Source organism: Collinsella sp. CLA-ER-H7, from assembly GCF_040092345.1.
Lineage (GTDB): Bacteria > Actinomycetota > Coriobacteriia > Coriobacteriales > Coriobacteriaceae > Collinsella.
In genome coordinates this window covers 115,344-158,042 of the sequence record NZ_JBBNLT010000004.1, presented here as the reverse complement: position 1 = coordinate 158,042, position 42,699 = coordinate 115,344, and the positions used below count along the sequence as shown (strand labels likewise).

General features: G+C 60.4%; 35 protein-coding genes (1 of these 35 cut by a window edge). 10 read left to right on the top strand and 25 right to left on the bottom strand.

What is annotated here, in order from left to right; all coding sequences use genetic code 11:
- Nucleotides 1-173 precede the first annotated feature (173 nt).
- The 6 genes from AAAX75_RS03940 to AAAX75_RS03915 all read right to left on the bottom strand — a co-directional run bounded on the left by AAAX75_RS03940 (nt 174) and on the right by AAAX75_RS03915 (nt 9,294).
- A complete protein-coding gene (locus tag AAAX75_RS03940) occupies nt 174-1,460 on the bottom strand; it encodes an MFS transporter (RefSeq protein WP_349091176.1) in 1,287 nt (428 codons plus the stop codon).
- A gap of 265 nt (nt 1,461-1,725) precedes the next feature.
- The gene (gene mobB, locus AAAX75_RS03935) at nt 1,726-3,030 is read right to left on the bottom strand and encodes a molybdopterin-guanine dinucleotide biosynthesis protein B (RefSeq protein WP_349091175.1); all 1,305 of its coding nucleotides are present in this window, start codon (nt 3,028-3,030) and stop codon (nt 1,726-1,728) included.
- 4 nt (nt 3,031-3,034) lie between these two features.
- On the bottom strand, nt 3,035-4,090 hold the full coding sequence (moaA, locus tag AAAX75_RS03930; RefSeq protein ID WP_349091173.1) for a GTP 3',8-cyclase MoaA: 1,056 nt from the start codon (nt 4,088-4,090) through the stop codon (nt 3,035-3,037).
- Nucleotides 4,091-4,321: 231 nt separating this feature from the next.
- Nucleotides 4,322-5,359, bottom strand: coding sequence for a hypothetical protein (locus AAAX75_RS03925; protein WP_349091172.1), 1,038 nt, complete (start codon nt 5,357-5,359; stop codon nt 4,322-4,324).
- Between the two features lie 214 nt (nt 5,360-5,573).
- Nucleotides 5,574-7,472 (bottom strand): ABC transporter ATP-binding protein, encoded by a 1,899-nt coding sequence (locus tag AAAX75_RS03920; protein WP_349091170.1) that lies wholly within the window; start codon nt 7,470-7,472, stop codon nt 5,574-5,576.
- Complete coding sequence (locus AAAX75_RS03915; protein ID WP_349091169.1) at nt 7,465-9,294, bottom strand: ABC transporter ATP-binding protein; 1,830 nt, start codon at nt 9,292-9,294, stop codon at nt 7,465-7,467. The genes AAAX75_RS03920 and AAAX75_RS03915 overlap by 8 nt, the downstream gene beginning before the upstream one ends.
- Before the next feature lie 258 nt (nt 9,295-9,552).
- On the opposite strand from AAAX75_RS03915, the gene AAAX75_RS03910 reads away from it, so the two are divergent.
- Both AAAX75_RS03910 and AAAX75_RS03905 read left to right on the top strand, forming a co-directional pair.
- Nucleotides 9,553-10,095, top strand: coding sequence for an MATE family efflux transporter (locus AAAX75_RS03910; RefSeq protein ID WP_349091168.1), 543 nt, complete (start codon nt 9,553-9,555; stop codon nt 10,093-10,095).
- 27 nt (nt 10,096-10,122) lie between these two features.
- On the top strand, nt 10,123-10,899 hold the full coding sequence (locus AAAX75_RS03905) for an MATE family efflux transporter (RefSeq protein ID WP_349091167.1): 777 nt from the start codon (nt 10,123-10,125) through the stop codon (nt 10,897-10,899).
- Between the two features lie 265 nt (nt 10,900-11,164).
- On the opposite strand, the gene ligA is transcribed toward AAAX75_RS03905, so the two are convergent.
- The 5 genes from ligA to AAAX75_RS03880 all read right to left on the bottom strand — a co-directional run bounded on the left by ligA (nt 11,165) and on the right by AAAX75_RS03880 (nt 18,717).
- Nucleotides 11,165-13,393: an NAD-dependent DNA ligase LigA gene (gene ligA, locus AAAX75_RS03900; protein ID WP_349091166.1), complete on the bottom strand. Its 2,229-nt coding sequence runs from the start codon at nt 13,391-13,393 to the stop codon at nt 11,165-11,167.
- 447 nt (nt 13,394-13,840) lie between these two features.
- Nucleotides 13,841-15,301: a trypsin-like peptidase domain-containing protein gene (locus AAAX75_RS03895; RefSeq protein ID WP_349091165.1), complete on the bottom strand. Its 1,461-nt coding sequence runs from the start codon at nt 15,299-15,301 to the stop codon at nt 13,841-13,843.
- A gap of 208 nt (nt 15,302-15,509) precedes the next feature.
- Nucleotides 15,510-16,172 (bottom strand): response regulator transcription factor, encoded by a 663-nt coding sequence (locus AAAX75_RS03890; RefSeq protein WP_349091164.1) that lies wholly within the window; start codon nt 16,170-16,172, stop codon nt 15,510-15,512.
- Between the two features lie 50 nt (nt 16,173-16,222).
- Nucleotides 16,223-17,560, bottom strand: a complete 1,338-nt coding sequence (locus AAAX75_RS03885) for a glutamine synthetase family protein (protein ID WP_271738484.1) — start codon at nt 17,558-17,560, stop codon at nt 16,223-16,225.
- A gap of 134 nt (nt 17,561-17,694) precedes the next feature.
- Nucleotides 17,695-18,717 (bottom strand): LacI family DNA-binding transcriptional regulator, encoded by a 1,023-nt coding sequence (locus AAAX75_RS03880; RefSeq protein ID WP_349091163.1) that lies wholly within the window; start codon nt 18,715-18,717, stop codon nt 17,695-17,697.
- Nucleotides 18,718-18,952: 235 nt separating this feature from the next.
- Between AAAX75_RS03880 and AAAX75_RS03875 the strand changes: the two genes are divergently transcribed.
- Nucleotides 18,953-19,987: a sugar kinase gene (locus AAAX75_RS03875; RefSeq protein WP_349091162.1), complete on the top strand. Its 1,035-nt coding sequence runs from the start codon at nt 18,953-18,955 to the stop codon at nt 19,985-19,987.
- A gap of 260 nt (nt 19,988-20,247) precedes the next feature.
- On the top strand, nt 20,248-20,889 hold the full coding sequence (gene eda, locus AAAX75_RS03870; protein ID WP_035136869.1) for a bifunctional 4-hydroxy-2-oxoglutarate aldolase/2-dehydro-3-deoxy-phosphogluconate aldolase: 642 nt from the start codon (nt 20,248-20,250) through the stop codon (nt 20,887-20,889).
- A 393-nt stretch (nt 20,890-21,282) separates the two neighbouring features.
- Here the strand turns inward: eda and AAAX75_RS03865 are convergent, their stop codons facing one another.
- The 3 genes from AAAX75_RS03865 to AAAX75_RS03855 all read right to left on the bottom strand — a co-directional run bounded on the left by AAAX75_RS03865 (nt 21,283) and on the right by AAAX75_RS03855 (nt 24,068).
- Nucleotides 21,283-21,975 carry a GntR family transcriptional regulator gene (locus AAAX75_RS03865; RefSeq protein WP_349091161.1) on the bottom strand — a complete coding sequence of 231 codons (693 nt, stop codon included), beginning with the start codon at nt 21,973-21,975 and terminating at the stop codon, nt 21,283-21,285.
- 256 nt (nt 21,976-22,231) lie between these two features.
- Nucleotides 22,232-23,566, bottom strand: a complete 1,335-nt coding sequence (locus AAAX75_RS03860; RefSeq protein ID WP_349091160.1) for a gluconate:H+ symporter — start codon at nt 23,564-23,566, stop codon at nt 22,232-22,234.
- Between the two features lie 67 nt (nt 23,567-23,633).
- Nucleotides 23,634-24,068, bottom strand: coding sequence for an HIT family protein (locus tag AAAX75_RS03855; protein ID WP_196031456.1), 435 nt, complete (start codon nt 24,066-24,068; stop codon nt 23,634-23,636).
- A 487-nt stretch (nt 24,069-24,555) separates the two neighbouring features.
- Here AAAX75_RS03855 and AAAX75_RS03850 point away from each other — a divergent pair, with 487 nt between their 5' ends.
- Together AAAX75_RS03850 and AAAX75_RS03845 are read left to right on the top strand one after the other, a co-directional pair.
- A complete protein-coding gene (locus tag AAAX75_RS03850; protein ID WP_349091159.1) occupies nt 24,556-25,236 on the top strand; it encodes a DUF6198 family protein in 681 nt (226 codons plus the stop codon).
- 133 nt (nt 25,237-25,369) lie between these two features.
- Nucleotides 25,370-26,461 (top strand): ATP-binding protein, encoded by a 1,092-nt coding sequence (locus tag AAAX75_RS03845; RefSeq protein WP_349091157.1) that lies wholly within the window; start codon nt 25,370-25,372, stop codon nt 26,459-26,461.
- Nucleotides 26,462-26,548: 87 nt separating this feature from the next.
- Here AAAX75_RS03845 and AAAX75_RS03840 read toward each other — a convergent pair whose 3' ends face one another.
- The 5 genes from AAAX75_RS03840 to AAAX75_RS03820 form a co-directional block, all read right to left on the bottom strand.
- On the bottom strand, nt 26,549-27,562 hold the full coding sequence (locus AAAX75_RS03840) for a hypothetical protein (RefSeq protein WP_263633761.1): 1,014 nt from the start codon (nt 27,560-27,562) through the stop codon (nt 26,549-26,551).
- Nucleotides 27,563-27,567: 5 nt separating this feature from the next.
- A complete protein-coding gene (locus AAAX75_RS03835; RefSeq protein WP_006234743.1) occupies nt 27,568-27,903 on the bottom strand; it encodes a hypothetical protein in 336 nt (111 codons plus the stop codon).
- 585 nt (nt 27,904-28,488) lie between these two features.
- Complete coding sequence (locus AAAX75_RS03830) at nt 28,489-28,800, bottom strand: MGMT family protein (RefSeq protein ID WP_349091156.1); 312 nt, start codon at nt 28,798-28,800, stop codon at nt 28,489-28,491.
- Between the two features lie 171 nt (nt 28,801-28,971).
- The gene (locus tag AAAX75_RS03825) at nt 28,972-29,478 is read right to left on the bottom strand and encodes a CBS domain-containing protein (protein WP_006234745.1); all 507 of its coding nucleotides are present in this window, start codon (nt 29,476-29,478) and stop codon (nt 28,972-28,974) included.
- A 3-nt stretch (nt 29,479-29,481) separates the two neighbouring features.
- A complete protein-coding gene (locus tag AAAX75_RS03820; protein ID WP_349091154.1) occupies nt 29,482-30,921 on the bottom strand; it encodes an MDR family MFS transporter in 1,440 nt (479 codons plus the stop codon).
- Nucleotides 30,922-31,441: 520 nt separating this feature from the next.
- On the opposite strand from AAAX75_RS03820, the gene AAAX75_RS03815 reads away from it, so the two are divergent.
- Entirely contained in the window at nt 31,442-31,783 is a 342-nt protein-coding gene (locus AAAX75_RS03815) for an ArsC/Spx/MgsR family protein (protein ID WP_006234747.1), read from the top strand.
- 187 nt (nt 31,784-31,970) lie between these two features.
- On the opposite strand, the gene ilvD is transcribed toward AAAX75_RS03815, so the two are convergent.
- Both ilvD and AAAX75_RS03805 read right to left on the bottom strand, forming a co-directional pair.
- Nucleotides 31,971-33,749, bottom strand: coding sequence for a dihydroxy-acid dehydratase (gene ilvD / locus AAAX75_RS03810; protein WP_349091153.1), 1,779 nt, complete (start codon nt 33,747-33,749; stop codon nt 31,971-31,973).
- Nucleotides 33,750-33,857: 108 nt separating this feature from the next.
- Complete coding sequence (locus tag AAAX75_RS03805) at nt 33,858-35,219, bottom strand: gluconate:H+ symporter (RefSeq protein ID WP_349091152.1); 1,362 nt, start codon at nt 35,217-35,219, stop codon at nt 33,858-33,860.
- Between the two features lie 232 nt (nt 35,220-35,451).
- Here AAAX75_RS03805 and AAAX75_RS03800 point away from each other — a divergent pair, with 232 nt between their 5' ends.
- The 3 genes from AAAX75_RS03800 to AAAX75_RS03790 all read left to right on the top strand — a co-directional run bounded on the left by AAAX75_RS03800 (nt 35,452) and on the right by AAAX75_RS03790 (nt 37,896).
- On the top strand, nt 35,452-36,144 hold the full coding sequence (locus AAAX75_RS03800) for a FadR/GntR family transcriptional regulator (RefSeq protein ID WP_349091151.1): 693 nt from the start codon (nt 35,452-35,454) through the stop codon (nt 36,142-36,144).
- A gap of 160 nt (nt 36,145-36,304) precedes the next feature.
- On the top strand, nt 36,305-37,114 hold the full coding sequence (locus AAAX75_RS03795; protein ID WP_349091150.1) for a gluconate 5-dehydrogenase: 810 nt from the start codon (nt 36,305-36,307) through the stop codon (nt 37,112-37,114).
- 140 nt (nt 37,115-37,254) lie between these two features.
- The gene (locus AAAX75_RS03790; protein ID WP_117563655.1) at nt 37,255-37,896 is read left to right on the top strand and encodes an RpiB/LacA/LacB family sugar-phosphate isomerase; all 642 of its coding nucleotides are present in this window, start codon (nt 37,255-37,257) and stop codon (nt 37,894-37,896) included.
- A 120-nt stretch (nt 37,897-38,016) separates the two neighbouring features.
- On the opposite strand, the gene AAAX75_RS03785 is transcribed toward AAAX75_RS03790, so the two are convergent.
- The 4 genes from AAAX75_RS03785 to AAAX75_RS03770 form a co-directional block, all read right to left on the bottom strand.
- Nucleotides 38,017-39,966, bottom strand: a complete 1,950-nt coding sequence (locus AAAX75_RS03785) for an NAD(P)/FAD-dependent oxidoreductase (protein ID WP_349091149.1) — start codon at nt 39,964-39,966, stop codon at nt 38,017-38,019.
- A 198-nt stretch (nt 39,967-40,164) separates the two neighbouring features.
- Nucleotides 40,165-41,382 (bottom strand): FAD-dependent oxidoreductase, encoded by a 1,218-nt coding sequence (locus AAAX75_RS03780; RefSeq protein ID WP_349091148.1) that lies wholly within the window; start codon nt 41,380-41,382, stop codon nt 40,165-40,167.
- Nucleotides 41,383-41,486: 104 nt separating this feature from the next.
- Complete coding sequence (locus tag AAAX75_RS03775; protein ID WP_349091147.1) at nt 41,487-42,392, bottom strand: sugar phosphate isomerase/epimerase family protein; 906 nt, start codon at nt 42,390-42,392, stop codon at nt 41,487-41,489.
- A gap of 1 nt (nt 42,393) precedes the next feature.
- A protein-coding gene (locus AAAX75_RS03770; RefSeq protein WP_349091146.1) for a glycoside hydrolase family 88 protein crosses the window boundary here: on the bottom strand, nt 42,394-42,699 show its 3' end. The gene runs 933 nt beyond the window's last position; the window shows 306 of its 1,239 coding nt (coding positions 934-1,239); its start codon lies off the right edge, out of view — the gene reads right to left on this strand; the stop codon is at nt 42,394-42,396.

The following is a 42,699-nucleotide window of genomic DNA, read 5'->3' as shown; positions in this document are numbered from 1 at the left end:
ACGGCGTACATGGTATACCAAGGCACAGGCCGTTGGGACCCGATCGCCACAAAGGTGCCCGCCCCCCCTGTGGTGGCCGAACCCGAAGGGTGGCCTGGCCCGAGACGCAAAGCATCACAACATTCGATGTTTTTCGGCAAAATCGCGATTTTCATCGAATGTTGTGATGGTTTTTACTGCCTTGCGGCACGATCAAAATGTCGGCGTCCAAACAGCAGCAGCGCCGCGGGAACCGCCGTCACGACCATGCCCGCCCCGATGAGCGTCTGCTGTACGCCAAATGTCGCCGCCAGCCACGGGGCAATCGCCAGCGGCGCCACGCCGGCGAACATATTGCCAAAGCCCATGACCGAGTTCACACGGCCGAGTTGCTCGAGCGGCGCCGTCGTTTGAACGATGGTGTTGTGGAGCGGGTTGACGACACCCCAAGCTATGCCCAGGGCGACCTGGCCGACAAGGGCCACACCCACGTACGGCGTCCCCACATAGAGCAGGCTTCCCAGGCCCACGGTCATAAGTGCCACGAGCAGCGTTTTTAGGTTTACCAAGTGCGGCGGCAAGCGGAGCGCGAGCACGGCACCCAGCACCGCGCCCACGCCCGAGGCCGACGAGAGCCAGCCCATCCACTCAACGCCGACGCGTAGGACATCGCGATAGAAAAACGACTCGAGCGGATCGAAGGCCCCGTAGCCAAAGTTCGAAAGAAAAATGATGCAGAAAAGTAGCGCGAGGACGCTGTTGGTGAAGACTGTCTTGATGCTGGCTGCGAAGGTGGCGCGGGTGGATTTACTGAAGTCGGAGCTTTGACTGGCAGTACTTGCCGTTGTGCTGCTATCCGCGGGAGTACTTTCGCGCGTGGCGACGCGACCTGCTTGCGACCTAAAGCCCCAACCGGCGACGAGCGCCAGTACGGCAAAGATCATCATGAGCACGAACACCGCGCGCGACGACGCGGCCGCCGCGACAAAGCCGCCCAGCGTGGGGCCGACGATAATGCTCACGTTGGAGAACATGGTTATGGCGGAGTTGATGTCTTTGAGCTCGCCGGGGTCGTCGGTGAGATACGCCGGATAGGACGTGGCGATGGGCTGGGCGAATCCCATCACAAAGCCCAGGAGTACCGCGCCGGCAAGGACTGTTCCGGTCGCGCTGCCAAAGGCGAGGATTGCCGCGCCGGTTGCCAGCGTGCCCACGATGCTCAGCAAGAAATGCCGGCACGGACCCCAGACGTCGAGCGCCGCGCCACCCGCAAAGGATCCCAAGATCACGAATACGTTCATAAACAGAACGGCCAGCGATGTCGCCACGACCGAGGCATCGTCTGCATAGGTGAGCGTTCCGATGACGCCGATAAAGTAGCTGGTCTGAAAACCGGTGTAGATGAGAAAGCGCATCGCCACCAGGCGTTTAGCCTGCGCGGACAGCGAAGGTTGAGGTTTTGAGAGAAGAGATGCGAGCATGGGAACTCCTTGTTTCATACGAATGCGGACGGCGGGCATTCGCCACCGTCTGTCAAATCAATCTATCCGCATGAAACATTAAGGACGCATCAAGCCCCTTCTCTCCGTTTTTCGCCCGTCATGAACTACTTGGTAGATTGTAAGACATGTCCCACACATCTACTAAAGCAAAAACCACCACAAAGGTGCCTGGCCCCTTTGTGGTGGAAATGACGTTTGCCCAGATAAAACCTGCCAAAATAAACCTGTCCCTTTTTGGCAGGTTTTAGGCCAGATGATCTTGAATCAGGTCGCAGATGGCTCGGGCGTCGTTGATGTTGATGGCTCGGGTCGCAAAACCGGCGTCGAAGGCCTGACGCGCCAGGGCTTCGTTGCAGGCAAGGGCCAGCGTGTGACCGTCAACCAGGTCGAGCGAGCTCTTGCCGCGCAGACGGTCGACACCGGAGCGCGCGACCACGATATTGTCGAAGCCCTCGGTCTTGTAGCCCTCGATGATCACCACGTCGACATCGTTGTAGCGTGACAGCAACTCGCGCGCGGGCATCTCGTCCTCCTCGCGCGTGTCGGCGTACTCCGCCCAGCGCGTGGCGCAGATAAGGCCCACGTGCTTGGATCCAGCCTGGTGATGGCGCCAGGTGTCCTTAGCGGGCACGTCGATATCAAAGCCGTGGTGCCCGTGATGCTTGAGCGAACCCACGCGCAGGCCGCGGCGGGTGAGCTCGGCGATAACCTTCTCGACGAGCGTGGTCTTGCCCGAGTTCTGGTAGCCGATAAACGCGATCGCGGGGACGGCCGGAGTGGGAGCTGCGGGTGCGACGGCGACGGGTGCGCCCGCGGGCGCGGCACCGTCAGCGGCCACGGCCTCAACGGCAGCGGCCTGACGCTCCGCGCGATCCCACACGCCCGAGCGGCCGCCCTCCTTGTGCAGCAGGCGCACGTCGACGATCTCCATGCCGCGATCGACGGCCTTGCACATGTCATAGATCGTTAGGCATGCGGCACTCGCGCCGGTCAGGGCCTCCATCTCGATACCCGTCTTGCCCGTCACGCCGGCCGTAACCAGTACGTGAAAGCCGACCTGCCCGTCCGTGCGCGCCGGCGCCCAGCCCTCGGGCACGTCCTCGGCCGGCGTCCCCGCCGGAGCGATGGGCGCAATATCGCACTTGCTCTTGGTAATGAGCAACGGATGGCACATGGGAATGATGTCGCTCGTGCGCTTGACGGCCATGATGCCCGCCACGCGTGCGCAGGCAAGCACGTCGCCCTTTTTGGCGCGGTCCTGCAGCACCATGGTCTGCGTCTCGGGATGCATGAGGATGGTACCCTCGGCGATGGCAATGCGATGAGTCTCGGCCTTGTCGGACACGTCGACCATGCGCACCTCGCCCTTGGCGTCCACATGCGTCAGCTCGTCGCGACGGGCGTCGCGGGCGGGCTCGGTGGCAGTACTGGCAGACGGCTGCGCGGACGCGTCGGCGTTGCCAGCATTCGCCGCAGCCGTGGCTTTATGGGCAGACATCGCGGCCCTGCGAGCGGCCTTGGTGGCGTCGGCGTACCTGCTCTTGGCCATATGATCATCCTCCGATTTGGGACATAAATCGTTGCGTGCCCTCAATTATCGCGTGTTCCTGCGGTTTGTGGGCCACGGCATCGCGCCAAATCGAAAGTACCTGCATATCATCACCACGGCGCAGCGCCTCACGCACCGAATACTCGGCATCGCTAAACAGGCACGGACGCACGTTGCCATCGGCCGTCAGGCGCAGACGATTGCAATTCGCACAAAAATGGTTGGACATGGCGCTAATAAAGCCGACCGTTCCCGCCGCGCCCGGAAAGTGCCAATAGCGCGCAGGGCCCGCGCCGGCAGGAGCGTCGTTGATGTCGAGCGGCTCGAGCTCGCCCAGTCCCGCCGCGGCGGCCCCGGCATTGATGCGCGCCCGCAGCTCGTCGCTCGGCACGGTATCGCTCGCGTCCCACAGCTCGGGATTGAGCGCGGGCGCATGCGGGTCCACAGTGCAATGCGAGCTCGTGTGTTCGTCGCCGATGGGCATGTATTCGATAAAGCGCAGGTGGATGGGCCGGTCGAGCGTGAGCCGTGCGAGGGCCGCCACATCTTGGTTGAGCCGGCGCACCACAACGCAGTTGACCTTAACGGGCTCAAAGCCCCAAGCCAGCGCCGCGTCGATGCCTGCCATGGTCTGCTCGAGCCGGCCCAGGCGCGTGATCTTTCCAAACAGCTCGGGGTCGAGTGTGTCGAGCGAAATGTTGACGCGGTTAAGCCCGGCATCTTTAAGCTGCGGCGCCAGCTTGGGCAGCAGGGCGCCGTTGGTGGTAAGCGAGATGTCCTCGATCTGCGGAATCGCGCGGATGTCGCGAATGAGCGGGATGATACGGCGGCTGACCAGCGGCTCGCCGCCCGTCAGGCGTACGCGGCGAATGCCCTCCCCCGCCACCAGGCGCACAAAGCGGGCGATTTCCTCGGCACTGAGCAGCTCGTCGTGTGCACGGGGCGCCACGCCATCGGCCGGCATGCAGTAAATGCAGCGGAAATTGCACTTGTCGGTAACGGCAATGCGCAGGTAGTTGATATCGCGGCCAAAGCCGTCATGTTGCACGTGCCCGTCCACGCAGCCCTCCCCTCGCGCGGCGTTTTATTCTTCGGAAAACATAATACCCCACGAGAGAATCATGCCGACACCCGTACGACAGGACGGGTCACTTCGAGCAAAACGGACTTCCAAGCCCATCTTCAGCACAGACCATCACAACATTCGATGCTTTTCCCGTTTTTGGCAAAAAACGTCGAATGTTGTGATGGTTTGCCTGCCCACGGCACCCCGTAGAAGGGCCGGACGCCCCTAAAGACCGCCGTCCCAGTGTCGAATCACGAATTCTCGCAGGTCGTTCTGACGTTTCTGAAACACCTCGCTTCGGTCGCACTTGAGACCCATAGCGAGCGCGATGGCATTCATCGCCCGGTGCAATTGCAGCTGGTGGGCAAATTGAGTCCCGGTGAGGACAATCATCCTAAAGCCCAGCGCGCTCAGCACGGTCATACGCTCCGCATCCGACGCACTGCGCTGTTTATCAAGATGGTCCGAGCCGTTGTATTCAATCCCCGTACCGCTCGCAGGCGCATATACGTCGATCTCGAAATACCCGGCCTTTGCGAGATACTTGAACTCGCTGGGAACATCGACCCGATGGTTGAGCTCGATCTTGGCGTATCCCAGCCCTCCCTGGGAACGTTTTGCTACGACCATGATTGCGGTGGCCGTCTCCATGGGCGACCGCGCGCCATCGTGCATGCGCTTGAGCATGGCGGCCGCGCGTATAGCCCCCTGACGAGATCGGTTCTCATTGCAATAGGCGATCAAGTCGGCAACGGTATACCTCTGCCCCATCTCGATATAATCGCCTGTCGACAGATGATTCAAATGGTATCGGGCGCAGATTTCGTAGCCATATTCCAGCTGCTCGGGCTCGCTCATCCACGAACCCGCCTGGACAAAGCACATGGCCTCATCAACCACCAGAAGGCCCTCCGCCACCTCGATAAGATGGCCTGGAGGTACCGGCGCTCCAAACACGTGGCACCTAAATCCAGCCGGCGTCGAGCGCTCAAAATCAAAGTTGACGAGCGTATCGATATGATCGAGCTCTTCTCGTGGAATACCAAGCGAAACCAGATAGTCGGTAACGATCTCAACTGCCGTTGAAGCCCTCAGTCCCTTGGCATCGAGCCCCAATTTGGGCAGGCTCGCGGTCGGCTCCGCCTCGTTAGCAGGCGAGTCCTCATCGTATAGGCTGCTTGCTCGCGAGAGCGGCTCGGACGGGCGCGCCACGTTGTGGTACAGCCAGGCAGTCTTATGGGACAGGACGATCGGCAGGTCCATGAGCCCTCCAATGGAGTCGGATAACCAACCTTATTCCCCTGCCCACGGGTCCGCACACCTTCGTGCGCAAGAAAGCGATTCCACCCGGTCGAGCGGCAGAAAAACCATCACAACATTCGATGCTTTTCCCGATTTTGGCAAAAAACGTCGAATGTTGTGATGGTTTGAGTCGAGGCGAGGGGCACGGAGGGATCAAGCATCGTGCTCGAACGGGTTAATCCAGCTCTTTTAAGCCATGCGCCAGCTGCCAGTACTCGCCGTGCTGGGCGAGCAGCTCTTCGTGCGTGCCGCGCTCGATGATGCGGCCGTGTTCGAGGACCATGATGGCGTCGGCGTCGCGGACAGTGGACAGGCGATGCGCGATCATAAACGTGGTGCGACCGCGCATGATGCGGTCCATACCGCGCTCGATGAGCTTTTCGGTACGCGTGTCAATGGAGCTCGTGGCCTCGTCCAGGATGAGCACCGGCGGATCGGCGACGGCCACGCGCGCGATGGCGAGCAGCTGACGCTGACCCTGCGACAGGTTGGCGCCGTCGGCCGTGACCGGTGTGTCGTAGCCCCGCGGCAGACGGCGGATAAACGAGTCGGCGCAGGCGGCCTCGGCAGCGGCGCGTACCTCCTCGTCGGTCGCGTCGAGCTTGCCAAAGCGGATGTTCTGCGCAATGGTGCCGCTAAACAGGTGCGTGTCCTGCAGCACAATGCCGAGCGACCCGCGCAGGCTGGCCTTGGCAATGTGCTTGACGTCGATGCCGTCGTACGTGATCTCGCCGTCATCGACCTCGTAGAAGCGGTTGATGAGGTTGGTGATGGTCGTCTTGCCGGCACCCGTGGAGCCCACAAACGCAATCTTTTGCCCCGGCTTGGCAAACAGGTTGAGGTCCGTGAGCACGCGGGTGCCCGGCACGTAGGAAAAATCCACGGCATGGAAGCGCACGTCGCCGGCAAGCGGGACCAAGCCGCACGTGAGCTCGGTACCGTCGGCGGCCACCGCGCGGCCCGACTCATCAACGGCTGCCACGTCATGCAGGTGCCCATACGCGCCCACGCCCTGGCCCTCGGGAATTTTCCACGCCCACGCGGCGTCGCCCGTCTGCACCAGCTCCACGCAGCCCTCGTCCACCTCGGGCTCAAGGTCCATGGCGGCAAACAGGCGCTCGGCACCGGCCAACGCGTTGAGCAAGAAGTTGCCGAGCTGCGTAAACTGGTTGATGGGCATGGCGGCCTGGCGCACAAAGACCAGGTAGCTTGCAAGTGCGCCCACATCGGCGAGCCCCTTGATGCAGAGCATGCCGCCCGCCACGGCGACGATGGCATAGTTGACGTAGCCAATCACGACGGTCATGGGCACCATGGAGTTGGCATAGCTCACGGCGGCGGTGCCGGTGCGGCGAAGCTCGTCGTTGCGGCAGGTGAAGCCGGCAACATTCGCCGCCTCGCGGTTAAAGACCTTGATGACCTTTTGACCCGAGACCATCTCTTCGATATATCCGTCCAGGTCGCCAAGCGATGCCTGCTGGGCGGCAAAGAAACGCTTAGAGCGCGCGCCCGAGTAGCGCGCATACAGCACAATGGCCGCATCGCACACGAGTGTGATAATCGTGAGCTGCCAGTTAAGGATGATGAGCATGGCCGTGGTGCCCACAACCTGAATGGCGGCCTGAATCACGTTGGCAAAGCTGTTGTTAAGCGCCTCGGAGACGGTGTCGACGTCATTGGTGAAAAAGCTCATGATGTCGCCCGAGCGCGTGCTGTCAAAATAACTGAGCGGCAGCGTCTGGATGTGCGCGAACAGGTCGCGGCGAATATCGGACACCACGCGTTGGGCCGCGCGCACCATGATCTGCGAGTAGCCCAGGGCCGAAAGCACGCCCGCGGCGTAGATGATCGCCGTCAGGATGACCTGCTTGGCGAGCAGTTCCTCCCCGCCCGTAGCCAAACCGTTAACGATGGGGCGCACCATGTAGGTGCCGGCGAGGCTCGCGATGGCGGCGACGGAGGCGAGCACGCCCACCGCGAGCAACGAGAACTTGGCATGCCCCATGTAGGAGAGCAGGCGGCGCACAGTGCGTTTGAGGTCGGCCGGGCGTGCTTGGGCTGCGGTCTTAGGCATGGCGCTCACCCCCTTCCAAGGGTGATCCGCATGCGACGGAGGAAAACGGATCATTCGCGCAGCCACCGTCGTTGCCATCGCCGGCGTCCGCGTTCCCCGCAAACTCCATCTGCGAGGCGTAAATCTCCTGGTATATGTTGTCGCCCGCCAGCAGTTCCTCGTGCGTGCCCACGCCGTGGACACGACCGTCGTCCAGCACCACAATGCGATCGGCATCCATGACACTCGCGATGCGCTGGGCGATGATGAGCACGGTCGCATCGGGAATCCGAGCGATGTGCTCGCGAATCTTTGCGTCGGTCGCCATATCGACCGCGCTGGTGGAGTCATCAAAAATGAGCACGCGCGGATGCTTGAGCAGCGTGCGCGCGATGCACAGACGTTGCTTCTGGCCACCCGAGACACCGGCGCCGCCTTGGCCCAACTCGCCGTCCAGCCCGCCGATGCGATCAAGGAACTCGTCCACGCACGCCGCGCGGCAAGCCGCGAGGAGCTCATCGTCCGACGCCTGCGGATTGCCCCACTGCAGGTTCTCGCGCACGGTGCCCGTGAACAGCACATTCTTTTGCAGCACAATGCCCACAGCGTCGCGCAAGGCGGCGAGGTCGTAGTCGCGCACGTCGCGTCCGCCCACAAGCACGGCGCCTTCGGTGGCGTCGTACAGGCGCGCAATCAGCTGCACAAGTGAGCTCTTGCCCGAGCCCGTGCCGCCGAGGATGCCCACCGTCGAGCCGCTCTCGATGCGAAGGTCGATATGCTCGAGCACATCCTCGGCTGCATCCGCGCGGTATTTAAAGGAAACATCGCGAAACTCGATACTGCCGTCCGCTGGCGCCGCAATCGCGAGGTCTCCCGCGGGGTTGGCGATAAAGGGCTCCTCATCGAGCACCTCGGCGATACGGCCCACACTCGTAAGAGCGCGCGTGAGCAGCAAAAACACGTTGGAAATCATCATGAGCGAATTCATGATCAGCAGCACGTAGCTCATAAAGCCCGTGAGCGAGCCCACGCCCAGCTTGCCGGCGAGAATCATGCGGCCGCCAATCCACAGGATAGAGAGCGCAGCCACGTACATCGACAGCTGAAACACCGGCAGGTTGAGCACCGCGCTGCCAAAGGTCTTTGTCGCAGTGCGCGCGAGCTCGGTATTGACGGTGTCGAACTTGGCCTCCTCGTGCTCGGTACGAACGTAGGCCTTGACGGCACGCACGGCGGTGAGGTCTTCCTGTACCACGCCGTTGAGGTGGTCCATCGAGGTCTGGAGTTGGCGGTAGAGCGGGCTCACGCGATAGGTGATGACGCCCAGCACGATTGCCAGCACGGGCAAGATGATCGCAAAGACGGTGGCGAGCGGGCGCGACAGCATCAGCGCGTAGATAAGGCCGACGATAAGCGTCACCGGGCCGCGCACCATAGGGCGAAAGCCGTTGCCCACAGCATTTTGGATAACGGTGATGTCCGTGGTCATGCGGGTGACAAGTGAGCTGGCGTCGTAGTTGTCCAGGTTACCAAAAGCGAGCGTCTGAATCTTTTTGTACTCAGCCTCGCGCAGGTTAGCGCCTAGGCCCGAGGCAACGCGGGCGGACGTGTGTGCATAACCCAAGCCCAGTACCAGCGAAAGCGCAGCGCACACCAACATGTACGACCCCTGCAGCAGCATGTAGTTGATATCACCCGCAGGCACGCCCACATCGATGATGTTGGCCATGATGACCGGGATAAACAGCTCGAGCACCGTCTCGACCGACACAAAGAACACGCCGAGGATGGCATCGCGACGGTATGCCCCTAGATAGGAAAACAGTATTTTGAGATTGCGCACGCAGGTTCAACCCCCATCAAACGTTGTTCGCAAACGCACGTATTATTGCGCGCCGAATAATGGTGTCAAGTATTCCGAAATCGTTTTCTGCAAGGTTAGCGCCGGCGGCGAGTTCTCGTGATGTGTGTCCATATTCACTCGGAATAATGGTGCGCGAGACTTTTTCGCTCCGGCGTCATCACAAACCTTGACTCTACAATCGTTATAGGGTTTTCACTACACTGGTACGTAAAGAAACCCAGCCAGAAAGCCCCGCCCATGGAACACGACCTCACACGCGGCAATGTCCTTAAGACCAGCGCGGTCTTTGCCCTGCCCTATATGCTCTCGTACTTTTTGCAGATGCTCTACGGCATGGCCGACCTGTACATGATGGGGCAGTTCAGCGGTGCCGCCGGCATCACCGCCGTGGGCAATGGCGCGCAGACGCTCTATATCATCACTGTGACGCTCGTGGGCCTGGCCATGGGAACGACGGTTATCGTCGGCCACGCTGTGGGCTCGCGTCGGTTTGACCGCGCCGAGGCAGCCATCGGCAACACCATCACGCTGTTTATGGGCGTCTCGGTGGTACTGGCCGCCGTCCTGCTTGCGCTGTGCCCGCAGATCGTGGCGCTCATTGGCACGCCGGCCGAGGCAGTCGAAGGCACTGCCGCCTACCTGCGCATTTGCTTTATCGGCATTCCGTTTATCGCCGCGTACAATATTCTTTCGGCCATCTTTCGCGGGCTGGGCGATTCGCGCTCGCCTATGTACGTGATTGGCGTGGCATGCATCATCAACATCGCGCTCGATTTTTAGTTTATCGGCCATATGGGGCTCGGCCCCGTGGGCGCGGCGCTCGGCACGGTGACCGCCCAGACGGCCAGCGTTGCCCTCGCGCTTGTGTGGCTCAAGAGCCGCCGCACGAACATCCACGTTAAGCGTAGCGACCTGCGCCCCCAGCCCGAGGTGCTCGGCAGCATTCTTAAGATCGGCGTGCCCGTGGCCGTGCAGGACGGCTGCATCCAGGTGGCGTTTATGTTCATCACCGTCATTGCCAACCACCGAGGGCTCGTCGACGCTGCCGCCGTGGGCCTGGTCGAAAAGATGATCAGCTTTTTGTTCATTGTGCCGAGTTCCATGGGCGCCACCGTCAGCGCACTCACGGCGCAAAATGCCGGCGCGGGCAAGGGCGACCGCGCGCGTCAGGTGCTCAAGGACGCCATGACCATCTCGGTGGTGTACGGCTGCCTGATCACGGTGCTGATGTGGCTGGTGGCGCCGGCGTTTATTGGCTTTTTTGCCAAGGACGCTGCAGTAGTCGCGGCCGGTACCGGCTATATGCACAGTTATATTTTCGATGCAATCTTTGCCGGCATCCACATTTGCTTTAGCGGCTTTTTCGCTGCATACGGCAAGAGCTACATCGGCTTTGCGCACAACGTGCTGGCCGTGGCGCTCATTCGCGTGCCGGGCGCGTGGCTGCTGTCGAACGCCTATTCCGACACGCTGTTTCCCATGGGTATCGCTTCGCCGTGCGGATCGATTTTGTCGGCCGTCATCTGTGTTGTCGCGTTTACCGTGCTCAACCGGCGCGGAGCTTTTGACAAGTTGGCAGCGTAGCGGGGCGACGCGAAATCGCCCTCATCGACGATATCATCAGCGACGACCCCACAACCTACGTGACGCAGATCACGGTGCCGGTCTCTCTAGGCTAGACCGAGCCTCGCCTCTAGCTCGGCCAACGCCTCAAAGGCATCGCGAGATGCACCCGCCGCGCGCTCACGCTCGGCAATGCAAATTCGCATCATTAAGCGCTCTTTTGCCTGCCCTTGGGCGTGCCTCGTGCGCCCTTCCGCCTGCGAGCAATTGCGATTCTCTATATCCATTACGCCACCGGCACCTCGCCGGTAGCCAGAATCTGCTCGAGTGCATCCTCGTCCAGCACGGGTACGCCCAGCTGTTCGGCCTTGGTGAGTTTGGAGCCCGCCTTGGGGCCGGCGACCAGATAGCTCGTCTTCTTCGACACGCTGCCCGAAACCTTGGCGCCGAGCACCTTGAGCGCCGCGCCTGCCTCGTCGCGCGTGCGGTTGACGAGCGTGCCGGTGAGCACGAAGGTCAGACCCGCGAGCGGCTGTGCGTCGGCGAGCTCGCCTGCCACGCCAGCGTCGGCTGCGGCTTGCGCATGAGCGGCGCCCAAGTCGACCTCGAGAGACAGGCCCGCTTGGCGCAGACGCTCCAGCACGGCAAGATTTTCGGGCACGGCCAGGAACTGCTTGACGCTCGCCGCAATCTTGGGACCGATGCCCTCGCACTCGGCGATGTCCTCTTCGCTCGCCAAGATGAGCTTGTCAATCGACAGGAATCGCTCGGCGATGACCTCGCCCACGCTCTTGCCCACGTGGCGGATGCCCAGGGCAAACAGCACGCGACCGAGCGGCTGGCTCTTGGACTTGTTGAGCTCGGCGATGATTTTCTCGGCCGTCTTGAGGCCTACCGGAATGGGGTCGCCCTTCTTGACGCCCTTTTTGCTGTTGGAGCTGGCATAGGTGCGCCCCGTGTCCAGGCCGGCGATATCGTCGACCGTGAGCTGGTAGAAGTCCGCGACGTCGTGGATCAGCCCGGCGGCGATCATCTTATCGACGATCTCGTCTCCCAGGCCGTCGACGTCCATGCAGCCGCGGCTCACCCAGTGGAGCAGGCGCTCCTTGAGCTGCGCGGGGCAGTCGATGGAGACGCAGCGGTAGGCAACCTCGCCGTCCTCGTGGACCACGGGGCTGCCGCACACGGGGCAGAACTCGGGCATGTGCCAGTCGACCGAATCGGCCGGGCGCTTGTCGAGCACCGGGCCCACGACCTCGGGGATTACGTCGCCCGCCTTGTGCACGATGATGGTGTCGCCCTCGCGCACGTTTTTGCGGCGGATCTCGTCGATGTTGTGCAGCGTGGCGCGCGCGATGGTGGAGCCGGCAACCGTCACCGGATCGAACTCGGCGACCGGCGTGAGCACACCGGTGCGGCCCACCTGGATGCGAATTTCGCGTAAGACGGTCTGCTTTTCCTCGGGCGGGAACTTAAAGGCAATGGCCCAGCGCGGCGCGCGGGCGGTAAAGCCCAGGTCAAGCTGCTGCTGGAAGCTGTCGACCTTTACAACCACGCCGTCGATGTCGTAATCCAGGTCGCCGCGATGCTCGAGGGCCTGGGCGCAGAACTCGTGGACCTCGGCCGGCGTGGCGCAGCGTGCCACGTTGGGGTTGACGCTAAAGCCAGCGCTGCGCAGCCAGTCCAGAAACTCGCGCTGGCTGTGGACGTGCAGCGGGTCGGTATCGGCGATGGCATAGATAAAGGTGGCCAGGTCGCGGCGTGCCGTGATCTTGGGGTCCTTTTGGCGCAGGCTGCCGGCGGCGGCGTTGCGCGGGTTGGCAAAGGGGTCGCGCCCCTCGGCATCGGCCTCGTCGTTCAGGCGCACAAAGCTGCCCTTAGGCATGTAGACCTCGCCGCGCACCTCGATGGTACGCTCGCGGTCGGCGCCCATGTGGGCGAGCGCCGGCTCGGACAGGTGCATGGGCACATCCTTGATGGTGCGCACGTTGAGCGACACGTCCTCGCCTGTGGTGCCATCGCCACGTGTGGCGGCGCGCACAAAGGTGCCGTTTTGATAGGTAAGCGCCACGCCCAGACCGTCGATCTTAAGCTCGCAGGTATAGGTGACGCTGCCGGCACCGAGCGCATCCTCGGTGCGTTGGAGCCACGCGTCGAGCTCGTCCAGGTCCATGGCATCGTCCATGGAATACATGCGTGCCATATGCGTGACCGGCGTAAACTGCTCGCTCACGTAGCCGCCCACGCGCTGAGTATAGCTGTCAGGCGTCACCAGGTCGGGGTAGGTCGCCTCGATTTCCTGCAGCTCAACGAGCATTTTGTCAAAGGCAGCGTCCGTGATCTCGGGCGCATCGAGCATGTAGTAGCGATAGGCGTGGTAATCGAGCTCGTGGCGCAGCTCGGCCGCACGTGCTGCCGCCTGGGCACGGGCATCGGTCGGTGCGGTGGCTTCCGCGGTCGTGGACGTTTCGGTATCGATGTCCACGCCGTCACCAAACAGGCTCGATTGCTCCATAGCGGCACTCCTTCGCTCGATTTCAAACGGATACTAGAGTACCACCGGTCGCAATGAGGCCGAATAGCGGTCTCAAACCGCACCGAATCGGCAGCCGCCAGACTGGGGTGGACAGTTAGTTCAGATACGTATAAATCCTAGAGCTAAATCAGGCACGAACACCCCTGTTTCGACGAATTCGGGCTCCTCGAGACCATGTAAACGTCCCACTCTCCCTTCCAAACACCCATTCGAGCCCCATCCCAATCAAAAATTGCTCAAAACGCATTCCAAGCTGTCCCAGATTTATACGTATCTGAACTAACTGTCCAGACCATTACGAACCAGGCCTCTTGTCAGCCCCAAGTGATCCGTTTTCCTCCGTCCCCAACGGATCAATAAGAAAAGAGGGGCTGTCCCGCGTTGATGGGACAGCCCCTCTGGCATCGGTATGTGCGATACAGCTCGTTAGAAACCCTGGCCGTAGCCCTGGCCCTGGCCCTGCTGGCCTAGCAGCTCCTCCAGGTACTGGCGCAGCTGCTCGTCGGTAATACCGCCGTTGCCGGTGTCGGTCGAACTGTCGTCCTGCTGCTGGTTCTGCAGCTCCTCATCGGAGCCCAGCTCAACCGTGACCTTCTTCTCTTCCTTGCCGCGCATAAGCGTGATCTCGACTTTCTCGCCCACCTCGTGGCTGCGCAGCGCAATGATCAGGCCATCGGCGCTCGTAATCTCATCGTCGCCCAGCTTGGTAATGACATCGCCCTCTTGGATGCCAGCCTTGGCGGCAGGACCATCCTCAACGACGCTCGCCACATACGCGCCGCTATCGGTGCTCAGCTTGTTGGTGCGGGCGTTGAGCGCGTTGACGCTCGAAAGCGTGGCGCCCATGTACGGATGCACCGGCGTCTTGCCGTCGATAATCTGGTCGGCAATGTTCTTGGCGTAGTTAACGGGAATAGCGAAGCCCACGCCCGAGCTGGAGCCCGAGTAGCTCTCGATAAGCGAGTTGATGCCCACGAGCTCGCCGTTGTCATTGACGAGCGCGCCACCGGAGTTGCCCGGGTTGATGGCGGCATCGGTCTGAATCATGTTGGCATAGATGGTGTTACCGCTGGTAGAGCTCATAGCCGTGGAGCGGTAGAGCGCCGAGACGATACCGGTGGAGACAGACTGCTCGTTGCCGAACGGCGAGCCGATCGCCATGACCCACTCGCCCACGTTGAGCTTGGAGGAATCACCAATCTCGATCGGCGTGAGCTTGGAGGCGTCGGCGTCCTTGAGCTTGATGACGGCCAGGTCGCTCGAAGCATCGTTGCCCACGAACTCGGCCTCATAGGTGGTGCCGTCGTCCATGGTCACCACGTACTGGTCATAGCCATCGACCACGTGGTTGTTGGTGAGGATGTGGCCCTCGGTATCGAGTACTACGCCCGAGCCGACGCTGCCCGAACTATCCGACTCGTCGGCAGACTGCGAAAGCGAGCCATTCTGGCCGCCGCTCGAAGTGGCGGTGATGGAAACCACGGAGGGCAATGCCTTGGCAGAAACGGCCTCGGCCAGCGTGGTGTCCTCGGAATCAATCGTAATCTTTTGCGTCGACGAACCCGAAGCACCCGCCGTCACGGCGTTCCTGCCGCCGCCGATATCGAGCGTGCCGCTCATAATGAGCGCAATGACCAGCAGGGCTCCGCAGGCACAGCCGGCGAGTGCCGTAATAAAGATCGGCAGTTTTTTGGTCTTAGTCTTGACCACCGTGTGCTTGTTCACGACCTGTTGGCCGCCCAGCGGCTTGCCGGTCTGCGTGTCGTAAGCCTGCACGTAGGGAATGTTGCTACCGGCAGGCGTCGACTCCACCTGCACACGCGGCTGCTGCTGGGTCTCGCCGGCGTTGCCCGCATCCTGGGGACGCTGGGAATCGTTCTCGCTCATGGCTGCGATCCTTTCGTCTAATAACCAAAGGCCCGCCAAACATGTGGCGGGCCATCATTGTTCACGTTGAGTTGTACCCCAATATGCGGGCGAACGTGTATGAGAACGCAATCTTTTAGGAAGGCTTAAGTTCTGCTGCAAACTCGAAAGGGATCCACGCATGCGTCAAAACCACCACGAAGGTGCCTGTCCCCTTTGTGGTGAAAAGCTAGTCCTTAAACAGATAGCCCACGCCGCGGACGGTGGTGATGTGTGCCGCAATCTGCGGGCCCACCTTGGAACGGATGCGTCGAATGTGCACGTCCACGGTGCGCGTGCCGCCGCAGTACTCAAAGCCCCACACGCGGTGCAGCAGCACCTCGCGGCTGTAGGCGCGGTTGGGGTGCGTCGCCAAAAAGCTCAGCAGCGAGTACTCCATCAGCGTCAGGTCGATGGGCTCGCCATCGAGCGTCACCTGGTAGGTGGCCAGGTTAATCGCGAGGTTATCGATGTTGAGTACATCGTCGGCGGTGACGGTCTCCTCCTCGCCCATCAGGCGCTGCGCACGAGCCTTGAGCTCGTTGGGCGTCGCCGTGGGGCACACAAAGTCGGCATGCGCGTGATTCGGCAGGCGCAGGGTGCCAAGGGCCTCATCGTCGACGATCACCAGCATGGGGACGCCGCCACGATCGTCAAGCCACTTGGCAATCTGATCGATGCGGTCGCTGCGAATGCCGTCGGAATCGAGGATCAGCAGGTCAAAGTCGTGCGCCGCAGTCGGCGAATCGGGGGTTGCCAGGCTCACCTCGACACCCAGGGTGGTCGTCAAGCTGCGGGCAAACTCGTGGAAGCGCGTCGTGCGCGCCATGAACAGGGCACTCTTTTCGGACATATCGGCCTCCAAAGAAATGAGCTCAATCGTACTGGAACAAGCCAGCGCGATTAGGAGTTCGCCAGGTAGTGCTTGATCTCCCACTCGGTGATCGTAGACTCAAACTTATGCCACTCGTCGCGCTTCTTTTTGAGGAAGAAGCTGTGGATATGCTCGCCGAGGGCATCCTTCATAAACTGCGAGTCCTCAAACACGTCGAGCGCCTCTTTGAGCGAACGCGGCAGCGGCGTGTAGCCGGCCTCGACCATCTGGCGGTCGGTGAGCTTGAGCGTCTCGGCCGTTGCCTCGGGCGGGAGCTCCAGCTTGCGCTCGATGCCGTCCAGACCAGCCGCCAGCGTGACGGCGTTGACCAGGTACGGGTTGGCCATGGGGTCGGGGCTACGAAGCTCGATGCGCGTGGACAGCTGCTTGCCGGGCTTGTAGACCGGAATACGGACCATGCTCGCGCGGTTGCGCAGACCCCACGTGGCGTACTGCGGCACGGAGTCGCCGCCCGTGGTGATGCGCTTGTACGAGTTGACCGTGGGGTTGGTGATGGCGCTGATCTCGCGGGCATGCGCCAAAATGCCGGCCATATAGTGCTTGGCGACGTCGGAGAGGTGGTACTTCTCGTCGTCCTCGCCCCAAAAGACGTTGTTGCCGTCGTGGTCGAATAGCGACTGGCACAGGAACATAGCACTGCCGTCCTCGCCTGCCAACGGCTTGGGCATAAAGGATGCGTGGCAGCCGCTCTCGTAAGCCTGCTGCTTAATGATGAGTTTGGCCGTGGTGATGGCGTCGGACATGCTCAGGGCCTCGGCGTGGCGCAGGCTCATGCCGTGCTGCGAGCGGCCGGCGGCGTGGAAGGTGTACTCCACGGGCACGGACATCTTCTCGAGCGTGAGGACCGTGTTGCGACGCAGGTCGCGAGCGGCATCGCTCACCGAAAGATCGAAGTAGCCCACGTTGTCGAGCGGCTCGGGGGTGTGCTCGTCGGGGAAGTAGTAATACTCCAGCTCGGCGCCCACGTTGAGCAGGTAGCCAGCCTTCTCGGCCTTATAGAACATGCGGCGCAACGCATCGCGCGGATCGCCGGCGAAGGGCTTGCGGTCGGGGGTGCACACATCGCAGAACACGCGGGCGACGCCGTTGTGGCTCGGGCGCCACGGCAAAATCTGGAAGGTCGAAGCATCGGGAAACGCCAGCATGTCGGCTTCCTCGGGCGTGGCAAAGCCCTCGATGGCGGAGCCGTCAAAGCCAATACCCTCCTCAAAAGCGACCTCGAGGTCCTCGGGGCTAATGGCAAAGTTCTTGAGGCGGCCGAGAATGTCGACAAACCACAGACGCACAAAGCGGATGTCACGCTGCTCTACGGAGCGGAGTACGTAATCGATGTTCTGCTGGTTCATGTCGCTCCCCTTTCTTTCGGGCGGGTTTCGACTGGTCTATATCGCAGATACTATCGCAGAAAAATGTTTCCGCAGGGTTAAAGCGTATCAAGCGCTCAAAAAACGTGTGCGAACAGGCAGTTGCGAACGAGCGGCTAGCGAGAGGTCGATGCGCGGTGTTCGATGTGACCGGGGATCTCGATGCGTTTAGGCGCCAGCTTCGCGGCCTCGCCCACGGTGGTGGTAACAACGTCGATACGCTCGGAGAGACGCTCGACCACGCGCTCGGCAATGGCGAGGGTGTCTTGCGCGGCCGTGGTGACGCCGCCAAAGAGCACGTGGTTCCAGGGGTAGTCGTCAAACGTCGCGATCTTGAGGCCAGCCGGCAATGAGGGTCCCAGCTGTGCTAGCGCCTCGGTCAGACGCAGGAAGACCAAGCCGTTGACAGCAATGAGGCCGAGCTTTTTGCCTGCATAGCCGCGGATGGTCTCGTCCAAGCGACCGACACCCGTGGCGCCACCGTCGGCCAAGGTGACGACCTCGCCCGCAAGGCCGCGTCGCGAAAGCTCGTCGGCAAAGGCCTCGGCGCGCTCGCGACGGACGGGGCTGTCGTCGCTTGCCTCGGTGAGCAGGCACAGACGCTCGCTGCCCGCAGCGGCGAGCTCGTCTACCAAGCCGGCGACCAGCTCACGGTTGTTAGATGTCACCAGATCGACACCGCCGTCGGCAACGTCACGGTCGAGCAGCACAACGGGCAGGCGTCCCGCGGCCGCGGCGATCGCCTTGTCGTTGCCTCCGCAGGTGTTGACGACCAGGCCGTCCACGCCGGCATCGATAAGTCTGGTGAGCGACTCGGCCTCCTTGGCGGGATCGTTGCCGCTAATGGCCGTCATGAGCGAGCAGCCGCGCGCGGCGGCACTGGCGGAAAGGCCCTCGAGCATAGCGCTGGAGAACGGGTTGGCGATGTCGGCCAGGATCACGCCGATGAGGTTGGTGCGCGAGCTGCGCAGATTGCGCGCGGCAGCACGTGGGCGATAGCCGGTGCGCTCGATAACCGCCGCGATGCGAGCGCGGGTTTCCTCGGTCATCTGCCCGGGGCGGTTGTTGAGATAGCGCGAGACCGTGGCCGGGCTCACGCCCGCCTCGGCGGCAATGTCCTTGATTCTCATCTGCGCCATGGCGCACCCCGTTTCCCAATTGTCAGCAGTCTGAGCCATTTTAGGCATTTTTTTAAAAATCTCGCTTGCAAAACGCTGTAGGTGAGTATACTACAACTCGAAACGAAACCGATTTCGTAAACCGATTTCGGCAAGCGTTGGCACGGAGGTGCAAAGATGTACCCTACCGTCTTGGCACCTCCGCGCCAACGCCATATCAAAGGTGTACGCACGAGCAAGAAGGAGCTGCGCGACCATGGGTAAAACGGTTCTTACCTTCGGCGAGATCATGATGAGGCTCTCGCCCAAAGACCATCTGCGCATTGAGCAGGCGACCGAGTTTGATGTCCGCTACGGCGGCGCCGAGGCAAACACCGCGCTTTCCCTGGCCTACCAGGGCGACAAGGCCGCTTACGTCTCCGTTGTCCCGGCCAACCGTCTGGGCGAGTGCGCTCTGCGTTCGTTGAAGGTCTACGACGTCGACACCACGCGCGTCGTGCGTCAGGGCGATCGTCTGGGCTCCTATGTCTTTGAGGTCGGTGCCTCGCAGCGCGGCAACGGCTGCGTCTACGACCGCAAGTACTCCGCTATCAACATGGCCAAGCGCGACGTCTTTGACTGGAACGAGATCCTCAAGGGCATCGATGTCTTCTATTTCTCCGGCGTGACGCCCGCTGTCTCCGACGAGATGGCCGCTGCATGCAAGGACGCCCTCACCGCTTGCCGCGCCAAGGGCATCACCACCGTGTGCGACGTCAACTATCGCGGCAAGATGTGGTCGCCCGAAAAGTCGCAGGCCACCATGAAGGAGCTCCTGCCGCTCGTCGACATCTGCATCGCCAACGACGAGGACGCACCCGCCGGCCTCGGCATGACCTGCGTCTCCGGCTCCCTTGCCCACGGCATCGAGGAGCGCGACACCTACGTCGAGATGGCCCGTCAGATTTGCGCCGAGTACGGCTGCAAAAAGGTCGCTTCGGTCGTCCGCAACATCTCCTGCGTCGAGCGCTCCATCTGGATGGGCATGCTCTATGACGCCGAGAGCGGCGAGCACTGGTTCTCCCCTGCTCATGACGTTCACGTGCTCGAGGGCGTTGCCGCCGGCGACGCTTTCAACGCCGGTTTGGTCCATGCCCTCATCAACGACTTTGACCCGCAGGACGCCGTCAACTACGCGATTGCGGCCTCGATCCTCAAACTCACCATCAAGGGCGATTCCAACTTGGTGACCGCCGACGAGATCGCCGCTGTGGCATCAGCCGCCGACGGTGGCACCCGAGTCGCGCGCTAAGCCGTCCCCATTCCGCGGGCTGCAGTTTCCCATACCCATACCCATACCCCTGCGGCCCGCTCCCCGATTCCTCCGGCCGGGCAAAACCACCAGTCCCATTCCGGTTTTGCCTGGCATTCCCTACATGACTGGTCGAGCAGCCGGTTTTGGAATTGCTTGTGACCCCAAGCAGTGCCTCCGATAACCAATCCAAAATCGGCTCCTGACCAGCACATTTGGCAATCACGCGCCCATGCGCGCCATACATCGAAAGGAACATTATGTTCGATCAGTTCTACACCACGCTTGAGTCCCTGGGTATCGTGCCGGTCGTCGTGCTCGACAAGGTCGAGGACGCTGCTCCGCTCGCCCACGCCCTTATGGCAGCTGGCATGAAGTCCGCCGAGGTCACCTTCCGCACCGCCTGCGCCGCCGAGTGCATCGCCGCTATGGCCGAGGCCGAGCCCGAGATGTGCGTTGGCGCCGGCACTGTCCTGACCGTCGAGCAGGTTGAGCAGGCCCGCGCAGCCGGTGCCAAGTTCATCGTCTCCCCGGGTTACAACGAGGACGTCGTGAAGCACTGCATCGACATCGACCTGCCCGTCCTTCCCGGCACCGTGACCCCCTCCGAGGTCACCGCAGCCGAGAACCTGGGCCTCAAGGTCACCAAGTTCTTCCCCGCGTCCCAGTATGGCGGCCTGAACACCATCAAGGCCCTCGCCGCTCCGTTTGTCGGTCACCGCTTTATGCCTACCGGCGGCGTGAGCACCGCCAACGTCGAGGAGTACCTGAGCTCCTCCGCCATCATCGCCTGCGGTGGCACCTGGATGGTCAAGCCGGCCCTGTTTGCCGACGGCGACTTCTCCAAGGTCGAGCAGATCGCCCACGAGGCCATGGACGTCGTCAAGAAGGTCCGCGGCTAGGTTTAGCTCTCTATCGTGAAAGGGGGCGTGCCCTAAACCTCGCCCCCTTTCTTTTAAAGCGGCTCGGAAGCGCGCCGTTTCCGTCACGAACAAGAACCAAAACTGTCTTGTATGCTGATAGAACGTGACGGAAGCGACACGCCCCCGAGCCGCTTTGCCTACTCGGCTGGCAGTCGCGCTCAACTAAGACACTTCGACAAAAGCCGAACCATCAAAACAGCTGCGGCGCCGTCTGGAGGAATGGACCCTTGCTTCCGGTCTTTTCCTCCAAGCGGCGCCGCAGCGTTTTCGTGCCCCGATGTGCCCCGGCACTTGCGGTGGAATACGGACTGCCTACACCATCAGAGCCGCAAAACAATTCCTATTTCACTGCAACTAATGAGGGGGGGCGAGTTAGATGGCCGTATCTTTGGACAGCTCAAAGTAGTCGGGATGCAAGGCGATAACCGGACCCTGCTCCTCGGGCATCAGATGCAAGTGCGTCTCTGCCAGATAGCTCGCCGTATCGGTGTCGCCTTCCTTAATGGCCTCCAAAATCCGACGGTGCTGACGACGAATCGGCTCCCAATCAAGGTCCTGAGATACCGCGCGCAGCCAGTTATACCGCTCAAAATGCGTATTGACGCTCTTCATCCAATCCCACAACATATGACGGCCGGCAATCTCAAAACACGTCTCATGGAACAGGTTATCCAGATCAAAGAAACGACGCGTCTCGCTATGGTCGAGCGACTCGGACTCGGTAAGAATCTGCTCGAGCCGATGCTTTTGCTCGGGCGTGGCGGCCGAACAGCATTTAATAAGCACGCTTCTCTCGAGTTTCTCGCGCAAGAAACAGGCGTTCTCGGCACGCTCCATGCTGATTTTTGAGACATAGGTGCCGCTTTTGGGACGCGTTTCCACCAGCTCCTGCTCACGCAGGCGCACAAAGGATTCGCGAATGGGCGTGCGCCCGATTCCCGTCTCCTTTTCCAGACCAATCGCCGAAAGGCGCGTGCCGGGCTTGAACTCGGCATAGATGATCTTAGAGCGCAATGCGTTGTATGCCTGGTCTTGCAGGCTCTGATAATGCTGGTGTTGTTCCATAAAGCCCTCGGATGAAGCCTCGGTTAATCGAATACCACCATGCAATACTATCGTATCCCCCGCCCCCTCATAAGTTGCGGTGGAATAGTTCCTGCTCAAAGCCTTCAGCAGCAAAAACAGGAACTATTCCACCGCAACTTATGAGGGGGACGGGTACGACATGCCGTTGGTATAAAAAGCAAAGGCCCGCGGACAGTTTGATAGGCAACTGTCCGCGGGCTTGCGGTGAGACACGCTTGTCTTATGCGTTTCTCGCCTAGATAAACAGGCTCAGGATCAGAACCATGATGAGGCCGACAACGGAGTTGACGAGCTCCAACAGGCCCCATGTCTTATAGGTATCCTTCATCGACAGGCCAAACGACTGCTGGAACAGCAGGTAGCCGCCGTCATACATAGGCGTGATGGTATTGGATGCGCAGGCGCAGACCAGTACTGCAAGCACCGGGTTGATGCCAAACTGCGTAACCATAGGTGCCACGACGCCGGCAGCGGTGATGGCCGAGACGGTACCCTGGCCGGTGAGCAGGCGCAGGACCACCGTGATCACCCAAGCCAAAATCAGCGGCGACACCGGCATGAGGCTCACCATGTCGGCAAGCGTCGCGCCAACGCCAGAAGTAATGATGACCTGCTTCATGATGCCGCCGGCACCGATAACGAGCAGCACGTTCGCGACGCCCTTGATAGCATCGGACATAGAGCTAGAAATCTCTCCGCCATCCATGCCGCGCGTATAACCATACGCAACCATGGCAAGAATCATCGTGATGAGCATAGTGATATCTGCGCTACCGATGCAGCTGGCAAGATCGTATGCAAAGCAACCCTCGCCCACCGTGTTCTTGATAATCGAAGCCCCAATCATGATGATTGCCGGGAACAGCGGCACCAGAATGGAAAGCCAGAACGGCGGAAGCTCGTCCGCGGGCCTGCGCTCCGCCGGCTTCATAACATTGCCAAGCGGCATGTCATCGAGACCGGGGATGAAATGGCACAGCAAAAGACTAGAGCAGATAAGTGTCGGAATCGTGACGATCAGACCAAAGATGTAGACCGGCGGAACCTCGGCACCAAAGGCACTCACCAGCGCCATAGGACCAGGCTGCGGCGGAAAAAGAGAATGGCCCATCGTGGTACCAGAAACAGCCGGGATAATCAGGCGCATATAGGGGATGTCGGCCTCTTTGGCGATGCTGATAACGAGCGGCGTAACGATAAGGAACGCCACCTCGTAGAACATGCTCATACCAAAGATAACGCCGATGATCAGAAGCGCAACAGGCAGCAGCTTAATACCGAGCTTGTCAACGATAGTGTCGGCAATCTGCTGCGAGGCACCCGAATCGGTCATCAGTTTTCCGATGGCTGCGCCAAAGATAATGATCAGCGCAAGCGACTTAAGCGTTCCGCCCAGTCCATCTTCCATGGTGGTGACAAGGTCGCCCACAGAGATGCCGTCGGCAAGGGCGATAAAAATGGCGGAAAGAATAAGCGCAATGATGCTGTTGATTTTAAACTTAACGATCATGGCGACCAGCAGGACTACGCCCACCAGCACCCAAAGGAGTGAAACAACTCCCGCATTCATAGATAAGCTCCTTTTTAACTGGCAATGAAGCCAAGTGCTTCTATTCGAAATAGCCGCTTTTACTCGCTTACAGGTTGGCGACAATTGCCTGGGCGATCTCGTCGTACTGAGCCGACTCGAGCGTGACGCGACCGGGGTTCATGGCAAACACGTCGCCAAACTCAAACGGGTCGTCCTTGTACTTGGGGACGATATGCACGTGCAGGTGATGCATGGTGTCGCCGTAGGCACCAAAGTTAATCTTGTCGGGATTGAACGCCTTGTGCAGCGCTGCCGCGACGTGGCGGACATCGGCCATAAAGGCGGCGGCGTCTTCCTCGGACATGCAGGAGATGTCATCGACGTGCTGCTTGGAGGCCACGATTACGCGGCCCTTATGACTCTGCTCCTTAAACAAGATGAGCTTGCTGGCAGGCAGGTCAAGCATGGGGATGCCAAAGGCATCGACGAGCGTGTTGTCGGTCCCGCACATGCAGTACGAGCAATCGGTATGCTGTTCCATGGTGATCCTTTCAATCTGGACAATGATGAATGCCGCTTTTGCGGCAGGTGTAACCCCTCGTTTACACCACCAGATAATGGACAGATACAACGCATGCGTAGTCGATACGAAATCGGTTTCGTATCGACTACCGCCATGATACAGCCAACGAGTTGTTACGATTAGGTGAACGTTCACTTTTTATTGTTTTTCTCTTTGCAAATAGAATCCCGTGCGTATACTAAGGCTCAAACGAAACCGATTTCGTCAAGCGTGAGCAATAGGATGCTAAGACGCACCCTACCATCTTGGCATCCTATTGCCCACGCAATGTCATTTGCTTTCCTCCCGTCTCGCTGGCCCTTCAGTCCCATTCCGGCACAGCGAGACACTTCCTAGACAACTGACCGTGGGGCCGGCTTTTCTGCTTTAACAGCAGTGCCTCCGATAACCCTCTTTTGCCGGTCCGGGTCAGTTTTTTCACACAACCGAAAGGACGGGTAGCAACATGCGACCGCTCATCATCATGAATGGCGAGAAGATCGATTGGTTCCATATCGTCATCGGGATGCTGATGTATCTGGTGGGCGTTGCAGTACTGGCACTCGGTATGAGTCTCCAGACGGCATCCGGCCTGGGCGTCGTCGCGCTCACGTGCTTTGCCACAACCCTATCCATGCTCAAGGGCAAGACGCTCGGCTTTTGGATCACCGCGGCCTACGTCGCCTACATCGTGGCGCAATTAGCCATCTTGCGAAGCGAGTTCCAGCCGCGCATCCTGCTCGAGCTGTGCTTCTCAACGCTCATCGGCGGCTTCACCGACTTCTTCACGGCGGTCAACCCGCTGCATCCCGCAGTACTCCCCATACAGGTTGAGACCATGCTGCTCTCCCTCGCTGTCACTGCATTTGGCGTAAGTCTCGTCGTCAACATGGGCGTTGTCCCCAACGCGCCCGACGGCCTGGTGCAGGTCATTGCCGAAAAGATTAAACGCCGCTTTGGCGACGTAAAAGTCGTGTTCGACTGCTCGCATGTCGCCGTGTCTCTCGTTCTGTCGCTCGCGCTCATGCACAACCTGGGCGGCTTTGGCGTGACCACCGCCATCTCGGCGCTGTTCTTGGGCCATGTCATCAACATCGCTAATAAGCTGTTCGCTCAGCGCTTTGTGCGCGCGGCATTCAGGAAATAGCACCACCGTAAGAACCCGCAAACAGCGCTATACGTTGCTATATCTCACTATACTTTGCTATATCTTGCTATACTTTGCTATATCTTGCTATACTTTGCTATATCTTGCTATATCTTGAGCAAAGGTGGCTCACATGCAAACAAACCCTTTTAAGCCCACAGCAGGTAAAACACCTCCCACGATTATCGGCCGCGAAGATGTACTTGAAGAATTCAGTGAAGGCCTCACCAACGGGCCTGGTGCCCCTGGGCGCCTAATGCGCATAGCCGGCGTCCGTGGAACGGGCAAGACGGTCCTCCTTGACGAGTGCTCACGTTTGGCGCAAAGCCGTGGCTGGACGGTCATAAAAGAGGTCGCAACCGAGGGACTTTGCCAGCGCATTCTCGAACAGCTGCAGCCCAAATTCCAGGCCAAACACGCCAGATTTGAGCCCACCGTAGCTGGCATATCCATCGGCAGCATAGATATTGAGCGAATCGGCCCATCGCTACGCGACGCCATGAGACAGACAATATCCAAGAATGAAAATGGCCTGCTCATCACTCTCGACGAGGTTCAAGACGCAGAGCTCGATGAGGTCCGAACGCTCTCCATTGCGATTCAGCAGGTTATCGGCGAAGACCTTGATATAGCCTTTGTTTTTGCGGGGCTGCCTTCGATGATTGAAAGCATCATCAACGGAAAGACACTTACGTTTTTGCGCCGTGCCCTCCCCTTTGACCTGAAGGCTGTGGCAGTAACCGAAGTGTCGTACTCCCTCGAGGAAACCATTGAAGCGTCTGGCATGGAGTTGCAGCCAGGTATTGCCGGCCAACTTGCCGAGGCAACGCAAGGTTATCCTTTCATGATCCAACTCGTTGGATACTACGCATGGCAGTTGGCAAGACGCGCACATACACCGATTATTGGAGAAGAAGAAGCCGAGCGCGGCATTGCAACGGCACGCGAACGCTTCTGTGCCATGGTGATTGAGCCCGCGCTACAGCGCATTCCGCCCACGTGCATCGCTTATCTGCTGAGCATGGCATCTTTGGGGCAGACGAGCTCGACCAGCATGGTTGCCGATGCCCTAAACAAAACGCCTCAACAGGTGAGTTCCGTCCGCAGCCGCCTGTTAAGAGAATCGATTATCGAGGCTCCCTCGTACGGCAAGGTCTCATTTGCCATCCCCTACATGCGCGACTACCTCTACGAGCACAAAGCCGAACTGGAAGTTGAACTGTAGAAACGGCAACTGCCCTGCAAGACGAAAACCGTTTTCGTACGGATTAAAGCAGACGTAAACGATTTTCGTCTTGATTTGCGTACGGAATTAAGACGTAAATTGCGCTTTCGTACGCTTATTACCAGACGCAAATTGTTTTCGTCCGGCCATGCGTCCCCAATCTAGACGAAAAGAGCCCCGAGCTCGTATTGAACTGCATCCCAATTCTTGGACGGGCGCCGATGCCCTGATCTCTGCCATGTCGAGGTGCGAGATCAAATCCTTGGCGCGCTCGCCGGAGTGGTATGCCTTGTTCGGCGCCACCTTCCTGTAGAGCTTCTTGAGCTTCGTCTTCCCCTTGTTGCCCGGCGGCATCTCCGTCTCAGGTGGCAGCCCTAGGAAGGACAGGACGCCGGGCAGGTCGCACAGCATCACGTCCTCGATGTCGGCCTTGGCCGCCAGGTCGACGACTCTCTGCGCTGTCGGCGAGATGTTCGGGGTGCTGCTACCGCCCGCTGGTTCGGAAGCTGGCGGGCAGTAGCGGGCAGTAGCGGCAGTAGCGGTGTGGCTCGATAGGCCCGAATATCCGTAAGGAAGGTGCTCGCTCTCATATGTGCTGATATGCCTCGCCTCTCGAACCTTGGGATGCTTCCTGAGGTAATCCCTCAATTCGAGCCACTCTTTATGCTCATAACGCTTCGAAATCGTTTCCCCGTCGACAGTTTCCTTCACATAATGGTATGTTCGAACGCCTTCGAACTTGCCGAACCCGTTCTCGACGCTGAAGTTTCTGAACCAGCGCGAAAACCCATTCAGGTCCATGAAGTTGACTTGGGGATGCCTGTCTTTCGTTCGTTCGAATGAGTGGACGAGCGGAGTGCCTTTGACTTGTTCCAGGCCGAAGGCTTCCATTTCGCGGGCCTGCTCCTTTTTCCAGAATTCGAGATACGACGTCAGCGTCTCGCTTATCGAGATCCTCCGCACGCTTTTCTTGCTTTTGGGCGAGCGAACGCTTCGATCGGCCGCGAACTGCTGCTCAATGAGGATGCTTCTGTTCTCGACGGAGACATCGGACCACGTCATCCCGAGGGCTTCTGCCCTTCTCATGTCGGTGTCGAGCATGAGCATCACGCATGTGATGTGCGCGTCCGGTTCTCGATTGAGTAGGATGTCGAGTAGGCGAGCGGCGTGATGGTTCCTTCGCGGTTGTCGTGGAACTTTTTTGCGTACGAGCCGACGGTGTCCCTCGATTTTTGGACGTAGGTGCCGCTGTTGAGTTCTGCCTTGTAGGCTTCGAGTGCGGCGTCGACCTCTCGGCTTTTGGTGGTATGTATGGTCTGCCACGGCGAATAGCGGTATTTGCCCGTGACCGGATCCTTGCCGAGGCTGTGACGGTAGCGCCACGTGTATTTGTCGCGGCGTTGCTTCGTTCCTTTGCCTATGACGAGAGGTCGGTCGTTCATCGTGTTCCTTGCCTGAAGTGCCTGAGAATCGCGCTCGGTTGCGCGGAATGGCGCAAAGGGCTGGGGCGGGTGGGCATTACCCTTGGTGGTGGGCCCTGCGTGGGGTCACACCCCAAGGGTAATGCTCCGCCTGACCGCTTTCAAGCTCGTTGTGGGTCGAATTTGGGTCGAATTATTCCGCGTACTTTTCTTTCGTAAATCTATGAAAACATCAAATGACCTGGAGTTATATTGACTTCAATTTGGGTCGAAATGTCTGAATGAAACAACGTCGTAGCGACCTCATAACCCGAAGGTCGGTGGTTCAAATCCGCCCCCCGCGACCATGAAACTTCAGGTCGGAAGCATAAAAGCTCCCGACCTTTTTCTTTGTCTAGGGGTTTCGGCATCTCTCGTTCTTTGGGTACCTCGAGGCGGGCAATCAGATAGATGCTTACGAGTATCATAGGGTCTTTTTACGTCGCGGTCGTGTCTCGTACTGGTGCGCCGCTCTTTGTGGGACGTGTCACTTTGCCATAGGTTGTCCGGCGGCGGGGCGCAGGTCGTTCCCCGTGGCGTCGCTCCTTTCGACGCTACGCTGCCTGGCTACTCGTTCCACTGGTGCTTTTTCATGTCGACGCAGCCGTTGTCTCGGAAGGCGACTCCTTCCTCCGTCAGTAGTGCTCGCTGGTCGGGGAAGTTTGGCGCGAGGCGTCCCGCGTGGTTGACGACGCGGTGGCAGGGATAATCGCCGTAGCGATCCGCCTCGCTCAGCACCGCTCCGACCAGGCGAGAGTTTTTCTCCCTGCCGATGAGGCGCGCTATCTGACCGTACGAGGCGACGCATCCCGCCGGAATCTCTGCCACGACGGAGAGAATCTCATAAACCAAATCTTCGTCCAGGACTTTTTCCATCATATCGCTCCCGTGTTCGCTTTTGCCTTCGGGGGCGCGGCGCCGATCACCCGTGCTGCGATTTTCGCAGCTCCCCTTACCGAAGCATCGAGGGAAAGCGCGTGCGTGTCAAGGTTGTCTGGTCCAGTTGCTGGCTCGATGCCTCGAGATGTTCGCCTCAAGTGCGACCTGCCCCTATTGGAAAAGGATGCCGAAGATGTATTTGGTGATGGCGGAGCGGCGGATGACCCCCACGAGTTTGCCCTCGTCATCAACCACAGGAAGCTTCTTGAACTTCTTCTTCGCCAGCAGCGCGGCGACGCGGGCGATGCTCTGCTCGGGACGGGCACACACTACCTGGCGCGTCGCGAAATCCATGACGCAGCGATCCTTCAGGTCTTCGATGCGCTGCTCAAGGCTCTGATCGTCGAAGTACAGCATGGACGCGTCGCCGCCCGTGAAGATGGTGTGAGCGCGATGCTGCGCGATGGCTCCCATGACATCGCCGTCGGAGATGAACCCGACCACCTGGTTGCGCTCATCGATTACGGGCATGCTGCTCACCTCGTTTTCGGCGAGCATGCGCACCACGTCGGAAATCGTGCAATCCTGCGTGCAGGTGAACGGCTCTTCAATCATGATGCTCGAAACGGGCGTCCCCTCGAGCTCGAGCGGGATGCGCTCGGACAGAATCTCGGACATCGCTTATGCCTCCTTCGTTTTCGGTGCGGTTTTCTTGGTGCGCACGCTGAATATGGCGCAGATAAGGGAAACGAGGCCGATTGCCGCGCACACCTTGTAAGCGACGCCCGCGCCCACGGCGGTGGCTACTTGGATGCCCGCATCGACGCCGGTCGACGCGGTGACGCTTGTCATGACCGTGACGATGAGCGCCGTGCACAAACCGCCGGCGACCTGGCGGCCGGTGTTCGCGATGGCGTTGCCGTGGGCGATCATGTCATTTTTCAAGGCATTGACACCCCATGTGTTCACCGGCATGTTCGCGAGCGACTGGCCGGCGGACTGCAGCATGCAGAACAGCGCAACCACCAAGATGGGCGTGTTTACCGTCGAAAGCGAGAGCAGGAACAGGGCGCCGGTCATGAGGGCCAGGCCGACGATCGAGATGGCACGCGGACCGAACTTGTCGAACACCACGCCGGAGATAGGGCTGATGATGATGCCCACCGCCGCGGCGGGAAGCATGGCCATGCCGGTTTCGAAGGCCGAAGCGCCAAGCGAGGTTTGCAGCAGCAACGGCAACAGCGTGTTGGTGACCAGGCAAGCGGCGTTGATGAGCGTGACGATGATGGCGGCCACGCGGAACTCGCGCGTCTTGAGCGTGCCCAGTTGAAGCAGCGGGTCCTCGATTTTGCCCTGGCGTACGACGAACAGCACCAAGCACACGACACCCGCGACGATCGAGCCGAGCACCACGGGGTTGCCCCAACCCATCGACGAGGCGCTCGAGAACCCGTAGAGAAGTCCGCCGAAGGCGATGGTGGAGAGGACGACCGAGGGCAGGTCGAGCTTGGGGTTCTTCAGCTCGCCCACGTTTTTCAGCATGAACACGCCCAGCACCAGCACGAGAATTGCGAGGGGGACGATGGCGCCGATCATGGTGCGCCAGCCGTACGTGTCGATCACCGCGCCGCCTACGACGGGGCCGACCGCGGGACCCGCCGACATGACGATGCCCGCCATGCCCATAGCCGTTCCTCGTTTCTCGACGGGGAACACCAGCATGGGAACCACCGAGACAAGCGGCATGAGCACGCCTGAGCCCGCCGCTTGCAACACGCGACCGATGATGAGGAACAGGAAATCAGGGGCTGCGGCGCACAGCAGCGTGCCCAGCGCGAACACCAGCGTCGCCCCGAAGAATAGCGCGCGGGTGCTGAACTTGTCGATAAGGAACGCCGAAACGGGGACCATGATGCCGCTCACCAGCGGGTATATGGACATGATCCACTGGGCAGTCGAGGCATCGATGGCGAAATCGGACATGATGACCGGCAGCGCAGGCGACATCACCGTTTGGTTCAGTAGCGCCAAGAAGGCACCCAGGACGACGACCGCGACGATGCGGATCTGGGTACCGGTAATGCGCCCATTGGCGGGCGCGACCGTACAATTATCAGACATAAGCTTCCTTCGTATCTATTCGATTCTTCGCCGAAGGCGCGCCGGCCCACGGGCGAAATAACATGCACGTGCTATGCGTGCATCAGATACGACAGGAAGAAAGCGGCTGCTCAGAGCGCACTTGGGGAACAACAGGAGAGGCCCCGTATACCAGGGGCCGCCGAATTGCGATGTATGCTTTGGTCAAATCCTTCATAGCGGGGAGGTATTCTAGCAGCCGTCTTCGCCCCTTTCAAGGGATGTAACCCAGACGTTGATTTTCTTCACCGAGGCGCCATCGTTGACGGGTGGCGTGCTTCTCTATCGCCACACCGCGGGGCGAGGGAACGCCGCGGCGAGCTTGTACATCGGCTATGTGTGCAGCTGCGAGCGTGTCGCCGGCGCGCGCTGGGCGCCAGTCCGATCCGGCCGACTCTTGCCGACGGTCGGTCGCCGTCCTCCTCCATCTCCGCCTGCTCTGTTTTTGCTCGGCTCCCTTGTCGTATCATGGACGGACGAGAATTGAGCGAAGGCGGTACGTATGAACATCCAGATATTCGGCACGAAGAAAAGCTTCGATACTAAGAAGGCGCAGCGCTATTTCAAGGAACGTCGTGTGAAGTTCCAGTTCATCGACTTGAAGGAAAAGGGGATGAGCAAAGGCGAGCTCGAAAGCGTGGCGCGCGCCGTCGGCGGGATCGACGCTGTGATCGATCCAAAGGCGAAAGATGCCGACACGGTTGCGCTCGTACAGTATCTTGCTGCCGACCAGAAGTTCGAAAAGGTGCTCGATAACCAGCAGATTCTTCGTGAGCCCATCGTTCGCAACGGCCGCCAGGCAACCGTTGGCTACGAGCCTGACGTGTGGAAGGGCTGGGAATAAAGCGGCTGGGAATAAAGTGAAGCGCCCACGCCCGTGGTTTTATCCACGGACGCGGGCGCTTGCGTAAGACGTCTCTTGTCGTTTGAGTGGAGCGCCCCGGCGGCGCTGAACAACGCGCCCCGGTGACGTGGCTCGGGGCTCTTTGTGCCGCACATCTATGAGAGGAGATATTTGATGCGCATGGGCGCTACTCCATGTAGCCACCCTGAATGGCGGAAACTGCATGCTCGGTAAAGAACTTGAGCGTGCCGGAGGTATAGCGATTAGCCTTGGGCTTCCAAGCGGCTCGGCGCTCGGCCAGGACGGCATCGATCTCGGCCGGCTCCATCTCCTTGCCGGCGATGCCCACGATGGACAGCGAGCGCTCGGGGATGTTGATCTGGATAAGGTCGCCCTCCTCGATCAGGGCAATCGGGCCGCCCACGGCAGCCTCGGGCGAAACGTGACCGATAGCCGGGCCCTTGGAGGCGCCGGAGAAGCGGCCATCGGTGATAAGGGCAATGCTCGCACCCAGCTCGGGATCGCTGGCGATAGCCTCGGTGGTGTAGAACATCTCGGGCATGCCGGAGCCCTTGGGACCCTCGTAGCGAATGATAACGGCGTCACCGGGCTTGACCTCGTGCGTCAGGACGGCGTGAATGGCATCCTCCTCGCAGTCGAACGGACGCGCCTTAAGCGTGGCCTGGAACATCTCGCGCGGAACAACCGTGTGCTTGACGACGGCGCCCTCGGGGGCAAGGTTGCCGTGGAGGATGGCGATGGAGCCGTCGGTACCAAAGGCCTGGTCAAACGGGCGAATGATGTCCTCGCGCTTGAGATTCCACTTCTCAAGGTAACGACCGCACTTCTCGTAGTAACCGTTGTTCTTGAGGTCCTCGAGGTTCTCGCCGAGAGTCTTGCCGGTGGCGGTCATAACGTCGAGGTGGAGCATCGACTTGATCTCCTCCATGATGCGCGGCACGCCGCCCGCATAGTAGAAGAACTGCGCCGGCCACTCGCCTGCGGGGCGAACGTTGAGCAGGTAGTGGGCGCCACGGTGCAGGCGATCGAAATCGTCGGCGGACATCTCGATGCCAAACTCGCGGGCGATCGCGGGAATGTGCAGCAGCGAGTTGGTGGAACCGGAGATGGCGCCGTGGACCATGATGAGATTCTCGAAGGACTCCTTGGTCACGATGTCGCGGGGGCACAGGTTGTGCTCGGAGAGCCACACGGACTGACGGCCAGCCTCGCGCGCAAACTCACGCAGATCGGAGCTGGTTGCGGGCAGCAGAGCCGTGCCGGGGAGCATAAGGCCCAGGGCCTCGGCGGTAACCTGCATGGTCGAGGCGGTACCCATAAAGGAGCAGGCGCCGCAGCTGGGGCATGCGTTGTGCTTGGCAAACTCGAGCTCCTCGCGGGAAATCTCGCCGCGCTCGTAGCGGGCAGAAATCGCACCGAGCTGCTCCAGGGTCAACAGGTCGGGGCCTGCATCCATGACACCGCCGGTAACGACGATGGAGGGGATGTTGATGCGGCCCATGGCCATAAGGTTCGCAGGCAGGCCCTTATCGCAGCTGGCGACAAAGACGCCGGCGTCGAACGGGGTGGCCTTGGCATGGATCTCGATCATGTTGGCGATCATGTCGCGGCTGGGCAGCGAGTAGTTAATGCCGTCGTGGCCCTGGGCCTCGCCGTCGCAGATATCGGTGCAGAAGTAACGGGCACCGTGACCGCCAGCCTCGGCAACGCCAGCACGGACCTCCTCGACCAACTCAAACAGACCGGCAGAACCCGGGTGCGAGTCGCCGAACGTCGACTCGATAATGACCTGCGGCTTGTCCAGATCCTCGATGGACCAGCCAGAGCCCAGACGCAGCGGGTCCATCTCGGGGCTGATGGTGCGAAACTTGCCGGAACGCGGCTGCAGCTTGGCAACCAGGTCGGCTGCCTCCTGCTGAATCTGTGCCTTGGTCTTCTCGTCCATGATGCTCTCCTCTTTTGATTTGAACGGTTGTACCAATCGTTGGTTAATGAATCAGGTGTTAATGGGTACCGAGCGATGCACTCGGCAAAAGATGCTTAGCTACGCGAACTAGGCGAAGAACGAAATCACCAGGGCGCAGGCAAGACCCGAAAGGCCGATGAGCGTCTCCATAATGGTCCAGGACTTGAGGGTGGTTTTCTCGTCAATCTCCAGGAACGAGGAGCACATCCAAAAACCGGCATCGTTGACGTGCGAGAGGGCCGTGGCACCGCCGCAGATAGCAAGACAGATAGCGGCACGCATGAGCACTGAGGCTCCGGCAACCGCAGGCATGGCGGCCATAATGCCCGATGCCATGGTCATAGCGACGATGGAGCTGCCGACAGAGGCACGCACCATGACGGCAATCAAAAAGGCAACGACCACCAAAGGCAGCGGTGAGGCCTCGAGCATAGGGCCGATAACCTGGCCCAGGCCGCAGTCCTGCAGCATCCAGCGGATCACACCGCCGCAGGCAATGACCAGCAAGATCATGCCGACGGGCTTAAGCGAACGGTCGAGCAGGGCCTTGAGCTCGGCGCCGGAGTAGCCGCGCCGCGCGCCCAGCAGATACATCGCGACGAGCGTGGCGAGCGTCAAAGCGACAAACGGCTTGCCCAGGAAGGCGAGAATCGAGGCGAGCTCGGCGGGCATGGGGATATAAGAGGACAACGTGCCCAGCAAAATCAGACAAAGCGGCGTGAGCACGATGGCGAGCACCATGCCAAAGGAAGGAAGCTCCTTTTCGTCGCTCGCACCCTCGGCAGAGGTAAAGTGCTCCGGAACATCGGTTAAAATGCGACCGCCCACGTTGCGGCCCCAGATGACGCCGGCAATTGCCATGGCGATGAAGGCGGTGGGGATACCGACGAGGATCATGGTGCCCAGGTCGACACCGAGCGTGCCGGCGACCAGAACCGACCCGGCCGATGGCGGCACAAACGCATAGCCAGCGGCAAGTCCCGCGAGCAGCGCGATGCCATAGTAGAGCGTCGACTTTTTGGTCTGCGATGCCACGCTAAATGCAAGCGGAATCAAAACGACCACGCCGGCCTCAAAGAACACCGTAGTGCCGATGACCAAACCGGTGATGCCCAGCGCCCAGCTGGAGTGGCCCTGGCCAAAGGTATCAATGAAGGTCTGGGCGATCTTCTTGGCGCCGCCGCTCTCCTCCAAAATCTGGCCAAACATCGATCCCAGGCCAATGAGCAGGGCGATGTTTTGCAGCGTGGTGCCCACGCCCTTGGTGACGGTGTCTGCCACCATGTCGAGCGGCATGCCGGCACCGATACCGATCACGAGCGCCGAGACCATCATCGACAGCACGGGGTGCAGCTTGAACTTGATGATGAGCGCAAGCAGCAGCGCGATGCCCACGATGGCGGCGATGACCAGCCTGGTGGGATCAGCCATAAACGTTGGGTCTGACATCTTTCCTCCAATTCATCAGACCTTTTGAATTCGGCTTAGACTATAGCGTGTTTTCAATAGGTCTGATGTTTCAAATTGAAATTTGTTCAAAATACATCTGATGTATTTCATGAACGGTCTGTTTTGACGGTAAACGGCTACTTACAGCTCCCCACTGTCTAGGCGAACCGCCGCGGCTTCTGTTGAATGAGTTAGAATAGCTCTGATGAATTCTTTTGATATGAGGTGAAGCGTGGCACGAGCCGATTCGGGACTCCCCGAGCAGATTTCCGAGAAAATCATTCAATTGATCTTGGATGAGCATCTTGAGCAAGGCGATCGCCTGCCCAAGGAGGCCGTGCTCGTCGAGCGCCTGGGCGCCGGCAGGAGCACGGTGCGCGAGGCCATGAAGCTGCTGCAGTCGCGCAACATCGTGCGCATTAAGCAGGGCTCGGGCACCTATGTGGCCTCGAACCCCGGCGTTGCCGACGACCCGCTGGGCTTTACCTTTATCGATGACAAGCAGCGTCTGGCGCGCGACCTACTCGAGGTGCGCTTTATGATCGAGCCGCAGATTGCACGCATGGCAGCCGAGCACGCAACCAACGACCAGGTCGTCTGTATCAAAGAGCTCTGCGACGAATCCGAGCGCCTGGCCGAGGCCGGTGAGGATTACTCCGCCGCCGACACCGCGTTCCACAATGCCATTGCCGAGAGCTCCGGAAACCTCGTCGTTCCCCGCCTAATGGGCGTGCTCAAGGCGTCTGTCCCCCTGTTTATTGACGTGACCGGCAAAAAGCTGGTTGAGGAGACCATCCGCACCCACCGTGGCGTGGCCGACGCCATCGCCGCGCGCAATCCCACCGCCGCGCACGACGCGATGTATCTGCACCTGGTGTATAACCGCAACATGATTGCAGAGGGCGCGCAGGCAAAAAGCGAGTAGAGGTCCGCACGGCAGGGGCTTTTCTGCCGTTCACCTTTTAAAAGTGAACGTTCACCTGATTTTAGGAAATAAGGGGTGCCTGTTGCGCCGCCTCTCCTATACTGAGCTTGTACTAAAAGTAAGATAAATATAGATGAACGTTTCTTTTGAAAGGATCGCTATGTCTGATCTTATGGACAGCTTCCGCCTGGATGGCAAGGTCGCGCTCGTGACCGGCGCCACCTACGGCATTGGCATGGCCATCGCCGAGGCGCTCGGAGAGGCCGGCGCCAAAATCGCCTTTAACGCCCGTCACGCCGACAAAGTCGCCGAGGCCGAGAAGCACTACCGTGAGCTGGGCTTTGACGCTCACGGCTATGTTGCCGACGTCACCGACGAGGCCGTCGTTGCCGAGCTCATCGCCAAGATCGAGGCCGACTTTGGCACCACACCCGATATCTTGGTCAACAACGCCGGCGTCATCCAGCGTACCCCGATGCTCAACATGAGCGCCGAGGACTTCCGCCGTGTCGTCGATATCGACCTCAACGCACCGTTTATCGTGTCAAAGGCCTGCCTGCCTGGCATGATCGCCAAGGGCCACGGCAAGATCATCAACATCTGCTCGATGATGAGCGAGCTGGGTCGCGAGACCATCGCCGGCTATGCCGCCGCTAAGGGCGGACTCAAGATGCTCACCAAGAACATCTGCTCGGAATTTGGCGAGGCCAATATCCAGTGCAACGGCATTGGGCCCGGCTACATCGCCACGCCGCAGACCGCACCGCTGCGCGAGAAGCAGCCCGATGGCAGCCGTCACCCGTTTGACCAGTTCATCATTGCCAAGACGCCAGCAGCCCGTTGGGGCACGCCCGAGGACCTGAAGGGCCCCGCCGTGTTCTTGGCTTCCGACGCGTCGAACTTCGTCAACGGCCACATCCTCTACGTCGACGGCGGAATCCTCGCATACATTGGAAAGCAGCCTCAATAAGCGTCGCCGCAACTGCCCATATCAGGTTTCATCCACTCGTTTTTCATTTGAGTTGCGGTGAGATAAGGATTGGTTTTGGCTTCTATCAGGCAAAACAGTCCGTATTTCACCGCAAGTTAGAAATAGAAAGGTAATTCGCAATGAAGATCGCTCTGATCAATGAGAACTCTCAGAACTCCAAGAACCCTATGATCGAGGCTGCCCTTAAGAAGGTTGTCGAGCCCATGGGGCACACCGTCTTTAACTATGGCATGTATGCCGACGCCGATTCCAAGCCCCTCACCTACGTGCAGAACGGCATCCTTGCCGCCGTGCTGCTGAACTCCGGCGCTGCCGACTACGTCGTGACCGGCTGCGGCACCGGCGAGGGCGCCATGCTCGCCTGTAACTCCTTCCCCGGCGTGCTGTGCGGCCACGTTGCCGACCCGCTCGACGCCTACACCTTTGCCCAGGTCAACGATGGCAACGCCGTTGCCATGCCCTTCGCCCTCAAGAACGGCTGGGGCCAGGAGCTCAACCTCGAGTACACCTTCGAGAAGCTCTTTGGCTTTGGTTCGGGCAACGGCTATCCTGCCGAGCGCGTTGAGCCCGAGCAGCGCAACAAGAAGATCCTCGACGGTGTGCGCGCTGTGACCATGCGTCCGCTCGTCGACGTCCTGGGCGAGATCGATCAGGACCTGGTGAAGGGCGCACTTGCCGGCGAGCACTTCCAGGAGTACTTCTTTGCCAACGCCACCGACGAGGCCATCATCGCCAAGGTCAAGGAGCTCCTGGGGCTCTAATCGCACGACCTATTGCAACTAACGCAAGCGACGGCCGTCCCACGTACGGGACGGCCGTCGCTTTTTGCTATTTACCGACTGACGCCGCGGAGACAGGTCCCCCATGCATCAAGGAGTTGACTAGAGCTCGCAGGCAACCTTGTAGCCATCGCCGATAGCGTCGCGGATGTTGCCGCACTTGTTGGCATCGCCCAGCACGTGGGTGGCAACGCCGGCAGCGGCAAGGTCGTCGGCCAGCTTGGTATTGGGACGATAGCCCATGGCAAGCACCAGCGTATCGGCATCGGCGATGGTGTGGACCTCGCCGTCCTTCTCGTAGCTAATGGCATCCTCGGTAATCTCGGTCACCTTGGCCTCGGTCAGCACGTGAACGCCCTTGGAGAGCATGCGCGTGATGAGCACCGCGCGACCGGCACCGCCCTCGTTGGCGGCGAGCGTCTTGGTCATCTCGATGACGGTGACATCGCGGTTGGCCGGCGACAGGTCGTTGACCAGCGGGGCCAGGTAGTCGGCCGTCTCGCAACCGACGGTGCCGCCGCCGACGATGACAATCTTCTTGCCCGGGAAAGCCTTGCCACCCAGCAGGTCGTCAGCTGTCATAACCTGCTTAAAGCCCTGCATAAAGGCCGGAGCGATGGGCTCGGCGCCATAAGCCAGGACAACTTCGTAACCCGCGTAGTCACGCTGAATGTCCTCGGCAGTAAGCTCGGTGCCAAATACGCACTTCACGCCGGCCTCGGCCAGGCGACGGTACTGATACTTGATCACGCGGGTGAGCTCCTGCTTTGCCGGCGGAACGGCCGCGATGCGCATCTCGCCGCCCGGTTCGTCCTGCTTGTCCACGAGCACCACGTTGTGGCCGCGCTTGGCGGCAATGTAGGCCGCCTCCATACCCGCAGGACCGGCACCCACAACCAGCACGTTCTTGACCTCGGCGGCAGGCTCGTAGCCAGCCTCGTCGCGCTCCACGTCCGGGTTGACAGTGCAGGAGATGCGCTTGCCAAACATAATGCCGTTCAGGCAGCGCAGGCAGCCGATGCAGGGGCGGATGTCGTCGGCGTTGCCGGCAGCGGCCTTATTGCAGAACTCGGCATCGCACAGATTGGCGCGGCCCATCATGCAGATGTCGGCAGCGCCGTCCTCGATCAGCTCCTCGGCGATCCAGGCCTCGTTGATACGTCCGACGGTGGCGACGGGAATGTTGACGTGCTTCTTGATCTCGCGCGAGCAGGCGGCATGCGAGGCTTGCTGCGTACCGGCGGCGGGAATCGCGGAGCCGCGCTTGATGGTGGTGCCGCCCGACACATGAATCATGTCGACGCCGGCCTTCTCCAGGCGACGCGAGACGTAGATCATGTCGTTGAGGGTCAGGCCGCCATCGGTGTACTCGTCGCCCGAGATACGGACGTCGATGATAAAGTCCTTGCCGCAGCGCTCGCGAATCTCAGCGATGACCTCGAGTAAGAAGCGCATGCGGGCGTCGAGCGAGCCGCCGTACTCATCGGTACGCTTGTTATAGAGCGGGGTCAAGAAACCGCCGAGCATGCCGTGGGCGTGCGCCGCATGGACCTCGACGCCATCGACACCGGCCTTCTGCATACGCACGGCAGCGTCGCCAAACTGATGCGTGAGCTCGTGAATCTCGTCGACCGTGATGGGGCGCGGTGCCTCGCGGGCGTAAGACGGGCCCACAAAGGACGGAGCGATCAGGCGAGGCGTGCCCGGAATGTTAAAGGCCATGTAGGCGGGGTGGAAGAGCTGCGGCATAATCTTGCAGCCGTACTCGTGGACGGCCGCGGCGAGCTTTTCCCAGCCGGGGATAAACGTGTCGTCGTAGCAGCACATGTCACCCGGCAGATAGGTATAGGTGGGCTCGACCGTCACGACCTCGGTGATGATCAGGCCCACGCCGCCCTTGGCGCGGGCACGGTAATGATCGACCAAATCGTCGGTCACATAGCCATGATCGGCCAGGTTGGTAGACACCGGCGGCATAAAGACGCGGTTCTTGACCTCGGTCGTACCGACCTTGATCGGGCTAAAGAGCATTGGATAGGCAGAGGACTCCATACAGGGTTCCTTTCATTTGAGCCGCTCGGCGGCAGTTGCTGACGTACCTATCGTACCAGCAACCGTGCAGCACCCGACCGCACGCGCTCCCCCAGTCTCTGCTCAACCCCCAAAAAGTTGCGGTGAAATACGGGGCAGCCGAGGCTTTTCACAGCCAAAACAGTCCGTATTTCACCGCAACTGATGGGTGGGATGGAGTTAGAGGCCCAGATAGGCAGTCATGCCTTCGACGGCGAGTTTGGCGCCGGCTACGGCGTGAACAACCGTCAGAGGGCCGTTGACCACGTCGCCGGCGGCAAAGACGCCAGGCACAGTGGTCATACCGTGCTCGTCGACCGAAAGCAGGCCACGATGGTCGGTCTCCAGGCCGCCCGTCGTAAGCACAAGCTTGTCTTTGGGCACCTGCGAAGCCGCAATCACAACCGTATCGGCAGACACATGGTCGAGCTCCTCCTCGTAGCCCACCACATTGTTGTCCTCGTCAAAGATAGCCGTCTCGAACACCGGACCGTTATCGTCGATGGCGCAGATCGCCTTGCCGCACACAATCTCGGCACCGTCAAGCTCGGTCAGCTCGACCTCGTCGTCGATGGCCGAGATATGGCGCGAGCGTGCATACACAGTGACCTTGCGAGCACCCGAACGCAGCGCCGTGCGGGCAACATCCATGGCCACATTGCCGGCACCGATGACCGCCACGTTCTGCCCGATCGCCACGCTCGAGGGATCGACCAGGTAATCGATGCCAAACAGCACGTTGCCGCGCGACTCGCCGGGAATGCCCAGTTTGCGAGCTCGCCAGGTACCGGTGCCAACAAAGACCGCATCGTAGCCGTCGCGCAGCAGGTCGTCGATATGCAGCGCGCCACCGATGGTGGTCGAGGGGCGCACGCGCACGCCAAGCGAGCACATCACATGACGGTACTTTTGCACGAGCGCACGGGGCAGGCGGAACTCGGGGATACCGTATTCCAGCACACCGCCGATCTCGGGGCGCTGTTCAAATACCGTGACGGCACAGCCCAGCTGGGCCATCTTAATGGCCACGGTAATACCGGCGGGACCGGAACCGACCACAGCAACCTGTTTGCCGCACGACGGCGCGGGCGTCCACTCCTTACGATCCAAATACGCTGTCGAGATATAGTTCTCGATGCTCGAGAAATGCACGGGTGTGCCCTTGCGGCCCTGGATGCAAGCACCCTCGCACTGGCCCGAATGGTTGCACACCACGGAGCAGACCGCGCTCATGGGATTGTTCTGGAACAGCAGCTCGCCCGCTTCTTCTAGACGACGCTGTTTGAACAGGTCGATGACCTGCGGAATAGGCGTCTGAACCGGGCAGCCCTTAATCTGACAGAACGCCCTTTTACAACCTAGGCAACGATTCGCCTCTTCGACAATGTGGATAGCCACGCAACTCCCCTTTTTAATGCAATCCAATGGGGGCGACGATAAAGACCCTTCACCGCCGCCCCCATACAGGTAATCTCAATCTGCCGACACGGCAAAAGCCAATGCTATAACTCGCGATGAGAAGCCCCGCAGCGAGCAGACATGTGCTCGAGTGTCGCCAGGCAGTCAGCCGCCGTCGCCGGTACGCTGTTCTCGACCACGCAGGGAATCCCAGGGCAGGCGGCAGCCGCCCAGGCCACTACGGGCTCAAAGTCATATCGTCCCGTCTCGCCCACGCCATGACACACCAGGCGCGAACCCGTACCGTCGCACCATCCGGCTCCGTCCTCGTTATCAACGATCTCAAAATCCTTGGCGTGCAGCACGCGGATCTTACTGCCGCATAAGTAGAGCATGCGCGCGGTGATTTCCTGCGCTTCGTCAACGACACTGGGGTGCAGCAGCGATACCGGGTCGTAGATCACGCCGAGCGACGGGCTCGAGACGCGCTCCAGCACCTCACGGCAGCGATCCGGAGTATTAACCGTCTCGTTCCAACCGGGCTCGATCAAAATTTGCCCGCCCACGGCCTCGGCCCGATCGCAGACGCGTGCAAGCCCGTCTGTAAACGCTTCGAGTGCCCCATCGGTCATGCGGTCGTCAGCAACGCGGTTCTGCGCATTGGGGCGACCGGTCTCGGTGCCAACCGGGCATCCGCCGAGCATCTGGGCAAAGTTCAGGCATGCCTCGTACTCGGCAATGTTATCCATGAGCTGTTGGCGATCGGGCGTCGCCAAATTCTTATAGCAGCCGAGCACGGCGACCGAAACGCCCGCCTCGTCGAGCACCGCACGCAAATGGTCGGCAAGCTCGCGGGTCAGGCCGCCTCGATCGATCCCCATCGATGCGTAGAGCACCTTGCTCGGCAGCTGAATGCACGAAAAGCCCAGCTCTCCCGCCATGCGGATGCGTTCCTCGACGGTCCCCTGCGGAAGGTCGTGCAAACGCACACCCGGAGTAATAGCCCCCACGTTATTCACATCCCTTATGAGCGTTGATGCCCGGGGTGTATCCGCCAAACGGGTCCTCGATAGAGCACACGCCCGAGGGAGCAAGCGGGTCATGCCTGCCGGCCAGTTTGTCGTGATGCATGGTCTCGATATAGGCAAGCACCAGCGGCGCCACGCCCTTCGCATCGTTTTTGACGATAGGCTCGCTCATGTAGTAACCAAACGTGCCCTCGCGGTGCGCGGTGTTTCCCAAGCCCGCGACCAGGCAGATGTTGTCGAGCGCCAGCTGCCCATCATGCTCGGACAGGCAGGTCTCGCAGATGCCGTC

Coding starts and splice junctions, on each gene's coding strand:
- AAAX75_RS03880 (WP_349091163.1), bottom strand. CDS start 18,717: ATGGCGCAGATGAGAATCAAGGACATTGCCGCCGAGGCGGGCGTGAGC.
- AAAX75_RS03860 (WP_349091160.1), bottom strand. CDS start 23,566: ATGAATGCGGGAGTTGTTTCACTCCTTTGGGTGCTGGTGGGCGTAGTC.
- AAAX75_RS03865 (WP_349091161.1), bottom strand. CDS start 21,975: ATGGAACAACACCAGCATTATCAGAGCCTGCAAGACCAGGCATACAAC.
- AAAX75_RS03895 (WP_349091165.1), bottom strand. CDS start 15,301: ATGAGCGAGAACGATTCCCAGCGTCCCCAGGATGCGGGCAACGCCGGC.
- AAAX75_RS03805 (WP_349091152.1), bottom strand. CDS start 35,219: ATGTCAGACCCAACGTTTATGGCTGATCCCACCAGGCTGGTCATCGCC.
- AAAX75_RS03885 (WP_271738484.1), bottom strand. CDS start 17,560: ATGAACCAGCAGAACATCGATTACGTACTCCGCTCCGTAGAGCAGCGT.
- AAAX75_RS03790 (WP_117563655.1), top strand. CDS start 37,255: ATGAAGATCGCTCTGATCAATGAGAACTCTCAGAACTCCAAGAACCCT.
- AAAX75_RS03825 (WP_006234745.1), bottom strand. CDS start 29,478: ATGTCCGAGATTCTGTCCGAGCGCATCCCGCTCGAGCTCGAGGGGACG.
- AAAX75_RS03925 (WP_349091172.1), bottom strand. CDS start 5,359: ATGGACCTGCCGATCGTCCTGTCCCATAAGACTGCCTGGCTGTACCAC.
- AAAX75_RS03840 (WP_263633761.1), bottom strand. CDS start 27,562: ATGCTCGACACCGACATGAGAAGGGCAGAAGCCCTCGGGATGACGTGG.
- AAAX75_RS03855 (WP_196031456.1), bottom strand. CDS start 24,068: ATGGAACAGCATACCGATTGCTCGTACTGCATGTGCGGGACCGACAAC.
- AAAX75_RS03835 (WP_006234743.1), bottom strand. CDS start 27,903: ATGAACGACCGACCTCTCGTCATAGGCAAAGGAACGAAGCAACGCCGC.
- ligA (WP_349091166.1), bottom strand. CDS start 13,393: ATGGAGCAATCGAGCCTGTTTGGTGACGGCGTGGACATCGATACCGAA.
- AAAX75_RS03820 (WP_349091154.1), bottom strand. CDS start 30,921: ATGTCTGATAATTGTACGGTCGCGCCCGCCAATGGGCGCATTACCGGT.
- AAAX75_RS03940 (WP_349091176.1), bottom strand. CDS start 1,460: ATGCTCGCATCTCTTCTCTCAAAACCTCAACCTTCGCTGTCCGCGCAG.
- AAAX75_RS03845 (WP_349091157.1), top strand. CDS start 25,370: ATGCAAACAAACCCTTTTAAGCCCACAGCAGGTAAAACACCTCCCACG.
- AAAX75_RS03785 (WP_349091149.1), bottom strand. CDS start 39,966: ATGGAGTCCTCTGCCTATCCAATGCTCTTTAGCCCGATCAAGGTCGGT.
- AAAX75_RS03875 (WP_349091162.1), top strand. CDS start 18,953: ATGGGTAAAACGGTTCTTACCTTCGGCGAGATCATGATGAGGCTCTCG.
- eda (WP_035136869.1), top strand. CDS start 20,248: ATGTTCGATCAGTTCTACACCACGCTTGAGTCCCTGGGTATCGTGCCG.
- AAAX75_RS03850 (WP_349091159.1), top strand. CDS start 24,556: ATGCGACCGCTCATCATCATGAATGGCGAGAAGATCGATTGGTTCCAT.
- AAAX75_RS03910 (WP_349091168.1), top strand. CDS start 9,553: ATGGAACACGACCTCACACGCGGCAATGTCCTTAAGACCAGCGCGGTC.
- AAAX75_RS03920 (WP_349091170.1), bottom strand. CDS start 7,472: ATGCCTAAGACCGCAGCCCAAGCACGCCCGGCCGACCTCAAACGCACT.
- mobB (WP_349091175.1), bottom strand. CDS start 3,030: ATGGCCAAGAGCAGGTACGCCGACGCCACCAAGGCCGCTCGCAGGGCC.
- AAAX75_RS03890 (WP_349091164.1), bottom strand. CDS start 16,172: ATGTCCGAAAAGAGTGCCCTGTTCATGGCGCGCACGACGCGCTTCCAC.
- AAAX75_RS03795 (WP_349091150.1), top strand. CDS start 36,305: ATGTCTGATCTTATGGACAGCTTCCGCCTGGATGGCAAGGTCGCGCTC.
- AAAX75_RS03815 (WP_006234747.1), top strand. CDS start 31,442: ATGAACATCCAGATATTCGGCACGAAGAAAAGCTTCGATACTAAGAAG.
- AAAX75_RS03830 (WP_349091156.1), bottom strand. CDS start 28,800: ATGATGGAAAAAGTCCTGGACGAAGATTTGGTTTATGAGATTCTCTCC.
- ilvD (WP_349091153.1), bottom strand. CDS start 33,749: ATGGACGAGAAGACCAAGGCACAGATTCAGCAGGAGGCAGCCGACCTG.